Annotated in this window: 44 protein-coding genes and 1 pseudogene; 22 read left to right on the top strand and 23 right to left on the bottom strand. The window is 43.4% G+C overall.

The window, feature by feature from the left end; genetic code table 11:
* Positions 1-710: 710 nt before the first annotated feature.
* The gene (locus F3I09_RS25105; protein WP_149697806.1) at positions 711-3,014 is read left to right on the top strand and encodes a caspase family protein; all 2,304 of its coding nucleotides are present in this window, start codon (positions 711-713) and stop codon (positions 3,012-3,014) included.
* A 620-nt stretch (positions 3,015-3,634) separates the two neighbouring features.
* On the opposite strand, the gene F3I09_RS25100 is transcribed toward F3I09_RS25105, so the two are convergent.
* Complete coding sequence (locus F3I09_RS25100; protein ID WP_188133952.1) at positions 3,635-4,783, bottom strand: hypothetical protein; 1,149 nt, start codon at positions 4,781-4,783, stop codon at positions 3,635-3,637.
* 1,040 nt (positions 4,784-5,823) lie between these two features.
* Between F3I09_RS25100 and F3I09_RS25095 the strand changes: the two genes are divergently transcribed.
* On the top strand, positions 5,824-6,375 hold the full coding sequence (locus F3I09_RS25095; RefSeq protein ID WP_149697804.1) for a hypothetical protein: 552 nt from the start codon (positions 5,824-5,826) through the stop codon (positions 6,373-6,375).
* Between the two features lie 504 nt (positions 6,376-6,879).
* Here F3I09_RS25095 and F3I09_RS25090 read toward each other — a convergent pair.
* The gene (locus tag F3I09_RS25090; protein ID WP_149697803.1) at positions 6,880-7,596 is read right to left on the bottom strand and encodes a hypothetical protein; all 717 of its coding nucleotides are present in this window, start codon (positions 7,594-7,596) and stop codon (positions 6,880-6,882) included.
* A gap of 532 nt (positions 7,597-8,128) precedes the next feature.
* Between F3I09_RS25090 and F3I09_RS34825 the strand changes: the two are divergent.
* The 6 genes and pseudogenes from F3I09_RS34825 to F3I09_RS25070 form a co-directional block, all read left to right on the top strand.
* Positions 8,129-8,287 (top strand): annotated as a pseudogene (locus F3I09_RS34825) (two-component regulator propeller domain-containing protein); the annotation flags it as partial.
* Between the two features lie 630 nt (positions 8,288-8,917).
* Entirely contained in the window at positions 8,918-12,229 is a 3,312-nt protein-coding gene (locus tag F3I09_RS25085; RefSeq protein WP_255479960.1) for a two-component regulator propeller domain-containing protein, read from the top strand.
* Positions 12,230-12,360: 131 nt separating this feature from the next.
* Positions 12,361-12,483, top strand: coding sequence for a hypothetical protein (locus tag F3I09_RS34645; protein ID WP_255479959.1), 123 nt, complete (start codon positions 12,361-12,363; stop codon positions 12,481-12,483).
* Positions 12,484-12,800: 317 nt separating this feature from the next.
* Positions 12,801-14,252 carry a cellulase family glycosylhydrolase gene (locus tag F3I09_RS25080; protein WP_149697801.1) on the top strand — a complete coding sequence of 484 codons (1,452 nt, stop codon included), beginning with the start codon at positions 12,801-12,803 and terminating at the stop codon, positions 14,250-14,252.
* 67 nt (positions 14,253-14,319) lie between these two features.
* A complete protein-coding gene (locus F3I09_RS25075) occupies positions 14,320-16,359 on the top strand; it encodes a beta-galactosidase (protein WP_223233382.1) in 2,040 nt (679 codons plus the stop codon).
* Positions 16,360-16,386: 27 nt separating this feature from the next.
* Positions 16,387-17,979 carry a glycoside hydrolase gene (locus tag F3I09_RS25070; RefSeq protein WP_149697800.1) on the top strand — a complete coding sequence of 531 codons (1,593 nt, stop codon included), beginning with the start codon at positions 16,387-16,389 and terminating at the stop codon, positions 17,977-17,979.
* Between the two features lie 167 nt (positions 17,980-18,146).
* Here the strand turns inward: F3I09_RS25070 and F3I09_RS25065 are convergent, their stop codons facing one another.
* The 3 genes from F3I09_RS25065 to F3I09_RS25055 all read right to left on the bottom strand — a co-directional run bounded on the left by F3I09_RS25065 (position 18,147) and on the right by F3I09_RS25055 (position 23,040).
* Positions 18,147-21,215 carry a beta-L-arabinofuranosidase domain-containing protein gene (locus F3I09_RS25065; RefSeq protein WP_149697799.1) on the bottom strand — a complete coding sequence of 1,023 codons (3,069 nt, stop codon included), beginning with the start codon at positions 21,213-21,215 and terminating at the stop codon, positions 18,147-18,149.
* A gap of 374 nt (positions 21,216-21,589) precedes the next feature.
* Positions 21,590-22,129, bottom strand: coding sequence for an NUDIX hydrolase (locus F3I09_RS25060; RefSeq protein WP_149697798.1), 540 nt, complete (start codon positions 22,127-22,129; stop codon positions 21,590-21,592).
* A gap of 536 nt (positions 22,130-22,665) precedes the next feature.
* The gene (locus F3I09_RS25055; protein ID WP_149697797.1) at positions 22,666-23,040 is read right to left on the bottom strand and encodes a hypothetical protein; all 375 of its coding nucleotides are present in this window, start codon (positions 23,038-23,040) and stop codon (positions 22,666-22,668) included.
* Between the two features lie 426 nt (positions 23,041-23,466).
* Between F3I09_RS25055 and F3I09_RS25050 the strand changes: the two genes are divergently transcribed.
* Positions 23,467-23,787 carry a cupin domain-containing protein gene (locus tag F3I09_RS25050; RefSeq protein ID WP_149697796.1) on the top strand — a complete coding sequence of 107 codons (321 nt, stop codon included), beginning with the start codon at positions 23,467-23,469 and terminating at the stop codon, positions 23,785-23,787.
* 55 nt (positions 23,788-23,842) lie between these two features.
* Here F3I09_RS25050 and F3I09_RS25045 read toward each other — a convergent pair whose 3' ends face one another.
* Together F3I09_RS25045 and F3I09_RS25040 are read right to left on the bottom strand one after the other, a co-directional pair.
* Positions 23,843-24,397, bottom strand: coding sequence for a GNAT family N-acetyltransferase (locus F3I09_RS25045; protein ID WP_149697795.1), 555 nt, complete (start codon positions 24,395-24,397; stop codon positions 23,843-23,845).
* 59 nt (positions 24,398-24,456) lie between these two features.
* Entirely contained in the window at positions 24,457-25,536 is a 1,080-nt protein-coding gene (locus tag F3I09_RS25040; RefSeq protein WP_149697794.1) for an alpha/beta hydrolase family protein, read from the bottom strand.
* Positions 25,537-25,821: 285 nt separating this feature from the next.
* On the opposite strand from F3I09_RS25040, the gene F3I09_RS25035 reads away from it, so the two are divergent.
* Positions 25,822-26,115, top strand: coding sequence for a helix-hairpin-helix domain-containing protein (locus F3I09_RS25035; RefSeq protein WP_149697793.1), 294 nt, complete (start codon positions 25,822-25,824; stop codon positions 26,113-26,115).
* Between the two features lie 51 nt (positions 26,116-26,166).
* Here the strand turns inward: F3I09_RS25035 and F3I09_RS25030 are convergent, their stop codons facing one another.
* From F3I09_RS25030 to F3I09_RS25005, 7 genes are all read right to left on the bottom strand, one after another.
* Positions 26,167-28,236: a hypothetical protein gene (locus tag F3I09_RS25030; protein WP_149697792.1), complete on the bottom strand. Its 2,070-nt coding sequence runs from the start codon at positions 28,234-28,236 to the stop codon at positions 26,167-26,169.
* 248 nt (positions 28,237-28,484) lie between these two features.
* Positions 28,485-28,916: a cupin domain-containing protein gene (locus F3I09_RS25025; protein ID WP_149697791.1), complete on the bottom strand. Its 432-nt coding sequence runs from the start codon at positions 28,914-28,916 to the stop codon at positions 28,485-28,487.
* Positions 28,917-29,374: 458 nt separating this feature from the next.
* A complete protein-coding gene (locus tag F3I09_RS25020; RefSeq protein ID WP_223233381.1) occupies positions 29,375-29,869 on the bottom strand; it encodes a thioredoxin family protein in 495 nt (164 codons plus the stop codon).
* A 259-nt stretch (positions 29,870-30,128) separates the two neighbouring features.
* The gene (locus F3I09_RS34210) at positions 30,129-30,284 is read right to left on the bottom strand and encodes a hypothetical protein (protein WP_188133951.1); all 156 of its coding nucleotides are present in this window, start codon (positions 30,282-30,284) and stop codon (positions 30,129-30,131) included.
* Complete coding sequence (locus F3I09_RS25015) at positions 30,284-31,486, bottom strand: serine hydrolase (RefSeq protein WP_188133950.1); 1,203 nt, start codon at positions 31,484-31,486, stop codon at positions 30,284-30,286. The genes F3I09_RS34210 and F3I09_RS25015 overlap by 1 nt, the downstream gene beginning before the upstream one ends.
* Positions 31,487-31,710: 224 nt before the next feature.
* The gene (locus F3I09_RS25010; protein WP_223233380.1) at positions 31,711-32,904 is read right to left on the bottom strand and encodes a HupE/UreJ family protein; all 1,194 of its coding nucleotides are present in this window, start codon (positions 32,902-32,904) and stop codon (positions 31,711-31,713) included.
* A gap of 178 nt (positions 32,905-33,082) precedes the next feature.
* A complete protein-coding gene (locus F3I09_RS25005; protein WP_223233379.1) occupies positions 33,083-34,489 on the bottom strand; it encodes a DUF3500 domain-containing protein in 1,407 nt (468 codons plus the stop codon).
* A gap of 325 nt (positions 34,490-34,814) precedes the next feature.
* Here F3I09_RS25005 and F3I09_RS25000 point away from each other — a divergent pair, with 325 nt between their 5' ends.
* The 4 genes from F3I09_RS25000 (at position 34,815) to F3I09_RS24985 (ending at position 36,650) form a co-directional block, all read left to right on the top strand.
* Entirely contained in the window at positions 34,815-35,138 is a 324-nt protein-coding gene (locus F3I09_RS25000) for a helix-turn-helix transcriptional regulator (RefSeq protein WP_149697787.1), read from the top strand.
* 6 nt (positions 35,139-35,144) lie between these two features.
* Entirely contained in the window at positions 35,145-35,621 is a 477-nt protein-coding gene (locus F3I09_RS24995) for an SRPBCC domain-containing protein (protein ID WP_149697786.1), read from the top strand.
* Positions 35,618-36,007: a DoxX family protein gene (locus F3I09_RS24990; protein ID WP_149697785.1), complete on the top strand. Its 390-nt coding sequence runs from the start codon at positions 35,618-35,620 to the stop codon at positions 36,005-36,007. The genes F3I09_RS24995 and F3I09_RS24990 overlap by 4 nt, the downstream gene beginning before the upstream one ends.
* A 67-nt stretch (positions 36,008-36,074) precedes the next feature.
* The gene (locus F3I09_RS24985; protein WP_149697784.1) at positions 36,075-36,650 is read left to right on the top strand and encodes a DUF4256 domain-containing protein; all 576 of its coding nucleotides are present in this window, start codon (positions 36,075-36,077) and stop codon (positions 36,648-36,650) included.
* 79 nt (positions 36,651-36,729) lie between these two features.
* Here the strand turns inward: F3I09_RS24985 and katG are convergent, their stop codons facing one another.
* Entirely contained in the window at positions 36,730-39,003 is a 2,274-nt protein-coding gene (gene katG, locus F3I09_RS24980; protein WP_149697783.1) for a catalase/peroxidase HPI, read from the bottom strand.
* A 698-nt stretch (positions 39,004-39,701) separates the two neighbouring features.
* Here katG and F3I09_RS24975 point away from each other — a divergent pair.
* Entirely contained in the window at positions 39,702-39,977 is a 276-nt protein-coding gene (locus F3I09_RS24975) for a hypothetical protein (RefSeq protein WP_149697782.1), read from the top strand.
* Positions 39,978-40,221: 244 nt separating this feature from the next.
* The gene (locus F3I09_RS24970; protein ID WP_149697781.1) at positions 40,222-40,707 is read left to right on the top strand and encodes a hypothetical protein; all 486 of its coding nucleotides are present in this window, start codon (positions 40,222-40,224) and stop codon (positions 40,705-40,707) included.
* A gap of 126 nt (positions 40,708-40,833) precedes the next feature.
* On the opposite strand, the gene F3I09_RS24965 is transcribed toward F3I09_RS24970, so the two are convergent.
* The gene (locus tag F3I09_RS24965; RefSeq protein ID WP_149697780.1) at positions 40,834-41,757 is read right to left on the bottom strand and encodes an SMP-30/gluconolactonase/LRE family protein; all 924 of its coding nucleotides are present in this window, start codon (positions 41,755-41,757) and stop codon (positions 40,834-40,836) included.
* Positions 41,758-41,949: 192 nt separating this feature from the next.
* Here F3I09_RS24965 and F3I09_RS24960 point away from each other — a divergent pair, with 192 nt between their 5' ends.
* The 3 genes from F3I09_RS24960 to F3I09_RS24950 all read left to right on the top strand — a co-directional run bounded on the left by F3I09_RS24960 (position 41,950) and on the right by F3I09_RS24950 (position 45,600).
* On the top strand, positions 41,950-42,477 hold the full coding sequence (locus F3I09_RS24960; protein WP_149697779.1) for a GNAT family N-acetyltransferase: 528 nt from the start codon (positions 41,950-41,952) through the stop codon (positions 42,475-42,477).
* A gap of 210 nt (positions 42,478-42,687) precedes the next feature.
* Positions 42,688-44,700 (top strand): serine hydrolase, encoded by a 2,013-nt coding sequence (locus F3I09_RS24955; RefSeq protein ID WP_149697778.1) that lies wholly within the window; start codon positions 42,688-42,690, stop codon positions 44,698-44,700.
* Between the two features lie 54 nt (positions 44,701-44,754).
* Positions 44,755-45,600 carry a VOC family protein gene (locus F3I09_RS24950; RefSeq protein WP_149697777.1) on the top strand — a complete coding sequence of 282 codons (846 nt, stop codon included), beginning with the start codon at positions 44,755-44,757 and terminating at the stop codon, positions 45,598-45,600.
* 128 nt (positions 45,601-45,728) lie between these two features.
* Here F3I09_RS24950 and F3I09_RS24945 read toward each other — a convergent pair whose 3' ends face one another.
* The 3 genes from F3I09_RS24945 to F3I09_RS24935 all read right to left on the bottom strand — a co-directional run bounded on the left by F3I09_RS24945 (position 45,729) and on the right by F3I09_RS24935 (position 48,605).
* Positions 45,729-46,811, bottom strand: coding sequence for a DUF2652 domain-containing protein (locus F3I09_RS24945; protein ID WP_149697776.1), 1,083 nt, complete (start codon positions 46,809-46,811; stop codon positions 45,729-45,731).
* A 70-nt stretch (positions 46,812-46,881) separates the two neighbouring features.
* Positions 46,882-47,976, bottom strand: a complete 1,095-nt coding sequence (locus F3I09_RS24940; protein ID WP_149697775.1) for a serine hydrolase — start codon at positions 47,974-47,976, stop codon at positions 46,882-46,884.
* A 182-nt stretch (positions 47,977-48,158) separates the two neighbouring features.
* Entirely contained in the window at positions 48,159-48,605 is a 447-nt protein-coding gene (locus tag F3I09_RS24935; protein WP_149697774.1) for a YqgE/AlgH family protein, read from the bottom strand.
* Positions 48,606-48,694: 89 nt separating this feature from the next.
* On the opposite strand from F3I09_RS24935, the gene F3I09_RS34205 reads away from it, so the two are divergent.
* A complete protein-coding gene (locus F3I09_RS34205) occupies positions 48,695-48,859 on the top strand; it encodes a hypothetical protein (protein WP_188133949.1) in 165 nt (54 codons plus the stop codon).
* Positions 48,860-49,218: 359 nt separating this feature from the next.
* Positions 49,219-49,650: a hypothetical protein gene (locus F3I09_RS24930; protein WP_149697773.1), complete on the top strand. Its 432-nt coding sequence runs from the start codon at positions 49,219-49,221 to the stop codon at positions 49,648-49,650.
* Between the two features lie 18 nt (positions 49,651-49,668).
* Here F3I09_RS24930 and F3I09_RS24925 read toward each other — a convergent pair whose 3' ends face one another.
* From F3I09_RS24925 to F3I09_RS24915, 3 genes are read right to left on the bottom strand one after another with little or no spacing between them, the layout of a single operon-like run.
* Positions 49,669-51,054 carry a TolC family protein gene (locus tag F3I09_RS24925; protein ID WP_149697772.1) on the bottom strand — a complete coding sequence of 462 codons (1,386 nt, stop codon included), beginning with the start codon at positions 51,052-51,054 and terminating at the stop codon, positions 49,669-49,671.
* Positions 51,051-54,164 carry an efflux RND transporter permease subunit gene (locus F3I09_RS24920; protein ID WP_149697771.1) on the bottom strand — a complete coding sequence of 1,038 codons (3,114 nt, stop codon included), beginning with the start codon at positions 54,162-54,164 and terminating at the stop codon, positions 51,051-51,053. The genes F3I09_RS24925 and F3I09_RS24920 overlap by 4 nt, the downstream gene beginning before the upstream one ends.
* Before the next feature lie 25 nt (positions 54,165-54,189).
* Positions 54,190-55,311, bottom strand: coding sequence for an efflux RND transporter periplasmic adaptor subunit (locus F3I09_RS24915; protein ID WP_223233378.1), 1,122 nt, complete (start codon positions 55,309-55,311; stop codon positions 54,190-54,192).
* A 429-nt stretch (positions 55,312-55,740) separates the two neighbouring features.
* Between F3I09_RS24915 and F3I09_RS24910 the strand changes: the two genes are divergently transcribed.
* Complete coding sequence (locus F3I09_RS24910) at positions 55,741-56,673, top strand: hypothetical protein (RefSeq protein ID WP_149697770.1); 933 nt, start codon at positions 55,741-55,743, stop codon at positions 56,671-56,673.
* A gap of 30 nt (positions 56,674-56,703) precedes the next feature.
* Here F3I09_RS24910 and F3I09_RS24905 read toward each other — a convergent pair whose 3' ends face one another.
* Positions 56,704-57,522, bottom strand: a complete 819-nt coding sequence (locus F3I09_RS24905) for an AraC family transcriptional regulator (RefSeq protein WP_149697769.1) — start codon at positions 57,520-57,522, stop codon at positions 56,704-56,706.
* Positions 57,523-57,671 lie beyond the last annotated feature (149 nt).

The raw sequence follows: 57,671 nt of genomic DNA, 5'->3' as shown, positions 1-57,671 counted from the left end.
TTAAAAGAAGCTTAGTTAAGCATTGCGTGGGGGCTATAACGAATATGACGATACAGTACTAGTTCATTTGTTCAAACAGAACAATGACCAGTTGGCGTATACTGAAATATTTGAACGCTATAGCACTTTGTTGTATGCACATGCTTATAATAAATTATGAGATCAGTTTGAAGCAGAAGATGTTGTGCAGGAAGTATTTAGTAAACTACCATTACTGGTATCTATGGAAACCGAAAATTACCCTCGAACTTTTATCATACTATTTTGCTCTATTTGATTTAAAAGTAGGAAAGTATCAGTTAAATAATCAACAATCTGGTTCGAGTTTCCCATACCTGGGGTCACGGAAGATTAAACGCTTCAAGTTATTGAACTTGAAGCGTTTTTGTTTTTGGATGATTTTCTGCAATTGATTCATTATCAAAATCTAAGCGGGTTCGAGTCCCATTGCCGTTTAGGGATCGCATTGGTAAGTTATGTGATTGTTAAGTATATAGTTTAATAGGCTCTAAAAGAAAGAAGTTTATTTACTCACTTGATGAAGCTCAATAATATTGAGGATGTAGATAAAGAACACGTGACATTATAACATCATCAAGGTCGAAATATTTTGCTTATAACCATTCGTTGTTCGTGACATTAAGTCTCATTCTTCTCGATTTCAGATTTTTCGTAGCTATGTCTAACTTGTTTATTACTATCATTGTAAAATGATTAGTAGAGATAACTATTTACTTGCTATAGGAATTGACGATTACGAGTATGCAGACTGGAACAATTTAGCCAATGCTGTAAGAGATACCCAGGCACTTGTTGATGTTTTAACATCAAGATATTCATTCGAACTTATTCAAGAGCCTTTGTATAATGAGCAGGCAACAAGGAAGAATATCTATGCTGCATTTTTTAATGCATTGTCAACGTTAACTGATGAGGATAACCTTATAATTTTTTTTGCAGGTCATGGATTTATGCATCCTTTAAGTCATAAAGGCTATTGGGTTCCACATGAAGGAAGAAAAAATATATCTGATTATATTTCAAACTCAGATATAAAAGATTTCATTGAACAGATTCCGTCTAAGCATATTTTCCTAATAGCCGATGCATGCTTCTCCGGCACTTTTTTATCCAGAACAAGAGGAAATGTAATAGAACAGTATTACACGTCTTTAGACAGTAAAGTATCGAGATGGATGTTAGCCTCAGGAGGCGAAGAAACCGTATCAGATGGACCGACTGGGCAAAGTAGCCCATTCGCCAAATATTTATTGAAGTTTTTGAATGGGAATACTAATAAATATGCATCATCTGGAGAAATAATTAAATACGTTAGCGCCCTCACAACACACTTTTCTGCCCAAAAATCTAGAGGAGAATATATAAGTAATATTGGTCATGAAGGAGGTGAGTTAGTGTTGATATTGAATTCGCCATGGGTAATGACAAGTTATGAAGCTACAGATGGTTTTCCGCGAACAGATGCACTTACAAAAGAAATTCGAGCTATATACAGACGTCGGTCGACTATCTCTGCTGGAAAAGAGATTTTTTTAGTGGATTCGTTCAATGATATTCCCCACCTGTTTTTAATTGAATGTTTTAGGTTTGATGACAATGGCAAGAAGAAACTTTCGTTCGAAAAGAACAAAGTAAAGATGCCTGCGAAAGATAATCCAGACTATTCTCTTAAGCTTCTCCAACGTTTTGCAACATGGGAAGGTTTTTCAAGATATTGGGATAGTAACCAGCATTTATATATAGATAGGGAAGTACATGTAATACATGCTTCAAAAGAAATAGAAGAGGTTGAAGAAACTGAGGCTGCAATTCGTCAACAGGAAGTAATCCAAGACTTATTAGACGCCAACCCCACGCCCATGCGATGTTTGCATTGTCAAAACATGATCAGCACTAACGATAGTTATTTGGTGGAATTGGATGAAGTAAACGAGAACGTAGGCAATGTACATGCTGAATGCCTCAGGCCCGCAGACAGAATTCTTGGAAAGAGTACTTTTCCTAATTTGGTTAATACTCAATTGGTGAACTTTGATTATCAAAAATGGATAGATCTTCGTAGGAAAGGTCAAGCCTTCTTAAATAACGCTAAAAAAGCATCTGAGGACGAAGATGTTCAGGTTTTAGTATGGAATCGCGCTCACAATTTAAATAGTGGGAATTATTGTATCAATATGATTTTAGAGGATGGATCTTCAAGATATTTAAGATTAGGTAAGCGAATTCACCGGTTTAATGAAAATGAGATTGACGAAGAAGTAGCCGCATTCAACTTAGAATTAAAGGAGGCTATTGATGCGAATGATCCGTTAGCAATAACTAGTGAGAATAAAGTTTTAGCACACGTATCAAGATTGGAAGGTATAAAATCTGAGTCTGAAAAGATTTTACGAATTATAAAATGCGAAAAAGACCGCTATAGCTATCAATTGGACTCTGCAAACGAGCATATTGAAAATGACTATGCACCGCTTGGTCTTCTATTAAATCAGCAACATGAGATAATTAACTTCAGCAATTGTATCCCCTTGATATCTGATCCTACTAAAATGGAAGAATTATACGCGAACTGGAATCAAGCTGGTTTTGGTACTGAAAAATTTATGTTTAAGATAATAGAAGATGATAAAGAGCTTGATTTGTACTTAATAGACTTTTTTGCGAACGGCATGCAACCTATCATCGATCCATACTTTGATGAAAATAAGGAATTACTTCAAGGTACTTATATCAGTGATATCGAATCTTTGCAAGATTTAGGGAACAGATCGCAAGGAAAATTGAATCCAGATGGTTTATTAAAAGCCGGAGATCGAGTAAAAGTTGTTTTCCCTAATGTAGAGACGGATAAATTTGCAAGAGGTATTTTGCTAACAGATGAATTCATTGGTGAAGACAACATTTCATACGTTATTTTCCAACCAATAGAGGATGGCATTGTTCTTGAAAACATGAAGTACAAAATTCAAGCCCAGCTAATGGTAAAAGATTAAAGTTGTAGTTAAGCTTAGTTAGTAAGAAGCCTCCGAGTACGAAATAACGTAAGTATATAAAACTACGTTTTCTGCAATAGTCAGGACTCGATCAGACAGTTGATAGGACTTAATTGTATGACCCCAAGCATAGTCCTCGAACTTTTGTTATATTATTTTAGCTCAACGAGGAAAAATTCTAATTGAGGATGCTAATTCATCAATAATATGGTTCGAGTTTCCGATACCTGGGGTCACAGAAAAATGAAGCGCTTCAAGTTCAAGGACTTGGAGCGTTTGCTTTTTTAGGAAAGTTGTATACGGTATTAATTATCAAGCTTTAAAGAGTTCGAGTCATGTTGGGACGTTTGAATTGCAGTCGGCCAGCAACTCCGGCTTTTCCTTGTTTGAACTCATCACTAGTTACTACATAATCATACAAGAATCCCTTGTACTGTCAGATGCAATATTGACTATTGCAGGCCAGATAACGTCAATGCAATGTTAGCGGCTACCATATCTATGAGCCACATATCAGCGTTGAGTATTGTCTTTTAAACCAGAGACGATGCATCCACAATTATAAAACCCTGTCACTTTTTATCAGAAAAGCGGCAGGGTTTCGTTATCACTGATGAGAATTAGAAGATATCCCAGTTGCCCCAACTATTAATATAATACCATTTATGCACAAGATTGCTTGAGGTACCTACAGCAACTACATTAAGACCTTCCGCACCTCTCGTTGCAATATACGGAGCAGAAGTAATGTATCCTCCCAGATCATCCCAGCCTCCCCAGCCTTGTGTATCCGTAAACCACTTATGTACTAAGTTATTGCCGACACCTCTTGCCACAACATTGATACTATAGCCAGTAGCACCCCTTACCGTAACATTGGGCCTTGAGGTGATACTGCCTCCAAGGTCATCCCAGTTTCCCCAGCGCTGAGCTTCCGTGAACCATTTGTGTACCAGGTTATTATTGGTTCCCTTTGCAAACACATTGATATACTCTCCATTTACACCTCTTACTACTGCACAGGGTGCACTGGTAATATTACCTCCAAGATCATCCCAGTAAACACTCCATCCATATGATTCGGTATACCATTGGTGTACCAGGTTACCACTGGCTCCCCTTGCAAATACATTGATATATTCTCCATTAACACCTCTAACTACTGCGTATGGCTCTGAAGTAATGGTACCTCCAAGGTCATCCCAGCCTCCCCAGCCTTGTGCATTTGTATACCACTTATGTACCAAATTATTATTGGCTCCTTTTGCAAACACATTGATATACTCTCCATTTACACCTCTTACTACTGCCTGCGGCGCAGAAGTAATGTATCCTCCCAGATCATCCCAGCCTCCCCAGCCTTGTGTGTCTGTGTACCAGGTATGCACCAAATTGTTATTGGCTCCCTTTGCAAATACATTGATATACTCTCCGTCTACACCTCTGAATACTGCGTACGGATTTGAGGTGATATAACCGCCAAGGTCTTCCCAGTCCGTCCAGCCGCTACCTTCAAAATATGCCTTGTGCAACAGATTATTATTGCTACCCCGGGCAAATACATCCACCGTATTCTGATTACGCGTGATTATTACAGGATCGCCGGTAATAGCAACAGTAGTCAATGTCTGAGCTGATGCTACTGCCTGATGGTTTTCAGCTGTGCTTACTTTTCCTTCTTCAGGTAATAGTTCTTTTTTACAGGATAGTGTAAGCATGCTACTGATTAATACAGGAACAAATATTTTCAAGTACGTTTTCTTTTTCATGAAATTGGGTTTTGGTTGCTTATTTGGGTTACGGAATAATCTGGAAATAGGGATTATATTCAGCTGCATGGCCAATAGAATACCGTATGAGGGCACAGTATATCACAGCTTACAGCTGTCCTACCAAGTAAATTATTATTAATGGAAAACGTTGCGCAGAAAAGGAGGCAACATAGTGGCAATTTTGCCGGTATCGGGTCTCATCATCAGGGATTTATAACGGATTAACTGGATTTCAAAAGCAATATACAAAAGTTTTTCTTTACTACATTAAGACAACATTTTTTTTCACAAAAGATAATTTTACCATCCTCAGTAAAGAGTAAGTCTCAATTTTAGCACTCGCGATCACGGAAACAAAAATGCCTCAGATTTAAAGACCAGTCGTGTGGAATTGTGGTTTCAACATTAACTTCGGCAGTGTCAGAATATAAAGCAATCCTTTTTCCGAGGTTCGTCAACACCATAGGCAACCGTCTTCGGGTGGTTGCTTGTAAAACAAAAGTTATGGCAATAGAAAATATGTGGCAACCGCAAAAAACGACAGGAAACGGCACAGTACAACATATCATTTAATAGTATTACTTTATAGATAATAGTTTTCTTAAATCTGTAAGTAAGGAGTTCGAACTTTGTACCAATGGGATCACACCAAATAGATAAAACCTGCGATAATCGCGGGTTTTTCTTTTTTAGTCGAGCGTTTAGTCGAGTTCCTTTTTTATAACCCCGATTTCTTTCCCTTACTTTATACAGATTAATCAGCTTTTACCAAGGTATGAAATATCTATATTGGGACTTGCAAGTCTGTATCCCTCCGAGCAAATACATATTGTTAGCAATGATGACATCACATAGATTTGCCTGGCCATCAATCAGCCTGTCACTGCACAACTGGATACTACAACAAAAGTAAATACCCAAATACTCACTAACAACAGGCATCCGCCCTGAGGGGGGCTATGGCTGAATAAATAACGTCAAACTATTAGGATTGGCGGACATGCGTTATCTTTATTGTCAAACAAAATAGTATATCTATGTCTGTTAAAAAGGTTTTTATGCTGGCGCTTCTTACCTGCCAGATACTTACATCCTGTAATCTGACAAACCCTGAAAAGTATTTTGACGTAGCCGTATTAAACTGTAATACGATCACCGGCATTTCGGGTGATGGCCTGATGCAAGAACTGGAATCTCCTTCTGTAAAGCTCAAGGAAGGCAGCAAAAGTGATGTCGTGCCTATGACCAGAAAGGAGACTATTGATCTGAAAATATTATTCATAGAAGACAATCTTAAAAAACTGAGTAAGCTGACAGAGACGGCGGAAACAAAAGAAATGATTGAAACTTCGACGTCTTTACATGAATATGTGCTGGCTATCTATAAAAACGAATACCGTGAACTTGCAAAGATGTATGATGAAGGTGCTCCTCAAGAGCAGATACAAGTGAAGGGACAGGCTATTCATGATAAATACAATACCAGATTTGAAGAATTATTTAACAAGCTCATGATGCTTGGCAAATCTTATGCACAAAAGCATAATATCTCTGTTAAATGGGGCTTTGGATCTTCTCCTGCTAATTAAAAAGCATTTTGTAGTCGAACTTCTGATGCCTGTCAACAGTTTTTATTGTCATTTAACATCAGAATGAGACCGGCAATAAAAAGGGCAGGCTGCTTAAAATAAAAAACCGCAAGCGCTATGCGTTTGCGGTTTTGGCCCGGACGAGGCTAGCAGTTGATCTTATGTGTTTGATTCTATAGTCGTAAAAACTACCTGTTCTCCGGATCTCACGAAGCTGCGAGAAAGTCTGCGATGTTATATAGCTTGCTAGGAGCCTGTAGACTTCACAATATTAATCCATCGTGGCTCAAAGACATGTTTCGCGCATATCTTCCTAGCCTAATAAAGACCTTCCCCTGGGTTGGCCTTTATTGACTTGTTTTTGCGATAATATCAGGAGCAAAATTGTGATCAAGCATGAAAAATAAGGCACTAATGTCTTAACTACAGATTTCATTTCGTATGATTCGGTGACAGGGAGTTATTACGTAATTTAGCAATATAAATGCTTCCATACTACTTTGATTAGGGTACGTCATTATATAGGATTAGTCTAATAAGTCTACCTTTCTTAAAATACATTACAATGTGATGTCCGAAGCTATGTACAAGTGGTATGTTAACGAAATCCCATTCCAGTTTTTCAACTCCATTATGCATTGATTTTTTGTGTGGATTGCCATAGGTTTTCGTTGCTTTTTGTTTGGTATCGCCTAGTCTAAATCCTTTGTTAGTCGCAAAATAACGCGAATCAATTCTTGTCGCTTGACTTAAAAAGCCATTAAAGTTCTTTAACTTCTGTTTAATTGTCGCAGGCTCTCCGTTTTCATATAATTCTATTCTGTCAATCAAGTCAGCTGTAACATCATTGTTGTAAAAATGATAGGTAATCCCTCGATAATGGTCAGTATAAAGCTCAAAAACAATTGTCTGATTTAACGTATCGTTAGTAAACCAAACCTTTTCGTCTGAATAGATCGAGCCGCTTTGTATCTTACGTGTGGGATTACCACTTGTTTTGTCATCAAGCATCACATTAGTTATAGGATAGTCGTCCACAACAAATCTTTTAACAGTATCAGAAATCACAGTTGCGGGTTGAGGCTTAGATTTTAAAGCAGTATCTGCCGAAAAAGCCTCCTTCTTAGCATTTTCGGCTTTATTTGTTGTTTTAGGAGCGGAAAGATTACAAGACAAAAAAACAATTAAAAAAATAGCGGGGAACATTTTTGATGTCTTCATAGAGTTGGGATTCAACTCAAATATACTGAATATGCCGGCATCAGCAATGCGCCCCGATTTCCGACAACTAAAGCTTAACCTCTAACGTTTAACATATTATTTTGCTCTATTTATGTGCAAAAGTCAAAATCTCAGTTAAATCCGTAATAATCTGATCCGAGCTTCCAATACCTGGGGTCACGAAAGGCGTTCGAAAGAGCGCCTTTTTCATTTATAGTCACTTCCTGTCTGTATAAATCAAAATCTGCGATCAAGTTTGGATTCCTTAGCCCCAATGTATGCTGCGTATAAAGTGTAGCTTCCGTGTGCGTACGTTGCCAGGAATTTGTTGTATATTAATTTAATATTGGATTGAAATGCCCTAACTTGTTATCTTATATATTTAGGGATTTATTACAACTGTACATTTAATCCATCAGATAGATTGTTGAAACAGTGAGTACAATGAAAAATTACATAAGGCCACGAAAGAACGGGCTGATTTCACTATTGGAAGAGGTGCTGAAATCTTCCCTAAGTTAAACACGTTGTGATGCGTTTTCTTATTTGGATTACTTTACTGTTGCAATCGCTTGCTGCCTTGGCCCAAAGCGAGTACTATAATTTCTTCAAGCTCGATATACATACCGGTCTTTCACACAACCAGGTGAATGCAGTGTTGAAAGATCCTGATGGTTTTTTATGGTTTGGTACAATGTCTGGACTCAACCGGTATGATCGGTATTCATGTAGGATATTTCGTAAGAATCACAATGACAGCTCTTCGCTAAAGGATAATAATGTCCTGGCACTTTATGAACTCCCTGATAGAAAGATGTGGGTGTCAACAAAGAGCGGACCTTGTATTTATAATCCGGATACAGAAGGATTTGATGCAGACTATTTTAACTATTTGCATCGCCTGGGTTTACCTGCAGGTATGATTGAGAATATTGTGAAGGGAAACAATGGCAGATACTGGTTTCTATACAACGATAAGGATCTATACCTGTATTCAGTTACTGACAAAAGTGCAAAGCCATTCAGGCAACAGGGCAGCCAACATCCTTCTGAGAAGATCACTTCCGTTGGAGAAACAAAAGACGGAAAGTTATGGCTGGTATATCAAAATGGATTCCTGCAGAAATATGATATAGCATTGGGTAAAGTCATATTCTCCAGCACCGCTTTACAGAAACAGAATAAGGGAAGTAATCCTAATGATCTTTTTGTAGACAGTGATGGAGATGTCTGGCTTTGGTGTTACACCTATGGCGTTTTTCTTTTTCATCCGCAGGATAACACGCTCAAACAGTTTAATAGTAGTTACTTCCCATCAAGGTTGAAATCGGACGTAGTAAGTCAGATTGTTCAGGATAATAAAGGTCTGATCTGGGTTGGATCGGACCATGGTGGAGTCACACTGATAGATAAAAGGAACAATTTCCGGACGAGTTACCTGCTGAATGATCCAAAAGACCCCAAAAGCCTCAGCCAAAACAGTATCACTACAATTTATAAAGATGATGATGGAATTATTTGGTTAGGAACTTACAAGCAGGGTGTAAATTATTTGAACAGCAACATAGTCCAATTTCCGTATTATCATCACCAGGAATTAAATGCGAAGAGCCTTCAATACGATGACGTAAACCGTTTTATTGAAGACAGACAGGGTAATATCTGGATTGGCACCAACGGCGGAGGATTAATTTATTTTGATAGAAAAAATAGTACATTCAAACAGTATCTGCACGATCCGAACAATAGCAATAGCCTTAGTGCTAATGTAGTCGTAAGCTTGTGGATCGATCATAAAGACGTACTTTGGATTGGAACTTACCTGGGAGGGCTCAATAGTTTCGATGGAAAGAAGTTTTCACACTACAGGCATGATGATCTTGATACTTCAGGTTTGTCAGATGACCGGGTCTGGGAAATATTTGAAGACAGAGAGCATCATTTATGGGTAGGTACTTTGGGCGGTGGTTTGGATCGTTTTAACAGAGAAACAAACAAGTTTGATCATTTCAGAGATAGGACCGATTCTCAGCTTTCCAATTATATTTTTGCCATCCTGCAGGACAGAAAAGGCAATTTATGGATTGGAACAGATGCCGGTGTTACCGTTTTTGAAAAGAATGGAAATACCCCGGTTTTTTATCGGTATACAAATGAGAATAGCAATTTAAGCAACAACAATGTTTCCTGTCTTTTGGAAGATAGCAAGGGCCGGATTTGGCTGGGAACCCCGGAAGGCTTGAATTTGTTTGATGAACAAACAAAAGAATTTCAAATACTCACTACCTCAGATGGCTTGCCCGATAATATGATATTGAATATTCTTGAAGACAATCATCAAACAATCTGGCTTTCAACACCTAATGGGCTATGTAATGTTATTCCAAAGCAAAATAATAATGGCCTTACTTTCTCTATCATTAATTATGATGAGACGAATAATCTGCAAAACCGCGAATTTAATGATAATGCAGCACTCAAAACACGGGCAGGCGAATTGATTTTCGGCGGTCCTTTCGGCTTTAATATTATTGATCCGGACGAGGTTAAGAGGCATGCTTATCATACCAGGATTGTTTTCACTGGTTTACAGATTTTAAATAAGAATGTTGAACCAGGTGGGCTGATCAATAACAGGATACTTCTGCCACAATCTCTATCAAAATTGCAACATATTGACCTGAAGTATAAAGAGAATGTTTTCTCAATTGAATTTGCTTCACTCGATTTTGGCCGCGATACCCGCGATAAGTACGCATACATGATGGAAGGGTTTAATGCTGATTGGTTTTATACCGATGGCACTCAACGAAGGGCTACTTACACAAATCTTAATCCAGGTCATTATGTTTTTAAAGTAAAAGTTTTAGGCAGGGACGGATCTTGGAGCAGCGTTAAAACTTTGCAGATTAATATTGAACCGCCATTCTGGAGATCGCCCCTTGCATATATAATTTATATATTGATCGCTGCAGTATTGTTTTTGCTTGCCCGTCGTATTACTTTAGACAGGATCCACATGCGCTTTGAGGTGCAGCAACAGCGCAGGGAGGCTCAAAGGGCGCATGCAATGGACCAGTTAAAAACAAAGTTCTTTACTAATGTCAGTCATGAATTCCGTACACCGTTAAGCCTGATCATTGCTCCATTAGACAGGATTATTAAGCAAACCGATGATAACGAGCAGAAAAAACAATTAAGTCTCGTACAACGGAATGCAAAACGCTTGCTGAACCTGGTAAATCAGCTACTCGATTTCAGAAAGATAGAGGTGCAGGAAGTGAAATTGCACCCTTCAATAGGCGACATTGTAAGATTCTGCGCAGATATCAGCCAGTCATTTATAGATATTGCGGAAAAGAAAAAGATCCGGTTTTCATTCTCCTCCGGCGTTGACAGCCTGGAAATTTATTTTGACAAAGATAAGATTGAAAAGATTTTATTCAACCTGCTTTCAAATGCTTTTAAATTCACCCACGATAACGGCACGGTGAGCATTAATCTCACATATCATCCGCCCGTAAATAATGAGGGAGATGGAACGCTTGCAATTGAAGTTAAAGATACTGGTATCGGAATACCAATCGATCAGCATGAGAGGATATTCGAACGGTTTTTTCAAACGGAGGTGCCGGAAAGTATGGTGAATCAGGGAACTGGTATTGGCCTGGCCATCACAAAAGAGTTTGTAAAATTGCATAATGGGATCATAACTGTAAAAAGCGAACCCGGGAAAGGTACATGTTTTACCGTGTTACTTCCGGCAAAGAAAATTTATGAATCTTCGGCCCGGGCTGTAGCCAACCTCATATCGACAGAAAATGCAGCACAAATAATATCTGAAGAGGGTAAAAAAAGCGGCAGAAAGAAAACGATAATAATTGTAGAAGACAACGAAGACGTGCGCTTTTATTTGAAGGACAACCTGAAAGAGCAATATCATATCGAAGAGGCCACTAACGGAAAGGAGGGCTGGGAGAAAATAAAATTAATAAATCCTGACCTTGTGGTAAGCGACATTATGATGCCTTTGATGGACGGGGTTGAACTGGCGAAGAAAATAAAAACCGAGACGATGACTGCCCATATTCCTGTCATTTTGCTTACAGCTATGGGAAGTGAAGAAAAACAACTGGAGGGTTTGAAGGCGGGCGTGAACGACTACATTACGAAACCCTTTACTTTCGAAATCCTGGCGTCGCGCATCAGCAATCTGCTGGCACAGCAAAAGCTGTTGCAAAAAAGGTTCCAGGCGCAAGTTGAGGTCAATCCAGGAGAGGTGACCATAACTCCCGTGGACGAAAAGTTCCTGAAACAGGCTTTGGAAATTGTCGAAAAGCAAATCGATAACCCCGATTTTTCGGTGGAAGACCTTAGCCGTGAAATGTGCATGAGCCGGGTTACCTTATATAGAAAGATAGTTTCGCTTACTGGCAGATCGCCCTTAGACTTTATCCGTTCGATCCGTTTGAAAAGGGCGGCCCAGTTATTAGATAAAAGTGGGATGTCTGTTTCCGAAATTGCATATCAGGTAGGATTCAATGACCCCAAGATTTTTACCAAATTTTTCAAGGAGGAGTTTAAGATCACGCCTTCACAATACCTCGCAAATATTAGAAATAAGGGTAGCTAATGCCTTTTTCTTTCCGGTAAATTACCCCTGAAGATCAGTTGTTTGTAACATTTTACCCCCCAATTTGAAACAATCGGCTGCCAAATTTCAGACACTGTGGTGATAGCTTTACAGCATTCTAATCCACGTGTATGAAATTCCAATTACTGCTGTTTAGCCTGCTGGCTCCTGCGTTATTAAGTGACTTATTGGCGATCAATACGCCTTTGAGATCAATGTTCCTGACGCCTGGACTGGTACCTCCATTTATATAATAAAGGGTTATGCATTTGACTACCTGGCCCACTATGAGCCGTGGCAAGAGGCTAACGCCACTATTTCCCCCATTACCACCAAGGGGTGGCTACAGTGACCATTCCATTATCAATGTTCAGGACCAATGGCGGTAAAGGCGCGGCAGTCGCAAGCCGCCTGACCAGTTTGCTGGGGTAGCTCGGGCAAAGGAGTTGTAAATATCCAGACCAGGAACTTTTTCTGCCCTCCTTCGGTCTCCGGTTTGCAAGTCGCTATGGATAATATCAGGGTGGTGAAGATTAAATAGTGTCAATATTATTAATCAAATACAATGAACATGAAAACCAGAAGTTGGTATAGACTTATCGGATTTATCATTTCCGCCGTAATGTTTGCATACTGTAGTAAAGAGGGCGCGGTTGCGCCAGAATTGTCGGTTTCTTTGTCTGAAATTGCTTTTGAGGCAGATGGTGGCGCCGCTGATCTAACTATCACCAGTAACGTAGCATGGAATATTAATAATCCAGCTTCTTCGTGGTTGCAGTTAAGTCAGTCAACAGGTAATAGCAGCAAGGCTTCTATCCGGTTAACCACCGTACCCAATACCACAGGCGCAGCCCGATCAGTTGTGTTGGAGATTAATGCAGGCAACAGCCAGGTGCGCAGGGTTACTATAACACAATCCAGTGGCTTATATCCGGGTTATAATATATCCCCTGCCCCGGCCGACCCAACCGGCATGGGAAGCACCGCCGTGCAGTTGGCGGCTAAATTTAAACTGGGATGGAACATTGGCAACACCCTGGAAGCTATTGGTGGAGAAACCGCCTGGGGCAATCCTTTGATTAGTGAAAGCCATATACAAGCTGTAAAACAGCAGGGATTTAATGCCATCCGTCTGCCATGTTCCTGGGACCAGAATTCCGATAAAACTACCGCTAAGATAAAGGATGCCTGGCTCAACCGGGTAAAACAGGTGGTTCAATATTGTGTCAATAACGACATGTATGTTTTACTCAATATTCACTGGGATGGCGGCTGGCTGGATCAAAATATTAACAAGGCAAAGCAAGATTCAGTCAATGCCAAACAAAAAGCATTCTGGGAACAAATTGCTACCACCATGCGTGATTTTGATGAGCACCTGATGTTTGCAAGCGCTAATGAACCTCCCGCTGAAAATGCTGAGCAGATGGAAATACTCACCAGCTATCATCAAACCTTTGTCAATGCAGTTCGATCCACCGGTGGACGTAACAGCTATAGGGTGCTTGTGGTTCAGGGGCCGTCAACGGATATTGACAAAACCAGTAATCTGATGAACAGTCTCCCGACAGATAAGGTGAAAGATCGCATGATGGTTGAAGTACATTATTACTCCCCGTTTCAGTTCTGTTTAATGGATGGCGATGCATCCTGGGGTAAAATGTTTTATTATTGGGGCTCAGGACATCATTCCACGATTGAACCGGATCGAAATGCCACCTGGGGAGAAGAAGGTGATGTAAACAACGCCTTTGGCAAGATGAAAACCAAATTCGTCGATAAACAAATTCCTGTCATTATGGGTGAATACGGCGCCTACCGACGTGGAAATAGTAAGTACATTCCTAAAGATTTGAACACCCACAACGATGCTGTGGATTATTGGTTAACTTATGTAACCAAACAGGCAATCGCCAATGGTATAAAGCCCTTCTTCTGGGATACGGGTGGTGCTTTGGACAGACGAAATAACACGGTACTTGATAAACGAACAATCGATGCCCTTGCTGCAGGTGCTAAATAAAGAAAAAGTAGATCTTCCGATGAATAAACGCTCAATACTTATTTTAATAACAATTTTAATCTCAGGATTGAATGCAACCGCGCAGGTGGGCAATCGCTTTTTTCCTGAGAAGGATCTCGCTACGACCGGCATCTATTATTATCCCGAGCATTGGAACGAAAACCAATGGGAACGTGATATTAAAAAAATTGCCAGTATGGGCTATGAGTTTGTTCACCTGGCTGAATTTGCCTGGTTTAAAATGGAACCCGAGCCAGGTAAATTTGAATTTACCTGGCTCGACAAGGTGATAAGCCTTTGCACTAAATACAATTTGAAGGTGTTGATGTGTACTCCTTCCGCAACCACACCGGCCTGGATGAGGACTAATTATACGGAAACTTTTGTTATGGACGGGCATTATATTCGTGGAGAACATGGCACGCGAGGATTAGGGTCCATTGTAAATCCAACCTATCGTGGCTTCGTAGAAAAAATTGTAACAGAGATGGCCAGGCGTTATGGGCAGAACAGGAATGTGATTGGCTGGCAACTCGATAACGAGCCGGATGCCAAGCCGGATTACAGCCCTTCTTCACAGGATGCATTCAGGCAGTGGTTAAAGAACAAATACAAAACAATTGCTGCTTTAAATGAAGCTTGGGGAGCTGCCTTCTGGAGTCAGTGGTATAATGATTTCGATCAGATCATTATACCCAATACTACCCTGGTGGGATGGTGGGGAAATAATCCTCATGCATTGCTCGACTTTAAAAGATACGCAGCAGATGCCCAGGCAGAATTTCTCGATTTTCAGGCAACAGTATTACGCAGTTCCATTTCGAAGGACCAGTTTGTCACGACGAATTACACAGCTGTTTCCACAGGCGCTGATTCCCGGCGGACAAAAAAACTTGATTTTGCAACTTATACAGCGTACCCTAATGGAGGTAGCGACAACATCGGAGATCTTGGATTCCGGTTGGGGAATAGCAGCGTCATTCTGTTTGCCGCTGAATATTATAAATCAGTTGGAGGAGTCTCCGGCGTGATGGAAATTCAACCCGGTCCGGTAAACTGGGGCACTTATAATCCCTTGCTATTACTGGGTACTGTGCGTATGTGGCTATACCACACCTTTGCAGCGGGCGGAAAGCTGGCCTGTTCTTACCGGTTCCGGCAGATCAATTACAGTGCAGAACAATACCATGCCGGCGTCATAAAGACAGATGGGACAACACCTTCACAAGGTGGTGAAGACTATATGCAATTTATGAAGGAAATAGCAGCACTCAGGAAACAATACAAACCTGGTGTTACTATGCCTGAAAGATTAAATGCGCGGTCAACAGCAATTATATGGAACCTGGAAAATTACTGGACTATTGACCGGCAAAAGCAGACTTCACAATGGAATACCTGGAATTACCCGATTAAATTCCTGGAAATAGCAAAATCATTTGGCGCCCCTGTGGATCTGATCCCGGAAACAGCTGATTTGTCGAAATACAAATTTGTGATTATCCCGGCATACGAAATGGTGGATAGTGGTGTAGTTAAAAAATGGCGTGAATATGCAGCTAATGGCGGGCACCTGATTATTACCTGCCGTACCGCAACCAAAGATCGTATGGGACACTTCTGGGAAGCTGAATGGGCCGCTCCCATATCCGGACTGATAGGCGCGCAGGTGAAAGCAACCGATATGCTTCCAGGTAACGCCAAGGGAGATATCCTTATGGGATCGACCCATTACAGCTGGAACAACTGGGCCGATTTACTGATGCCTGATAAAAACACGGAAACCCTTGCTGTATTTGATAACCAGTTTTATAAAGGAGAAGTAGCGGTAACGAAACATAAGGTTGGTAAAGGCACTGTTACCTATATCGGTGTGGATACAGATGATGCTAAACTGGAAGCGGACATACTGAAAAAGATTTATACCGGAGCAGGTGTTACCATTGAAAATTATCCGCCAGGAATATATGTTTACTGGCGGGATGGGTTTTATGTGGCAGTAAACTATTCTTCGGATAGCTATGCTATGAATATAAGTGAAACAGCCAGGATCCTGGTGGGGGAAAAAGTACTGAAACCCGCTGGAGTGTTGGTCTGGAGTGAATAATTATAAGAAAGGTAAATATACTTAAAGATGACAAGAGTTTTATTTCTATTGATACCGATGCTTTTTCCCATTTCCGAAACACTGGTTGCTCAAACAGCAAAACAGAAGAAGCCAACCATCCAGGAACGGGTCATCGACATTGACTTCAACAAAACATCGGGAAAGCTGAACACTATGTTTAATGAGTGCGTTGGTGCGGGCCGCGCCAATGAAGGACTTCGGGCGGACTGGCAGCAACAGCTTGCATATGTAAGAAAAGAATGTGGTTTCAGGTATATCCGTATGCATGGCCTTTTAACGGATGATATGGCTGTATATACAGTAGATGGTAAGGGGAACCCGGTCTACAACTACATGTACATTGATGTTTTAGTAGATTTTTTACAAAGCATTGGCATGAAGCCCTTCGTTGAGCTGGGGTTTATGCCTTCTGCACTGGCAAGTGGTCAGAAAACGATCTTCTGGTGGCGAGGTAATGTAACTCCTCCGAAGAACTACGAAAAGTGGGGTGCGTTGGTAAAAGACCTCACCCGGCATTTTACAGAGCGTTACGGCGCAGAAGAAGTAAAAACATGGTATTTTGAAGTATGGAACGAACCTAATCTGGATGGCTTCTGGGCAGGGACCCAGGACGACTACTTCAAACTGTATACTTACAGTGCTAAGGCGATTAAAAGTGTTAACCCGTCTTATCGCGTCGGCGGGCCCGGAACCGCCGGAGCTGCCTGGGAGCCCGAAATGATTGCATACTGTCATAAAAATAATGTGCCTATAGATTTTATCAGTACCCATGCCTATGGTGTAAAGCAAGGGTATCTTGATGAATTTGGCAATTCAGGTACAGTGCTGGATAAAAATCCAATGAGCGTCAGCGGTGATGTTCTTCAATCGCGAAGGGAAATCGCCAGTTCTCCAATGCCCGACCTTGAACTTCATTACACCGAATGGAGCGCATCTTATACCCCTGCAGACCCCATCCATGACAGCTACCACGAAGCAGCCTATGTGTTGCAGAAACTGAAACAAGTGGGGAAGGCCGCTAACTCAATGTCGTATTGGGTTTTTACCGATATATTCGAAGAGCCAGGTCCACGGTTTACTCCTTTTCATGGCGGCTTCGGAATGCTGAATACGCAGGGTATTAACAAACCGGTATTCTACGCTTATCAGTTTTTGAACAGGCTTGGAAGTATTGAATTGGTAAATAGTGATTCTACATCATGGGTATGCAGAGATTCCACAGGAAATATTCAGGTACTGGCCTGGGATTTTACCAATACACATCCAGGAGATTCCGTACATAATCAACAATATTATATCCGCGATCTCCCTTCCAAACCCAAAGGGAAATTAAAGATCAATATTGGGGATGTACCTGATGGCACCTATGCACTTGAAATATATAAAGTAGGCTACCATTGCAACGATGCATATTCCAGTTATCTCGCCATGGGAAAACCGGCGCAGCTAAACAAACAGCAGGTGGATCAAATTAAGAAGCAAAACGACGGCTCACCACTTTCCAGGGAGATTATTACGATTCAAAGTAAAGTGGCTTTTTCAAAGGAACTTGAAATTCAGGAAAATGATGTCTTTTTTCTGAACCTGATTAAACTTTAAAAAATGAAAAACGCCTTTGCGTTGCTTGCATCAAAGACCGGAGGCTTTTTGCAAGCTCGCTTATTTGAATTTTATTGTTCATAAATGTTTGGTAGATGTACGTACATTAAATAGGGTCCGCTACTTCGCGAAGTAACGGACCCTATTTAACGTTTTGGTCTCAAGCACTATTTTAACTTAACATCCAGGTAAACAGAATGCCGCCCGTATGTTTCATAAAATGGTTTAAAAACTACACCATCAATTGTGAATTGTAACTGCTGAGGATCCCCTTTAATGGACTTGCCTATATCTCCAGCATCCAGGTTTATTTTACGCCATTCTTTTCTTGCTTCGGGCTCCTGAGCGGCCAGCAATATCGGTCCATAAAACAGACTGGCTATGTTCTGTTGATCCATAACCGGATCAAGGTGAAACTGGAAGGGCATTCTCAATTCTATAATATCACCATCCTGCCATTTGCGGCTTATTTTCAGGTAACTGCCTGGCTTAGCCTGAAGCGCTTGTTCTTTACCGTTGATCTTCACGAAGAAGCCTTTGGTAGCCCAACCCGGTACACGCACATTGATATCAAATTTTCCATTACCCTTAATAGTCAGACGGGTGTTGTCTTCCTTTGGAAAATTAGTTGTCTGCTCCACAGTTACCTGTCTCTCGGTCCATTGCAGCGTCGAGGGTATGTATAGATTGACATAAAGCGCCTGGTCATCTTTACTTTTAAAGTAAATTGAATTTTGCAGCTTGGTATTACTCTCTATTGCGGTACCGTTACAACACGTAAAGCCTGTCATATCCGGATTGCCAAATTGTTTGATAGACCCTGGTCTGAGCGGTACGTGGTAGGTATTGGCTGGATTATCTTTAGCTACGGAAGCAAGAATGTGGTTGTACAATGCACGCTCGTAATAGTCCATTAACTCTGCCCGCTGATCGTAGAGGAACAGGTCACTGGTCAATTTCAGCATATTGTATGTGGCACAGGTTTCGTTCTGTCCTCCGGAAGAGAAGCCGTTTTCATACAATGTTGCCGGCTGACTAATAAAGCATTCCGCATTCGCGGGATTACGTGCGCCTGCAACTCCTCCTATGCTGTACATATAATCATTGACAGCCTTATACCAGAAGTTGTCAGCAATTTTGTAATATTCCGGATTATTGGAGGCCCGGTACATTTCGATACTACCTATAATTTGAGGTATATGTTGATTGGCATGCAGACCACGGAAAATATCTACATTTTTGGCCAGTCCATGTGAATGTGCAGTATCGCCAAAGAACACTCTGATATTATCAAATAATTGTGCTGTTTTCAGGTATTTCGGCTCACCAGTAAGCCGGTACAGACGGGCCATTGCCTCATTCATGCCACCGTACTCTCCGGCAATGTATGTATTCCACATCTTTATGAGTGTATCCTTTGGTAACCGGCTTAAGCGGGCATATACCCAATCACTCATGCCGGTAGCTATTTCAAGGGCTTTTTTATTACCGCTCACTTCATACACATCCATTAAGCCGGCCAAAATTTTATGCAAGGTATAGTACGGCGCCCAAACCTGGTTCTTCTGTCCTCCGTACTTGGCTCCGTTTTCCAACATGATAAACTGATCCGGAGGATAAGCGCTGATGAATCCTTTTCCCCAGTTCCAATAATCGGTACGGATGCCCTCATCGCTCAGATCCGAATCATAATTTGACTTTCCGGGACCGTGTGGCACGGCTGTCGGATCGGACACATAGGTGGCGCCTGCTTCTTTCGGCCTTCCGGATAATTGTGACAACGTGTAGAGGGTATTTACCATATACTCCATTTTTTCGGAGAAATTAGCCTGAAGTGCCTTGTCATATCCTGTGCTGGCATAGGCTTGTGCAATTGCCGTAAGATAGTGACCTGTAGCATGTCCTCTTAATTTGGTGTCCTTACTGTCCCAGACGTCCAGCGGCTTTGTACCTTCAGGTTGTTTCTGGCCAAAGGCATGGCGGAACATATAGAGGAAGGAGTTGGGATCAGTTGTAGCCAATGTTCTGATAAACTTATCGCGATTTTCGATAAATTGGGTTTCGTGGCCATGAGAATCCGTTTTTAAAGAAACCTCGCCCAGATCAAACGTGGCCAGCTTTAAACCTGGTGTAGCTGATTTGCCTGACTTTTTTACTGTGACGAATGCCTTTGGTTGAAAATCCGTTCCTGCAACATGCCCCGTAACAGTATAGCGTCCGGGGGTGAGAACAGCGCTATTGTCGATTGCAGAAGGCCACAGCACACGTACCTTTGGACCTTTCATATTATTCCGGTAAGTTCCCTGTACGTAACTTGGTAGTCGTGGCAAATTTCCTGCTTCTGTTTCCACTTCCACATCGGATACATGAACTAAATAAGTATTATACAGCTGTGCTTCGTTTTGAGAAAAGTGGGGAAGATCGTCTTCACGCTTACCCGTTGTATTCACTGAACCCTCATTGATGCCTCTCTGGGAATTGTTATAAATTCCGGCAATCTGCCTTTCACTCAGGGCAACGCGGTAAATACGGAAATCGTGTATCATGGCGTTGAGATAGGGATCTCCCGGCAATAACGACTTTCCGATATAAAGGAGTTTTTTCCCTCCTGCCTGCTGACCAAACGTCTCTGTTAACTCAGATGGAATGTCTTTGGTTTCACCAACAGGTTTACTATCGACATAGGTAATCATAGATTTTGAAGGAACATCTATCACTATGGCAAGATGAACCCACTTGTTCACTTCTATAGCCGGAGAAACCGCTCCGTTTTTATTACCTTTTTCCGCTGTTATCAACGCCTGGTAGCCTTCCTGGGTACTTGTTCCAACGGGGGCCGCAAAAAAATGTTTGTTGGTATCCTCTCCGAAATCAAAAAAACGTTGGCCCGGTTGCTTTGAACGCAGGTATATCCATCCTGATATACTGAGCGATTCTATATCTGATAATACTTCTCCCGGGATCGTAACAAACGCGTTGTTCGTTCCAGGAAGTGACAATACCTTTCCAAACCGGTCGTCATTAACAAATTTGACTTCATCGCCCTGGAATTTGGCGTGCAAATTATTTCGGGACCAATCTTTGAGATTTCCGTTAAACACATAGCGTGCAATCATTTCTGTTTCTCCGATTCCATCCAATATCTGGTCTCCGTTTTGAGCCTGAGCGGTGTTAACACCCTGGATCAAAACAGCCACAAACAAGATGAGACGCACGAATACTTTGTTCATTTTCATATTTGCATAATTTTCCTGGATAACTCCTATATCTATCTATTTATAAAGCCACATTTTTAGCGGCTAAATATTTATAAATCAATATATTTAGATAGATAATTCGTTATTTGATAATTCTCTATGAAACTATGAAGAATCCCTACATTCCCATAAGCCTATTTTAGCGGATAATCAAATGATATTAACTTGTTTCCTATCCGAACCCAAGGAGAAATTATAAAAGTTTACTATTTATAATCGGGGCACTGATTTCTTATGATGCTTTTTTTATAAAAAAAGCCACCCTTGGATGGGGCGAAGGGCTGCAATCCTGGTGAATGTCCTCAATGGGCCCAATGGCCTAAAGGCCGTAGCGACAGAGCTACAGCCGCAGGTCAATTCATCTTATAGAAATCTGATATGATTTCATATCTCCAGCCTTCTGAGGGAAATACTCTGAAAGCACCGCCCCAAACTATTTGTGGTGCAGAGAGCACCTGCTTGATTATTGCGCTGGAATTAGGATATGGGATTGTTTTTAAACCTGCTGATATCGGAAACCATTTTACCTCCTCAATTCCTGGACCCGGCTCAGGCTGTCCCTTATCCAATTTCGCGGTATAGTAGCTGAAAATCATCGGATACTTTCGGTCATTCATATAATAGGTGAATAGCCCTGCGAGTTTTGGCTGTTTGATGTTGATCCCAAGCCTGGCTGCGAGATCACTAAGGAATTCATTTATGGGCTTAACCACGGTACTATCACCATATTCAGCACCTGGAACTTCCCAGTTGCCTTTCCATTTGATCAGGAGGAATTCATCGTGTTCATTGGTAACCAATAGCTTAAATCTATTGATCACTGTGGGCGCCTGTTGTGGCTTTGCCACGGTGCAGGTTAGTAGGAGAAATGTTATAAGTGTAATAGCTTTCATCGTTGTAAGTGGGATTTCAATGTTTATCTTAAAATCAATTAGGTCTTTGTTTTTGTATTACGCTTCTATATCACTTTTTCTTGCAATAACCGGACTGCAGGCATAGATTTTCCTGAAGAGCTAAGGTTGTTTGCCTGTACAGCTTTGGTACTTTTATTTTCGATAGTTATGGGCATATGGATTGGGTTAAAATGGCTATTGCAATATACAGTAACTTTTTACTTTACATAGGTCTTTTAAATTCTCATAATTTATTTTGCTACGCCGTTATGTGTCTTCTGACCGACAATGGAAGGGGCAAAGGTCCCATCATGTTTCGTTATAATTGCCTGCGATCAAAACGGAGGCAATAGCGAAAGGTGAAATGATTCAGTAAAGCATAAGGCTTGTTTACTTAATAGAGTGCATTATTTAGAAAAGGTTACAACAGGATACAAATATTACTTCACCATTTCTGCTGTTCAATATTCTGTACTGCCGTAATTTAAAGTGGAAGTAACAGAACAAGCCTACAATTTTAGGCTTGTTCTGTTGAGTTAGTCGCGCACGATTGATGATTCTTTGACAACCTGCCATCTTCCGGATAGATATTCCCAAATTACAGTTAAGAACTTTCTACTCGGTTTACCATTAAGTTCCAATTCGCGGGTAATCACCACCATACCCATATTTTCATCGCATACAGCGTAATGAAATTCGGTTTTGGTGGAAAGTGGTTCGAGATTCGAATTCTTGTTTCCCTGCACAAATGCAACGAGCTGTGCCTTGTTCATGGTTTCTGCCACGCCTTCCTTATCAACATTAACTATCAGGAAATTTTCTGCATAGACTTCCTTAACGTAAGGCACATCAAAATGCGTAGCGTGATAGATGAGATCTTTAGTTAATTCAATTAATTCTTGACTGTTCATCTTTTAATTTTTAAAGATTAGTATTCTGTTTTTCTATTTCCCTGGATACATACTAACAATGGCCTGCCTACTGGTTAATGGTATTTTTTAACGTTGGCGAATGCACGAGGAATTGCAATACCTATGCCTGTGTTTAACTTGTTGTTAATCAATTTTTTATTTTCTTGTTGGTGATTGATTTTCGCTTTATATCGCTAAAGCTGAAGTTAGAGTACGAAATAAAGAGAATCCAGCCACGGCTAACCGGCGAAATTCTCTGTGTATAAAGAATGGGTTGATGAATATGCTGAACAGTTGACTGCGTTCCGGGATGAAGGCAAAGTATCTAATGGAATGGTTTCCCAACGACTGATAGCTGCAAGAAATAAATTAGTGGTTAATCCGGCCCATTTTATATAACTTATAGCACTAAATGGAACATTCATCATGATAAATTTGGATGACATTATCGCCCATGAGATCATACCCGGCTTTTCTGCGAAATTTATTCACACGCCTTCTCTGACACTAAGTTACTGGGATGTGAAAAAAGGAGCGGTGCTTCCGAATCACAAACACGTTCATGAGCAGGTAACACAGGTTGAGGAAGGAGAATTTGAATTAACGGTTGACGGTCAAACGAAGGTGTACACCAAAGGGATGGTGGCTCTTATACCTTCGTGGGTAGAGCATAGCGGTGTTGCACTTACAGATTGTAAGATATTTGATATTTTTACCCCAGTGAGAGAGGATTATAAGGCGATTTGATCCCGGATATCCTGGAGCGTCGATAACGGGGCTTCATTATAAGGATTCGACAATTCTATGCTGTTCGTTCCAGCATGTAGACATATTCCATGCCATCTGTTTCATCCATCACTTCATCTACTTTGATAAAGCCAAAAGACTGAACAAGTGCTAATGATGGCAAATTTTTCGGTGAAACTGAAGCAATGAAACGGCGTACGGAGAAACTCTCTGTAGCCCAGTTAATCATACCCAGGACAGCCTCACGTGCATATCCAGTTCTTCTATAGTCTGAAAAGATCCGATATCCCAGTTCTACCGCTCCTGTCATATAGGGCTTGTCTCTATGAAAATCCGGGCTGGTGTGGAAACGTATCAAACCAATCATTTTCATTTCGCTTTTTAGTATGATAGCCCTGGATGCCCATGGCTTATATTCCCGATCTTCCTGTAGTTGGCGGTAGTCGTTTTGAAGGCTGCTAAGTTTGTCAAGGAATTCTCCGGGAATAGCGGCATGCAACAACTGCTGAGCTGTTGTAAGGTTATTGTTAAGGCAAGCGTTGGCGACTTCATCTCCGAGTAACCGAAGTATCAGGCGTGATGTAATGATATCATTTAAAGCCTCAGGCATTGTTTTATTTTTTCTGTTTTGTTTACTTTATGGGAATGTACTTTTGAGTCTTACTTTCCTCATTTCTTTTTAATCTGTTCAAATGATAAATTCTCTGAAAAGAAACTCAGCATTTTCTTTCCGATCCTTTCGGCAACACGGTTAATGTGATCACCTTCATAAATTTCAAAGGAATGTTTGATGCTATATTTATTCAACTCGCTATCCAGTGTTTTAATGCTCTCTGCAATATTTGTATCTCTCGTTCCTGCATCAAAGCCAATAGCGGTCAGTCTTTTTATGTTGAAGATGTATTGATCCAGGTTATTCAATGGCCTGTTGGCATCCCATTTTTGTAAAACAGCTGGTTGCAGTTTTCCATCCTTTACCGGCAGATCAAGATAAAAAGGAGGATTTGTGGGATTGGGGGACCAGGCCGCTGCTGAAGCAAAGAGTATTCTTGTAAAGAAATCGGTTTTTTGCATTTCTTCTGTTGTTTTAATACTGTCTGCACGTAAAAAAGGCGGCGGTACGGTTTCCATAGGTATTGGAGAAGAATTCAGGCAGCAGGGGCTTAATAAATATACTGTTGAAAATACATCAGGATTCTTTTCCCCGATCCGCAAGGCACCATAACCACCCATTGAATGGCCGCACAAACCGCGGCTTTCCTTTTGAGCGATGGTGCGATAATGACTGTCGATATAGGCTACCAGTTCCTTTGCAACAAAATCTTCCCAGTTACCCGTTGTGATTGAATTGGAATACATGCTTCCCTGGAAAAGCGTATAAGCGTCCGGTGTAACTACAATCATTTCATGGGCAGCATCGCTGGTAAAAGCAGTATCTAAAATGGGCGGCAGCACCATCCAGTGTTTTGTAAATCCATAAAACTTTGCATCATCGTCGGTATAGCCATGGAGGAAGTAAACCACGGGATAACGTTTTGTTGAATTGGTTTGATAACTTGCCGGCAGATACACTGATACATAACGATTGGCACTGTCGTGACTGAGATTTCCTTCCAGCAGATTGCCGTGAACCTTTATTCGTTTAACAGCGCCCTTTGAAATATGTTTTTCCTGGCCACATGCCTGTCCTGAGAACACCAGCAATGAGAAGATCAAAACAGCCGTGAAATGAAACGTACATTTTTTCATGACAGTAATTTTAGAACCGTTGGCTTAAGATAAGTGAAAAGGTTGATAAGAAGGATGCTGAGCGGGACAAATTTTAGTATATAATATCCGTATGGGATAGAATGCGGCTGGATACCCCCTGGAAGCCAGCATCTCCGGTTACGGAAGACGCTTCGTTCCCGGTTACCCCCGGGGGAAAGCTCACTGGTAACAGGCAGTAGCCGCGGCAAGGACGAGGGGCCGCTGGTATGTAATGAATCTAATCTTTAAATTACATACTTTTGAGCTAAATAATACTAATGGTAAATGACAAAGCAGGAAGCAATAAAAGACCTCATTCAAATTCCCGGAGTTGGTAAGTCTTTGGCTACTGACCTTTGGAATATTGGTATTACAAAAGTTTCCGACCTCAAAGAAAAAGATCCGGAATTGCTTTATGACCTTTCGAATCGTTTTGCCGGTGTAGTTCAGGACCGCTGTGTATTATATGTTTTCAGATGTGCGGTGTATTATGCCAACACACCAAAAGAACAATATGAAGCAGAAAAATTGAAATGGTGGAATTGGAAAGATAAGTTATCGAATGCGGCAGGTAAGTAAGTTGCTCAACGCTTTACAAACCTGAATGGTACTAACGCTTCTGATAGCACGTCACAGTAACCAGAACGTCTGACTGAATGCTCCATTGGCAGCAACATCCCAGGCCTCCACACGAACCCATTTTCTGCCACTTAGCTTAACAGGAAATTGGAAACTTTTTTCGCCGAAGACGGTTGTATTATTCAGCGGGATTCTTTCACGGTATACTTTTTCACCATCTCCGGAAATGATCTCAACAAAGTTCATCGGGAAAGTCCATCGTAATTTCAGGTCGATAGCGGCAAGCCCATTAGCCGGAAGTTGAAAACTATCTCCCGAAATATGCCCGTTAATCTTCAGAAGAGGCATTAATACTTCTCCTGTGCTACCGAAGAATCGCCCATGCTGAATGGCGTCGAGAATGGGAAGCCAGCTATCTTTGTAAGCCGGAAGTTTATCGAGCATGAGATAGTTGACGTTCATGTGTGCATACATCTCGTTATGCTGCGTAACAGTGAACAGATCCGCTTCACAAATAACCGTCTTTTTCGTCCCCCAGTTGTTCATGTCGTCCATCAGATCGAGCACCCTTTTGCCGAGACGAGGCTGGGAAAGGTCTGCCGGCATGGCTTTCCAGGCGGCTCCCATAAAACGGTCGGATAAAAAGAAGGCTTCGTGTTTGTAGCTATCGGGAGTACTAACCGAGCCTTTAGTTCGTGGATGGGCTGTCCATGCAAGCCCCCGTTCGTCTTTGAGCAATCTGAGCATATCCTCCTTGTTACCGATATGATACACTTTCCCGTAGCCAGGTTTTTCTTCCACATAGGGTTGGCCGGGTTTACGGGACATTACCCAGTATACCGGCCGTGGAAAGAAATCCAGCCAATGGCCGCCGAAGAATTCATTGGGTTCCTCACCTGGCAGCAATAGAAATTTGTTATCTGATTGCTTTTCGCATAATTCAAAAAGTGCTTTTAACTGCGGCAGGCGTTTTTCATCTGGTCCATGGGGATCGGCGGTATAATGGAATTCTGCGAGATGTACAATGTCTACGCCCAGGTTCCTGAACACTTTTACGAACTCAGGATGTGCCGGTACCGGTTGTCCGGCCATCATGACCTTCATCACAAACTCATTATGAAAGTGGCTGGACATTGTCTTGAAGCCAGGCAATTCAACATATCTGTCATTGTGCGTGAACGCTTTCAGTGCAGAAAACGCTGCTGCATCTTTATCCTTACTGAGCAGGCAAAAGAAATTAAGGCGTTGTTGGGTGCCGGGAGGAGCATTGAACCATGGAACGAAGCGTTTATCTCCTTCCAGTTCCTGGCGTATGCCTATACCGTAACCTTTGACCATCTGGCGGTATTGATTGCCATACCAGGTAAAATTCAGGTTGAATGCTTCATCCAGCGGGTAGAAATATTGATGCGGAGGAGGAAAGACCACCATAGTGCCCTGTTTCCCGGATGCCGCAATAGCCCTGTATTTTACGGCCAGCGTACTCGCTGTATCCCTGGAAATGACCTGTGCCTGTTGTAAGCTGTCTCCTGTATTCATCCACGAAATACGCTGCCAGTCTGTTTCCGTACTTACTATCCCAGCGTCGAACACAATAGCCTTCGCTTGTGCTGTTGTGCTGATTACAGCGGCTATATTGAACAGCGGACTTCCATTATAGAAGGTGACTTCCAGCGTGCCGGAAAACGTTTCCGCCGAGATAGGTCCTATACTGACTATAGTACGGCTACCTTCGGTTCTCACTGACACTGACGTTTTCTTTAGTGTCAGTGGATAACTTTGATGCGGTTTCCCAGGTACCTTATCGAAGAATATATTCCAGCCATTCTGTGAGGCCAGGTCCCTTTTACCGACGGTCATCAGAAATGCAGGGTCTACACCTGCTGTGATCTGTTGCTGGCCCAGAGATATAGTTTTAAAGAGCGGCCGGGAAGGAGAGAGGTCAAACACTAGCTTGCCTTTGAGTGAATTGCCAGCCGGCCAGCTGATCTCCAGTGATTGTCCCTCTTGTGTAATCAAAGCACCGTTTGTCTGTTTATAGTCTTTCATGTCTACTTTTACCTGTGCAGAGGTAAAAACGGTCATGAACAAAGGGATTGCGGTTAATATGAGGAATTTCATGCAGTGGATTTATGTTCTCAATATAAGTCATCGGTAAGTTATGCGCAAGTATAAGAAATGGCGCTATTCCGGAGGAATGCCGACAACACTGGCATTGAATATGCCCGAAGTCTTGCTAAACATCTGAGATATGCACCGCTTTGTGTGAGGTTTAAATGCCCGAAGCCTCCCATAAGGAAAAATTTTTCCCTGAGGAAGGCTTTGGTACATGTTCATGTCTGCTAAGGGCTACCTTGCCTGTAAAATTTTTACTTTTTAGCCTTTTCCGGAATGAGAACGGGGCTTCCTGTAGATCCCACGAAGAAGACTACCAATTTAGCTTCCTTGGTTTTGCTCAGATTTCTGGTCTGATTGTGAAGTCCACCTGGTTCTTCCCAGAAAACTTCTCCCTGTTTATAGACATGTTTCACTCCTTCAAATGTGGACTCTATTTCGCCTTCCAGCACGTATCCAACTGTTGCCATTGGGTGTCTGTGTGCATTGGAAACTTCGCCCGGTGCAAATCTCACCAGTACTACCTGCGCTTCATCTTTCTTGAGGCTGGCAGGGAGCTGTTTTGTGAAGAGGACCTTAGGCGGATATACCGTTACTTCTTTATCAGCATGTTCCTGATGTTGGGCTTTGACACCGAATGCGAATGCGGTGAGTAATACTGTAAGACTTAATGCAAACTTTTTCATAAAATTTGAGTTTAAAGATTTACTGCTCTTAAAGAGCTTGATTATATACCAGATTGGGATACCATTTTGGGTTAATAATACGCCCAATTCTACCGCTCATAAGGAGTAGAGGGCGACAATTAAACTAACATGGGAACCATTAAGAATATTCAGGGAGGATTGGTCAAAATGTATGCCCGTGGGAAAGAAGCATTGTGAGTTCAGGATTAGAAAAGAAGGTTATCCCCTTGAGAATTGCTACAGTAAACTGTTTTGAAGAAGTTGGGCTGGAATTGTTTTATGCTGTAAAGGGCTATTACTTCTGCTGATGCGCGGTCATCTATCACTGTATATCGTGAAATCGCGAGGCTTTTCACTGATATTCGCGAAGCCCTTACAGAATGGGGAAAAAACAGCCATCGGCTGCTGCAAATGTTTGCATGAAAGTGGTCAGCGTTGTTGAATTGTCCTGAGATCTGTCACGACACACCCGCGACTATAGGCGTTAAGGCTTCCAGCAATTCATGCTGAAGAGTTCTTCCCTTGTCATCATTATACCATTTCTGTAACAGCAATTTTATCTCTTCCACATCTCTCTCGTCTCCTTTCATTTGTTCAAAGAGTTCCTGATTCTCCTGAGGTCTTGGGCCCCATACCATCAGATCCTGATCTTCACTATTGCGTACTATCAGCTTTGGAATAGATTTGGATTTGCTCGCACCAGTCAGATAACTTTCTATGAGATAAGGTTCAGTATCTCGCAGTTGTATATCCAGCGTAATAAGCGGATTCATCTGGCTAAGCTTGCAGATGAAAGGTAAAATATGGGCAGCATCTCCACACCATGGCTCCGTGATTAATATCCAGTGCTGTGGTTGCTTTATCTGCATCACCAGGTTTATTAGATCTGCATTCAGTTCACCGGTTTTTAACCAGCGCTGCTGGCGAGTCCAATTTAGTTTAGCATAATTCATATACGCCGGCTTATCATACGGTGAAACGGTTATCTCTCCATTTAAAATAGATTGAAAATACCTGTCGTAATTTATAAAGTCCATTTTATTTAGCGTTGGATTGTTATCAGTGGACACAAAGATAACTCAAACTAAAAGTCAAACAGGTAGTTCATGGGAATTATGTGTATATTTTGAGGTTAGCCTCCCGGTATACCCTGTAACATTACACTCAATGTGGGACCAACATTAAGCTGCCGGGCGAGGCTTGGGCAAGATGTTACCAGGAAATATCTATCATAGCCACATTATTGTGACGGGAGGAGCTCACGGCAATTCCCTTCCCATAGCCTGGTAGGAAAGTGAATCCCTCCAGTTCATCTTCCCGTTCCATTCCTGGTGTCTCTGATTGCCGGAGCACCTCGATAAATAACATCAATGTTTTTGTTCTGAAGTTGCCGCCTCATATAATTCCCCAACAATTCGGGGTATCCCATCGGAAGGATTATTTTGAAAAGTGATCACTCCGGTTTTATTTGCCGGGTTGAAAAACATAAAAGTTTGAATACCGGGATCAAGGCCGGAATGTCCCCATAATTTCACCTTGCCATGTTGTTTGGTTTCAAATTCAGAGGTACGCCAGGTCAAGCCCTGCGCATTGTTCCCTTCAATTTGCAGGGTGAACATTTTGTCGATAGTTTCTTTCTTCAAGATCCGTTTGCCATTTAGTTCCCCGCCATTAAGAAGCGCGGCCAGATAAAGGGATATATCCCGCACACTGGTCCTGACCAGCCCATCAGGATAATTGGGGAAACTATATAAACACACAGGAATGTATGTACCGGTTTTAAACTCAGATTCGTTGGGGAAAAGCCTGGCAAAGGTCAGATAGTCCTTCCTGTTCTCTGTTGTAATGTAGGCATAGGGCCTGATGTAGTTGCCGGTATCGACCTCGCTGAGCATCCATCCGGTTTTATTCATACCTAAAGGCTGAAAGATATTCTTCTTACAATATAAATTGAATGGCTGTTTAGCTACCTTTTCGACGATCAATCCAAGTAGCCCGAATGCAACATTTGAGTATTGCCGTTTATCGCCTGGTGACCAGTTGCCGAAGCTATTTCCATCGTTATATTGCCTGCCATCAGAAACGAGGACACTATGGATCCAGTCATTCAGCGACTGGGTAGGGTCTCCGCAGGCATAACTCTCTTCATAGGCTTTGCTGTCAATTATAGACGAGGTATGAGTGAGTATCTGGAATATGGTGATTGGTTTATCCGGGTATTTCGGATTTCTGATCCTGAAATCCAGGTAGCTGTTGACATCGGCATTCAAATCAATTAATCCTTTCTCCCAGAGCTGCATAGTTGCAGTTGTTGTAAATGTTTTGGACACCGAACCAATGTTCATGATACCGTCGATACTCATGGCTTTTTTATTGGAGATATCGGCCAGTCCGTAAGCGTTGGACCATATCATTTTCCCGTCCTTCACAATGCAGGTCGCAAAGCCCGGAATATTCATTTCTGCCATAAATTTCTTTATGGACACGTCAACTGAATCATACGCTGACTGTGCCTTTACCTGCGTGACACAACAGGCCAGTACCAGCAGGTGAGTGAAAAGTTTTCTCATAGACAATAATATTACGAAGCTCTGAGCCAAACGCTGTGCCATGTATATAACTGTCTTTATTTCAAGCCCTTATTTTGTTTTTTCGATAGTGTAAACGTTCGTTTATGAACAGGTACTGTATATATCAGAACAGTTTGTGATAAACTCATGCCGCTTTCTTTCAGAAAAAACTGAGAAAACTACTTTAAGCTGGCAGTGAACTGCCGGGTTTCCTGCCCCCGGAGTCAGCCTTTGGATGGGAATTGAGACACCCCGGCTTGCTTTTGTTTAGGCCATACAGATACGACGACTGCTAACAAAGCGATACCAGCTATTATCCATTTACCCAGACCTGCTATCTGTTCTACCATCGTTGAAAAAGGGTTTGCACGTTGCAGATACCGTTGTGACATCCAGGCGATAGCTGCTACCGCCGCAAATACAGCACCGGTGATGCGGATGTACCTGTACATATCTTTCCTGCTCAGGATGATCAGCCAGGGAACGCTGATACCGATCACAAATAACTGCATCAATTCAATGCCGATATTAAAACCAAGGATACTGAGCACCATTGGCCCGGTGTCCAAGTGGAGGTTGGATAATGTAGCTGCAAACGCCAATCCATGGATAAGGCCGAAACCAGCAGCCACAAACATTTCTTTTCCCGGGAACAAAGGACGTAGAGCATGAACAGCAGAGACCAGGATTGAAAATGCAATCAGGATTTCCACCGGTTGTGAAGGCAGTCTCACCCAGCCCAAGGCGCCAAGCAGTAAAGTCAGCGAATGTCCTATTGTAAACGCTGTGACAATGCGTAGCAGGTGAAGGATACTATAGCGCGTGCCGCCAAATCCATTCCATTCCTTATTTCTCACTAATAAAGTGGCTGGTAATAATAATACCAGCAAAAACATCAGATGATCCGTCCCTTCTGCGATATGGCGTGCGCCGAGCCTGACCATGCTTGTGAAACCGGTCCACCAGCTTCCCTTATCCAGATTGATGTGTAAAGGAGGGATGGTATTATCCTGTAGATTCCAGCCAATAGCCTGCGCCTCCGCTGTAGCCTCTTCAATGTTGCCATTTTCCCAGTCGCTCCGGATCGATACTAAGGCGGCATGATTCATCACCTGATGTATCACGGCATCATAATCTAAATAGAAATTGCGTGTATTTGTAGCGTTCTCCGGGATCAACATAACCGAGGCATTCACTTCCCAATACGCCACATTGCTTTCAGGATATCTACCCTGATCCATTTTCAGGCCGGTGATGGTTACCTTCCAGGGTTTATCCTTTGTTGCATATGCATGAATATGTGCCAGGAGGTATTCTCTTAGTTGTGGTTCTTCCTGCGCCAGAAAAGCCTCCGGATTTTTAGAGATACCCGGTTTGAAGGAGAGCTCCAGTTCTGTCAGCGGGATTTGCACCTCCATCACGACTTTTTTCGGACTGACATCCAAAAAAATAAGACTGTTAGGTGATGGATGTGCGATAGCTATAATAGGAAGTCCTGCGAAGAGAACCAGCGCTAAGCTTAGGAAAAACAGCCGCCCCTTTTGGAGGGACTGGCTGTTTTTGAAATAATCATTATCAAACATGACTGATGCAAGTTTATAATCCGATATAATCCCTGTTATGATCACGCATTACGGTGTGATAGTGAATTTGTCCGGAGATCACGACACCATTCTGGCATACAAACTCGATCCAGACACTGGGACCATCTATGCGAACGTAATCGGTATTCGTAGTAAAGAATGAACTGGCACTTCCGGAGGTACCCGCTGTATTGGCAGAATAGCACACATAGGTATTGGCCAGTTCACCCTGGTAAGTAGCCAGGTAGGCAGCCGCGGTTGTCGGATCCAGATCGTTGACCCATGCTGCGATAGCGGTCAGTACTTTAGTTTGAACAGTACTGCTGAGCGTACTTACCTGAATCCCCTGTTTGGTTGAAGGGAATGTGTTGGTAGTCGAACCAGGCACCATCAGGCAGTCGGAGAAGGTTGTTGAAATTTTCGCTGTAGCAAGTTCACTTGTGCTGAAGGATGACAGCATATCACGCATTGCGTCCAATTCTGAAGACATCGGGCTTGTATACGTAGTGCCATTTACTGTAAAGGAACCATGCGGCTCAACAGCTTCGTGCAGTGGCGTAATACTGGTTACGACGCCATTATCATAGGTGATGTTCTGCGCATAGTGGTGGCCACCGAACTGCAGCATCCATTTACCCGTAGTGCTGGGTGTACCCAGGAAAGCAATTACATAGTTACCTGAGCTATATCCTGAGGCGCTTTGTCCAAGGTAATCGTCCGCAGCGCGAATTGTCTGCCACTCCTCATAGCCCTCATTTGTTGCGGTACCGGAGGCCGCCTGAATGAGGGCCAGCGCCGCTGTCTGTTGTGCGCTGGTTAAACTGCTGAACAATAATCCATTACGGCAGGATAGAGCACATGGCAGATTTGACCAGCGTTTTGCATTTGTAAGGTTTAAGGTCAGTACAACCTGGGATTGCTGAGAGGTAGTCAGTGTTGTTAAGAAGGTATTTGCCAGACATACGATTTTGGATATACCAGTTAAAGAATCGCAGGATGTTGAAGCTTCCGATCCCACAACAAGTGAAAGCGTGCAACTCTGCCCACCGAAGCTGATAGCAAAAGAAGCAGTGCCGGTAGCCGTTGGTGTGCCACTAATGGCATACGTCAGATTACCCGCGCCACTTTCCAGCGTGCCTGCCTGCAGCGTGGCTGTCAGGCCTGATACACCCGTTGACGAGATCTGAGTACCGGTACTGTATGTAACGCCATTGCCTCCGGTGTAGGAAACAGTGGCTGTTCCGGTATATGCTACATTAACGGTAGCTGTACCAGAGAACGTGGCGCTTGAACAAGTCAATGCAGAAATGGAAGTGCTGGTTGAACCCGAGCTGGAATCATCTTTTTTACAGGAAATAGTTACAACTATTGCTGTGAATAGAATCAATGAAGCGAGCAGGATCGTTGGTTTCATTTTCATACTAATCGTTTTAGAGTAAAATCATGGTTAGTTCCGGGACTGCCATGATCATAGAGGATACTGTTTAGTAGAGAATGGTAAAAAGCCCTGAAGTTTAAGGTTTTAAGGAAGTTTTGAGGTGAATGTGGGAATTGTTGCGGTCAACTGATAAGTCCTTATTATATTATCACTGCAATATCCACTTTCCCCGAATGGGCGCCAGCTGGCAGGGCTATTTATGTATCATATTCATAATCAGCCTTATCTTATCTTTTTATAAAATTTCTCAGAAAAAATTTGTGTAGCTAAATAGCTACACTTATATTTGTAGTCAAATAGCTACATAATGAATCTGAGAAGAGATGTTTTCCAGGCGATAGCAGACCCAACGAGAAGGGCCATACTCCTGTTACTTGCTTCACAGTCAATGACAGCAGGTGCAATAGCTGCAAACTTTGACACGGCAAGGCCAACAGTTTCAAAACACTTACAAATACTCACCGAGTGCGAATTGCTGCAGCAAGAGCAAAACGGTAGAGAAATTCACTATCATATTAATGCCAAAAAAATGAAAGAAGTAGCAGACTTTATCGAACCTTTCCGCAATATGTGGGACGACAGATTTAACAAACTGGAAGATGTGATGAAAAAATACAAATCAAATAAATAAAATATTATGGAGAGAAAAACAAAAGTCAATGCCGAAACGGGAAGGCATGATTTAATGGTAACAAGAGAATTTGATCTGCCATTGGAATTGCTTTTTAAAGCGCATGCAGAGCCTGAAATTATTGAACAATGGATGGGAACGAAAGTGTTGAAATTTGAAGGAAGAAAGCATGGCAGCTGGCAATATGAAACAAAAGATCCTCAGGGTAATGTGGCATTTCAGGCCAATGGTGTATTTCATGACTTTACCCCCAACGGGAGAATTGTAAGGACATTTGAAATGGAGAATGCGTCTTTCGGTGTCCAGCTCGAGTTCCTGGAGTTTGTAAAGCTCACCGAAGACACCAGCAAACTCAATATGCACATCGTGTACAGATCAGTAGAAGACAGGGACAAACAGCTGCAGTTGCCGTTTGCCTATGGCATAAATATGGCGCATGACCGATTGGAAAATATTCTAAGCAAATTAAAACAACACTCATGACAAAAAGGAATAAGATTATTTATTGGATTGCCACTGCCTGGCTTGCATTAGGAATGTTATCAACCGGAATTGTACAGTTATTCAAAGTAAAGTCAGAAACAGATTTTCTGGCACATTTGGGTTATCCTGTCTATTTTCCAACAATACTGGGTATTTGGAAATTGCTGGGCGTCGTTGCTATACTGATTCCCAGATTCCCTTTACTGAAAGAATGGACTTATGCAGGCTTTTTCTTTGCTATGACAGGAGCAATATCTTCACATATTTTAGCGGGCAATGCCGTGAATGAAATATTTCCATCCCTGTTGCTGTTAGCGCTGACTGTTATATCGTGGTATTTCAGACCTATAGAAAGAAGACTTGTTCCTGTGTTAATCAATAAATGAATAGCGTGAACGCGGAGATTCATGTATATTTAAGTAAAGCCCCAAAGTGGCAGAAACCATTGCTATTATGTCAAAGAAAACTATATCAAAGAAAGCGTTGTCAGCAGATCAACGCGGAGAACTGCTCAGTGTATTAAGCGTCCGTTTTGAGAAAAACATGAACCGTCATAAGGGGCTCGAATGGGCTAAAGTATTGGCAAGGCTGGACGCCAGCCCGGAAAAACTGTGGTCACTCAATGAAATGGAAATAACGGGTGGTGAACCGGATGTTGTTGACCACGATAAAAAGACGGGAGAATACATCTTTTATGATTGTTCCGCTGAAAGTCCTAAGGGCCGCAGAAGCCTTTGTTATGATGATGAAGCGCTGGAGGAAAGAAAGGAAGCAAAGCCGGACGGTAGCGCTATTGATATGGCAGCTACCATGGGTATAACGCTTTTAACGGAAGAAGAATATCGCGGATTGCAGGAACTTGGAAAGTTCGATTTGAAAACGTCCAGCTGGGTAATAACGCCTGCTAACATCAGAAAGCTTGGAGGGGCCGTCTTTTGTGATCGCCGCTACGACACTGTTTTTCTATATCATAACGGTGCGATCTCTTATTATGCCGCCAGGGGGTTCCGCGGTTCACTAAGAGTATAAATATGAAAGGGTGCGCATCCCATATAAAAAGAAAGCCGCCAGTAACGGCGGCTTCATTTCTATCCGTTGAATCTTACAATTACGCTAAATCAAACCTGTCCAGGTTCATCACTTTATTCCAGGCAGCTACAAAGTCTTTCACAAATTTGCCCTGCGCATCTGTACTTCCGTATACTTCCGCAATAGCTCTCAGCTCAGAGTTAGAGCCAAATACGAGATCTGCACGGGTGCCAGTCCATTTAGTCTTACCTGTAGCACGATCACTGCCTTCATAAAGCTCCTTATCTGCTGCTACTGCTTTCCATGCAGTGTTCATGTCGAGCAGGTTGATAAAGAAGTCGTTGGTGAGCTGACCGGGGCGTGAAGTGAAAACGCCATGCCGGGAACCATCAAAATTAGTATTGAGCACACGCATACCACCTACCAGTACTGTTAACTCAGGAGCAGTAAGTGTAAGCAAATGAGCCTTATCTATCAGTAATTCTTCTGTAGATACAGGTAATTTTGATCTGCGGTAATTACGGAAACCGTCAGCAATTGGTTCCAGGTAACCTACTGATTCAACATCGGTCTGTTCCTGAGACGCATCCGTGCGGCCAGCTGTAAAAGGAACTGTGATGGTCTGTCCTGCGTCTTTCGCTGCCTTTTCGATACCTGCGGCACCTGACAGTACAATCAGATCTGCCAGTGAAACTTTCTTACCGGCTGTCTGTGCACCATTGAATTCTTTTTGGATACCCTCGAGGACATTCAATACTTTTTGCAGCTGTGCAGGATTGTTTACCGCCCAATATCTCTGAGGAGCCAGGCGTATGCGGGCGCCATTTGCACCACCACGTTTGTCAGTACCACGGAAGGTGGCAGCAGAAGCCCATGCAGTAGAAACCAGTTCAGATACACTCAATCCGGATCCCAGTACTTTTGCCTTCAGCGCTGCAATATCTTTTTCATCTATCAGTTCGTGGTTTACAGCAGGAATAGGATCTTGCCAGAGCAGCTCTTCCTGTGGCACATCGGCGCCCAGGTAGCGTGCACGGGGGCCCATATCACGGTGAGTCAATTTAAACCATGCCCGGGCAAATGCATCTGCAAATGCATCGGGATTTTCCAGAAAGCGTCTGGATATTTTTTCATAAACCGGATCGAACCTTAAGGAAAGGTCGGTAGTAAGCATGGTTGGCAGATGCTTCTTTGAGCTATTATATGCATCAGGAATAAAGCTTTCTGCATTTTTAGCTACCCATTGGTGCGCGCCGGCAGGACTTTTAGTCAATTCCCATTCAAAACCAAACAGGTTTTCGAAGAAGTTATTGCTCCATTGGGTAGGAGTTTTGGTCCATATTACTTCAAGGCCACTGGTAATAGTGTCGGCGCCTTTACCGGAACCATAACTGTTGCTCCAGCCAAGCCCTTGCAGTTCAATGTCGGAAGCTTCCGGTTCCTTGCCCACATTGGTGGCAGGAGCAGCGCCATGGGTCTTACCGAAGCTATGACCGCCTGCTATCAGGGCAACTGTTTCTTCATCGTTCATCGCCATGCGGCCGAATGTATCGCGGATATCTTTAGCGGCAGCAATAGGATCAGGATTGCCATCAGGACCTTCAGGATTCACGTAGATCAGACCCATTTGTACAGCGGCAAGCGGTTTCTCCAGATTACGGGAGTGGATATCACCGTCAGCATTATCGTCAGACACTAATACACCATGATTTTCTACCACACCGTGCGAGCCGTGAGCATAACGTACGTCGCCACCCAGCCAGGTGTTTTCGGAGCCCCAGTATACATCCTCACTAGGTTCCCATACATCCGCACGTCCGCCTGCAAATCCAAAGGTTTTAAAACCCATTGATTCCAGCGCCACATTACCGGTGAGGATCAGCAGATCTGCCCAGGAGATTTTACGGCCATATTTCTGTTTGATAGGCCAGAGCAACCTGCGGGCTTTATCGAGGCTCACGTTATCAGGCCAGCTGTTAAGCGGAGCAAAACGTTGCTGTCCTTCGCCTCCGCCACCACGGCCATCAAATACGCGATAGGTACCTGCACTGTGCCATGCCATACGGATGAATAGGGGGCCATAATGTCCGAAGTCTGCAGGCCACCAATCCTGTGAGTCTGTCATCAGTGCATGCAGATCTTTCTTTACTGCTTCGAGGTCGAGGCTTTTAAAAGCTTCGGCATAGTTAAAGTCCTCATCCATTGGGTTTGATAAAGAGGAGTGCTGACGCAGTATACTCAGCTTTAACTGGTTGGGCCACCAGTCACGATTCCTGGTGCCACCACCGCCAACATTCTGCTTCATACTGCCGTTGTGAAACGGGCATTTACTGATATCCTTTTCGTTTTCCATTTTTTTGAGTTTATGAAGTTAAATGAACAGTTTTTTACACCTGGTATTTTGTGCAGGATGGTAAAAGTATGATATTGTAGAAATAAATAAAATCAATTGATTTTATGATTTAATAGTTAAAATCTATTTCCATTGTCTGTGCCTCAGTAGTGCTACATGCAAAAATCCGATTTATAAGAGGCGCCAGTCTTCAGGTAGGGAGGGATAAAACGTGGACGGAGTATGGTATATTCCAGTATTTTCCCCGTAGGATTAACATACGGGGAAAAAGTAAACAAGCCTTTCCATTGCTAATTTACGGGATATTGATTTAAAAGAGCGGTGAGTTTTACTACTATCTCAGGATGCCCGGTCCACAGGTTCACTCTTTTGCCATAACAGGAAAGACCAGCATACCCCAGGTCATCCGTTAGTACAAAAATGATATTGGGCCGCTGTTGGGAAAATACCTTATTACTCTAAAAGAATATAACCAGTAGGACCAGGATACCTGATCGACACATGGGTATTTATTTAATGGTAAATAGTAGGTCACTAAGATAATACCTACGACCATTTATTTCAGGCTTTTGCATACCTTTTTTGACCGTATATCTGAGCGGATATTCAGGTATCATTATTCCAGGAAGAATACCGGAAAATCAAGTTAAATTGCATATTATTGATTATCTCCCATAACCCCACCCATACGTAAATAGATGATGAAAAACAGATTGGATACAGATCTATCAGTGCCTTCCGGAATTGCCGTTATGATAAGACCGGCCCTGACAGCACTTTTATTAGTCCCATCAATGCTGATGGCGCAGGACTCCTTTAAGTTTAAGATAGAAGGGAAAGTGGATGCCTTGAAGACCGGATACAAGATCTTCCTGGTGTACCAGTTGGAGGACAGGCAGATAACCGACTCGGCCGTATTGCCCGGCTTCCGGGCAAGCTGGTGCAGGCCACAATCCCTGCCAACTTCCTGTTGAGACCCCAGCGGCAAGATCATTGCGCGTGACCTGTGGGGAATGGCTTTAGAGGAAAAGCTGGCGGAGATTTTTAAAGGTACGGTAGCAGGAGGGGAGTAAGGCCCCGGAGTTTGACCTAGGTTTTAATCAAAAGAGCATTTAAGTTCAAGAAATGCCTTATTCCGTTTTATACAATTTTAAAGTTGGGCCCCGTACTACTTTTACATCATCAACAACAAAATTGTTTTTATTAAAATCTGAAATCATGAAACGGAATACTTTTTTACGTGTAGCTGTTTTTCATCCCATGTTGAATGTGAAAAGAATTGTCCTGATAGCATCAATGGTGCTCTGCGCACAATTACCTTTGTTTGCTGCCCCCGATGAAGCATTATTAAGGCTGTTCAATCGCACCTTTCCTGAGGCGCAGTACATCAGATGGACGGAAGATGGAGAATTTGACGTCGTTTGCTTTGTACAGGACGATAGCCAGTACAGGATCTGGTATGACAAACAATGTACGGTAGTCTATTCGCTCCGGTACTGTGGAGAGAATGAGCTGCCCTTGACAGTACTGAGGGCTGTAAAGAAAAGATACCGCGACAGGCATATTGAAGGTGTCACAGAAGTGACTAATAAGGCTGGTGTAAGCTATGAGCTGCTGTTGAGCGACGATCAGAAGTGGTATACGGTTACCAGCACAGTTTCCGGCAATGTAGCACTGAAATATTCTATGAAGAAACAGTTGTAATGCCATAAAAAAAGAACGGTGCGCTACATTTTGCAGGCACCGTTCTTTTTCAGAAAATAGTAATGAGCTCATTATTCATTTCCCGTCATAATTATTATGATTTTCTTCTGAGATTATCCGGTACTTTTACTCAACTCCCTTCACCTTCATATCCAGCGTATAAACAGCCTCAGACGCAGTTATAAATAACGTATTCTTGTTTTTACCACCAAAAGCAACATTAGTGGTCCAGCCTTCATGAATGGGGATATTGGCAATCTGTTTACCCTGGCTGTTGAATACAGTAACACCTCTGCCAGTGAGATATACATTCCCGTGGTTATCAGTTGTCATGCCATCAGAGCCCATATTGACAAAAAGTTGCGCATTGCTTAAAGAACCATCTTTGTGGATAGTATACCGGAAAGTTTTTCCCCCCTGAAGATCCGATACATACAGATATTTACCATCCGCTGTACCAACGATGCCATTGGGGCGTTGCAGTGTATCTACAACAGGTATCACTTTTCTGCTTCCATGCAACAGCACATATACTTTTTCTCCTTCTATTTCAGGCTTTGTCCTCGTCCACCAGCTGCGTTGATAGTAAGGATCTGTGAAATAGATATCTCCACGTGGAGATACCCAGAGATCATTTGGCCCATTCAGCTTTTTACCGTTGAGATCATTTATGAGCACGGTTATTTTTTTATGAGAATCGATCTTCCAAAGCTGGTTCTGCTCATCCGCACAGGAATACAGGTAACCCTTTTTATCGATGTACATCCCGTTTGACCTGCCCGCACTATCCATAAAAATAGAAAGCTGCCCGTCAGTACCATATTTCCAAATCTTATTATTAGGCTGATCCGTAAAATAGATATTGCCCTGCCTGTCTGCTGCCGGACCTTCGGTAAATGCAAAATTCCTGGCAATCAGGCGAGGCATGGCGCCGTCGGCTACTACACCGGTATCAGTTACAGGTCGATAGTTTTCTGCGAAGACTAATGTATTCGTTGTAAGCAGGCAAAAAGCAAATATAGCGGCAATAGTAGCTCTGATAGATATCATAACGTTGTTTTTGACATTGGGAAAGATAGTAAAATACTCTCCCAATCCAAAGAATACAGATGAAGAATGGTGATTAAAAATGTACCTGTATAAAAGAAAATACCCCCAGCAATGCAATCATCTGGTAATGCTTTTGGATAATCATACTATACCATCATTTGTATAATATTACCGGAAAGTGTATTTTAAAGTATGCAACAAGCTCACGAAGTTTTTACAATATCTCCCGTTGCGGCATCAGATATTCCCGCCGTAACACAGCTTATCAACAGCGCTTATAAAGGTGAAGCCGGCAGTAAAAGCTGGACCTCCGAAGGGCACCTGGTAGAAGGGGAGCGGACCACAGAAGTTGGTTTACTTGAACTTATCAACCGGCCAGGGATAACGATGTTTAAATGTTGTGACATGCAGTCTGTCGTATTGGGCTGCGTATTACTGGAAAAAAGAGAAACCACACTATACCTCGGCATGTTATCGGTTTTACCAGGTATGCAGACAGGAGGTATCGGTAGCCGCCTGATACAATATAGTGAAACCTTCGCCAGAGAGCATCAGTATAACTCGATTACCATCACCGTGATAGACAAGCGGGAAGAGCTGGTTGCCTGGTACCGGCGTAAAGGTTTTGTACCTACCGGCAGCCTGATACCTTTTTCGAATAAATCATCTGCGGCCCTGTTCTCCTTTTCCCTGATGGAAATGAAGAAAATCCTGGTATAAGATAGAATCTGTCCATCCGGAATGCCTAAAGCATATCCCTCCATGAAGGGCTGGCTGGAATTCCCTGTTTACAAAGGGAAATGAGACTGATTCCTGAACCCGGGGAGAAATCTCATGACGCATGCAACCTTTTTATAGCTAAAGTGTCCTTAGATAGCAACGCTATTTCGTTCAACGGAACCAAGCACTTTACCTTTAAATTGTTGAACAATGTCAATTCCATCTCTTAAGGCAGTATGCATCTCTGTTTTATGCATCCACTTTTGCCTGCACTCAATGGCCCATAACGGGAGTGTAGCCTTTGCTTATCCGCTGGGTAAGATCACTGTCGACGGCGATCTTTCTGACTGGCCGAAAGATGCCACGAAGTATATGATCGCAATGCATCTCTCAGACACCAAACCCAAAGACGACGCTGATTTCTCCGGATTCTTCCAGCTGGGTTACCGCCTGGAAGACCAGTCATTATACCTGGCATTTACGGTAAGGGACGATGACTTTGTGGAAGATACTTCCGAAAATGTAAGGTGGAATACCCAGGATGGCCTGCAAGTAAGCATTGATGCCCGCCATCTGATCTCCGGTTCGGGAGTAGTCTCATTTATGTACAGCAAGAAACTCCGTAACACGAACAACGCTTTCTATGATCCCTTCGCCAGCACGGCCTCCTGGAATATTGTGGAGGTAGCTATGACCCGGAAGGGTGATATGCGCTATTACGAGTGGCGTATCCGCCTGGGAAATGAGTTGGCGCTTGATAAGTCTCTGGGCTTTGATTTTAATGTATTCGACAGAGACCAGGATGGAAGTTTTTCCTGGTCAGACTGGGGAAAGGGAGAGTCTAAATATATGAACCCAAACAGCCTGGGCGATATTATTTTTTTACCCAATGGCGCAAAATTGTCTACTGTTTCAGGAAAAGTGAGCTGGGATAAACATACAGCTGTGAAGTTGCCCGGTCAGGTGCGTCTGAAGTCGCTGGAGAACCCAAAACTGTGGACAACCGCCGTAGTAGATAGCCTGGGCAATTATTCAATAGTAATTCCCGCCGGGAAATATGAGTTCTCATTTCCCAACCATTATTATCAATCCGACGACAAACTATACGCGGTCGACTATAAAACACCCCCAACCGTTGTGGCAAAACCAGGACAAAAAATAGCCGCGCCTGATATTGTTCTCCCATTAGCGCCTGTGCCCGATCTGATTCCCGATAAAGGCGTATTGTTTGACTTTACGGCAGATAATCCCGGTAAGGTAGACAGCTTTATTGAAGCCTATCGCGCTTACTACGGAATACCCGGTGTTTCACTCGCTTTGATCAGGGATGGAAAAATGGTGTATCATAAAACATATGGGGTCATCAACACTATGACAGGTGAAAAGGTAAATGACAATACACTGTTTGAAGCAGCCTCTGTTACAAAGCCTGTGTTTGCTTTAGCCGTTGAGAAATTGGCAGAACGCGGGGTTATTGATCTCGATAAGCCTTTATACCAGTATCTTCCTTATAAGGACATAGAATACGATGATAGATATAAGTTGATCACCGCAAGACATGTACTGACGCATCGTACCGGTTTCCCGAACTGGCGTGATGGTAAACTGGTCATTAAGTTTACCCCCGGAACAGCTTTCGGCTACTCGGGAGAAGGATTTGAATACCTCAAAATGGTCGTGGAAAAGATCACAGGTAAAAAGGTAGAGCAGGTATTGCAGGAAGAGGTGATTCAGCCTGTCGGACTATACCATACGTTTTTCTCAAAGAATGATTCTTTACAGCGGATGGTGGCATATGGTCACTTTGACGGACGACCAAGTAATAACGACCTGCCGGAAAAACCAGGCATGGCTTATTCCATGCATACTGAGGCGCAGATCTTCACGAAGTTTATGTTGTACCTGTTAGAGCGGCAGGGACTTAAACCGGAAACCTATGATACAATAATGTCAAAACAGTCAGAATATGACTTTACAGGATGGACGCATAAACCCAAGGTTCCTACATATATGGGTATGAGCCTTGAGATAAGGGAAACACCTTTTGGCAAAACGTTTGGGCATGGTGGTAATAACGGGGATTTTAAATGCCGGTTTGAAGTATATAAGGACCTGAAAATGGGATACGCCATTTTTACTAACTCGAACACATCTGATGCATTACTGGAGAACTTTCACTCGTTCCTGATAGAGGGAAGGGATAAGGACATTGCCAAGGAATAATAGAATTTCATTGTCATTGCGCAATTGGTTAAATTCGGAGGAAAATGGTGCATCATGAAAGCTTCATCCAACACAAACATCTTTCCTTGTATTTGGTTTGACGGGAAGGCCAAAGAGGCATTTGATTTTTATGTTTCGGTTTTCCCCAATTCAAAAATTACAGATGAGAATCCGATAGTCGTCAAAGCCCTGCTGGATGGCACAGAACTGATGGGGCTGAACGGAGGGCCTGTATACAAGCCCAATCCGGCTATTTCCTTTATGTGGATCTCCAATGACAAAGTTGCCATCGCACAGGTATGGGAGAAACTCACCAGGGAGGGCAACATACTCATGCAACTGGATAGTTACCCATGGAGTGCAAGTTATGGCTGGGCTGTAGATAAGTATGGCGTTAGCTGGCAATTGTATTATGGAGCAGATGACTGGAAATATAACAACATCGTACCTACCCTGATGTTTTGCGAGGACCAGCAAGGCCAGTGTCAGCCGGCGCTTGATTTTTACGAAAAAACTTTCCCTGAATATAAGAATGAAGGCATCCTTCGCTATTCAGAAGGGGAGATGACCGGACAGATCCAGCATACGCAATTTACTGTCAATGGACATTTGCTGATGGCGATGGATAGTGGTGTGCCTCAGCAGTTCACCTTCACGGAAGGGGTTTCCCTGGTGCTGGAGTGTGATGATCAGCAGACTATTGACTATTACTGGAATGCCTTCACAGAAAGCGGGGAAGAAAGCATGTGCGGTTGGTGTAAAGACCCGTTCGGCGTGAGCTGGCAGGTAGTTCCGAAAAACATAGGCCAATTGCTGTTTAAATCTTCCAATCCTCAGAAGTCACAGGAAGCACTGATGCAAATGAGGAAGATAGAAATTGCAGAACTGCAGAACCCATAGGGGAGGGCAAGGCTTGCTTTCCTTATAACAGGCAAAATAAGCCCTGAATTTATCCGAAATACTCCTTTCCTTGCCCGAGTGCATGAAAGGAGTATTTCGCTTCTTATCTGCCCGTTATAGGCAAGATATTAGAATTCCAATGGCAGTACCATCTCTTTTACGATCGGTTCCAGATTTTCCAGCGACCGGCGCAGGCTGGACTGCAGATTATTTTTCTCAAAAAGATTAAACAGCAGTTGCCGAACCGGGTTTTTAGCGAGATAGACGTCCAGTATTAAACGGGAACGTCCGTCAGGGGCCTTTTCAATGGTATAGTAGGTTGAGATCTTCCGCTTTTCTTCGGTCTCACTAAATAGTATCTTCTCTTCCGGATTATAGGAAAAGCTGCTTGTGAACATCATTATCTTCTGCCCGTTTTCCAGTATATGCTGGTGACGGCTTCCTACGCCTGGCAGAAAATGCTCTACTTCATTCACTTCTTTTAATCCTACCTGCCATTGATGACGGAACTCGAAATGTACGACCGTAAAACAGAGGGTTTTGATATCGACATCATAATCCTTGAATACGGAAACGACCTTCACCTTGTCAGAAAGCTCCAGTTGCGGGTCAGGCTCTGGTGGCAGTTCTTCCCTTAACTGGCTTAACTGGGTATAGTGAAATGGAATTTCACCCGTTTCCGTCTGTTTGGCACTGGCATCCCACTTCATCCATGTGGCCAGTCCGGCGGGAGGTGTGTCCTGTAAAAGATTGTCCGTTACCAGCCAGTATTCGTGCTGTTCAATATCATTTTTCAGGAGCTGGTGGGCAACGATCACATCTCTGCCTATCAGCTTGCTGAAATTCTTGACATTATAGGTGGTGAACTCGCCATAATGGGTGATGACCTTCAGTGTGAGACCTACAGCAGATACACAGGCCCTGCACTGGCATATTTTGCGATGTTCATATGCATTCAGATGCCGGTGGAACTCACAGAACATCCGTTCCACCTGTTTGTATAATGTTTCCAGTTCCAGTGGTTCGCCGAATTTATAGAACAGAATGGCGTCCCCTTCAATCTCAGAAACTTCAAGTCCGGTGTTATTAGCATTGATCAGGACCTCCAATAACTGCTGTATGATATGCCGGCTATGATCGATCTCTATTTCGTTCACAAAACGGGTAAAGCCACTTATATCAGGAATAAAAAGCAGCCCTTTATTCTCCATGCTCTATTTTTTTCAAAGTTAGTGAAAAAGTCCCGTAGCGGGTTTATCGGTGGCCTGCCGCCGGCCTCGTCTAATGTTCATTCCCTTCTCCCACACCTGCGCCATTCGCATCCGTGGGAATATTGAAACACTTCAGCAAGATCTCATCGGTAATATCAGCCGGAGATATCTTGTTATTGGCCTTATTCGCCATGACGATCACATACAACTCCTGTGATGGAACGATCTTATAATCACAGACACTTCCGATGCCTGTTCCGCCGCCACCTTTGTGTATAACGATATCACGGCCTGCCATGCGCGAATGCCAACCAGGCGTATTGGATAATTTGGCAGAATAAGGTGTCCACATCGCTTTGGTGTGCTTTACGTTTAGCAGTGTATTCCTGCTTAGTGCCTGGCTAAGTTTGATAAAGTCTGCCAATGTGGTTTGTAAACCTCCTGAAGGTACGCCATAGTCCCCGGCACGAAAATGAGATTCGATCTCTTTCCATTGTCCGTTCTTAAACATATGTCCCGGTGCTACGTTATCGTTAATAGTACCAACGCCTGTCCTGTCCATTTGCAGGGGCTGAAAAACATACTTTTTCATATACGCTATATAGGGTATACCTGATACGGTCTCGATCAGTTTACCGAGGATGGCAAAATTGAAGTTATTGTACTGTTGTTTTTTGCCGGTAGGAAAAGCCATTGGCAATGCACCGAGATTTTTGACTGTCTGTTCAAATGAATCCCCGTCTTTTTCTCCCTTAGGCTCCGGTATACCGCTGGTATGGGTCATGAGCTGTCTTATGGTGATCTCTCCCCACGCTTTAGGTATGTTTTTCATGTATTTTTTGATGGGATTGTCCAGTACGATCTTACCCTGTTGCACCAGCAACATAACGCCAATGCCGGTGAATGCCTTTGATACAGAGCCAATGCTGAAAAGTGTATTTTCATCCACCGCAGCTTTCTGCTGAAGGGTGGTAAACCCAAATCCTTTTTCGAACAGTACTTTATTATGCTGGATAACGGCAACCGCCATACCCGGAAATTCCTCATTTGCCATGGCCTTGTTAATGATCCGGTCTGTTTTTTTGTCTGTTTCCTGCTGCGCGTATAGGCTTGTAGCTGGCAGGAATAGAAAGAGCAGGAAAGTAAGAAGGGGCCTGAATGACATAGAGATATTGTATTTGCATTGAAGATAGTCAAAGTTTGGAACATGCAACTATGCAACGAGGCACACCTGATTACCAGGTGTGCCTCGTTATATATCAGTACCAGATGTTTATTCTATGGAAGGTTCACGCTGTACACGACATACCCTTTGGTATAGTTGGCGGGATCATGCTGCATTCGTGACTAAAAAAGACTGACTTCAGTTTCCTGTATGGCCTCCCAGCTGCCCTCCGCTATCTCTGCCTCAAGTTCCTGGTCGTCCCAGCCACAATAGCCAATAAATATTCTGATGTCCTTTTCAGTGATAGTATTATCGTTAATATACTGCATGGCGGCCTTAAAATCTCCACCCAGTTGGATATGAGCTGTTACCTGATCGCCTCCTTTTATCAGATCAGGGCGTTGATGTATAAAAAACAGGTGTTCCTGGTCTACCGGTCCGCCTTCATACAATGGAAAGGCTGCACAGTCTTTGAACTCTACGAGTTCATTGATCTTCCTGGGGAAAAGCCTGTTGACAACAAAACCCATAGCGCCCTTTTCATTATGTTCAGTAATGAAAATAATGGTCTGTTCAAAAAAGGTATCATCGAGGAGTGATGTGCTGCGTAAAAACGTACCTGCCTTCATATGGTTAAAGTTAGCACAATGCCCACAATTAACGAACCATTAAATATTTGATGTTAATTATGACAGATTTATTTAGTAAGTTTGACTAAATGATCCGGAAGACTTCACATATCAACACCACAGATGCTGTCAGGTACGTTATACCTGATATCAGCAACTGTTTTACCTGGTCGTTCCCGGAATTTATCCCCTTTTGTGTAGACCTGTACTACTTCTCCAACTTTAAAGACTTTAACAGGTTTGCCCAGGCCTGATTGCTCCAATAGCCTGGGATAGTGTATTTCAACCTTATTTACTGTTAGTAATTAACGTGTAAAAGTTATTGCCATGTACCGGAAACAACGGGTTTCAGCTGGCAGAGCTGTCGCGCTATTAACACTATTAAGTGCCATTTCGTTGGAACGGGGATTGATCTCCGGTCCTAAGTGGTATTTTATATTATGCATCACCACTCCGGTATTGCTGTTGTACGGCTTTGCCCGGAACAGGTGATCGTACTGCGCTGTAAAAAATTATCATGTCATTGACAGATATGCTTATCCTGCTTTCAGCAGCTGGTTTTTTGAGTTACGTGTTGCTGATAGCTATTCGAAACAAACAAAAACAAAGAAAGATGAAAAGATTGCTTGATTATTTCAGCAGGCTTGGATCAAAATATAACCTGTCCTTTTCAAGCCAGGAAGTGTTGATGAACTGTATCATTGGCCTGGATGGGGTGCAAAGAAAGCTATTAGTACTAAATGGTATCAATAGCGGGGCACTTACTGAGCACGTCATAGATCTGAACCAGGTAAGTAACTGTTCGGTGAAAAAACAATACGGCCATATTCATGTAAATGGTCTGAAACAGCGGAAGCTGGAACAGTATCTTGAAAATATGACCTTACATTTTAAGTTCATGGTGGAAAAACAACCTGCGGATATCCAGTTTTTTAAGCAGGCAGAGAACAATATCAGCGAGCTCTCTGACTTGGAAAATAAAGCGGAAAAATGGAAGGTGATCCTGTCCAAGATGTTGCCGGTGTCTCTGAAGAAGAGCGCCTGACAGCCCCGTAGCGCCGGCTCACCGCCAGCCGCCTCCTAATGCACGGTAGAGAGAGACGATCGCCAGTAACTGCTGCTCACGGTCGCTCACCTTATTCAGTTGAGCGATCAGCAGGTTTTGCTGCGCCGTCAATACTTCAGTGTAATTAGCGAAACCGTAACGTACCAGTTCCTGGGTATATTCTACTGATTTTCTCAGGTTCTCCAGTTGCAGATTTCTGTCTGCTGCCTTTTGCCCTGCCATCTGGTAGGAGAACATGGCATTGGATACATCTGCTCCTGCTGTTAATACGGTGTTCCTGAAATTTAAGGCTGCCTGCTGCTGTTGTTCCCGGGCGGCACGCAGCCTTGCTTTATTGACACCCTGATTGAAGATAGGCTGGCTTAAACCTGCTGTCAGGTTACTAAGCCAGGAACCTACTCCCCAGAAAGAACTTAAACTCGCGTAACCAGCAGATGCACTTAAGGTCAGAGACGGATAGAAATAGCTGCGGGCTACATTTGTTAGTTCGAAGTAGTAGCGTAGGTTATACTCCGCTGACTGTACATCCGGTCTGTTGGCGAGTAATTGTGCCGGTACGCCTGTTTGCAACAGTGCAATAGGACGCTGGCTGTCCAGGGTGGCCCGGCTGACCGGTCCCGGAACATTCCCCAATAAGAGGTTCAGTTGGTTCTCTGTTTCCCGGATAGACCGCTTCAGGTCAGGAATAGTGACAGATACTGCGTACTTGCTTGCTTCACTCTGCACTACAGCCGCTCCGGTAACGGTATTGGCTGTTTTAAGCTCCTTCATAATATCAACGGTCGACTGCCAGTTCTTCACGCTTTCCTGTGTGATGATCAGCTGCTGGTCCAATGCCAGTAAGGTATAATAACTGCTGGCAATGCCCGCCACAAGTGATGTTTCCACTGCCCGGGCGTTTGCTTCGGCTTGCAGCATATTGGCAAGACTGGCCCTTTTGGCGCTTTTAAGTTTTCCCCAGATGTCAGCTTCCCAGCTGGCGGCTAAGGTTGTCTGATACAGGCTGTTGGTGATGTTTTTACCTATGGCCTGCGGATCAGATGATCCTGCATAGGTAGCTGTAGGATCTGCGCCCAATGCCGGGAAGAACTGCAGCTTGCTTTGCTCGTACGTTGCCGCTGCCTGCCGGATACGTGAATAGGCGGCCTGGAGGTCCAGGTTTTGATTGATCCCCGTGGTGATCAGTTGTTGCAGCAGTGTATCTGTAAATATCTCTTTCCAGTGCAGGCTGGCAATATTGCTGGTATCTGTTTCGTCAATATCCCTGTAAAGGCCTTTTACGGCGGTCTGCTGGGGGGTATACTGTTTTGTGACAGAACAGGATGTTACAGCCAGAATAGCTATAACAATAATGATGATATCCCTTGTGAAATGCCGTTTCATATTACTCGCTTTTTGCTGCTGAATTTTTCCTGTAAAGTCTGGAACAGGATAAACAGAACAGGTGTGATGAAGATCCCGAAGGTGGTGCCGATCAGCATGCCCCCTACAGCTCCTGTGCCTATAGAGCGGTTGCCATTGGCGCCTGCACCTGTGGCAATCATCAGGGGAATAAGCCCCAGGATAAACGCAAAGGAGGTCATTAAAATGGGGCGTAACCGCGCTTCTGCTCCCTTTACAGCCGCTTCAACGATGTCCATACCGGCCTTTCTTCTTTCAAGCGCATATTCCACTATCAGAATAGCGTTTTTGGCCAGTAGTCCTATCAGCATGATAAGCGTGATCTGTACATAGATGTTGTTGCTGATACCAAAGAGATTGATGAACAGGAAAGTCCCTGCAATCCCGACCGGGATGGCCAGTAATATGGCAAAAGGCAGCAGATAACTTTCGTACTGGGCGCTCAGCAACAAGTATACAAAGACAAGACACAGGAGAAATATAAATACCGTCTGACTGCCCCCCATCAGTTCCTCTCTTGTAATACCGGAATATTCAAAGCTATACCCCTGCGGAAGCGTTTCTGCGGCCACAGCCTGTATAGCGGCAATAGCCTGCCCGGAGCTGTAGGCCGGATTAGGCGTACCGTTCACGCTGATGGAGTTGAAAAGATTGAAACGCGTAATGGACTGTGGCCCGTAAGTCTGTGTCAGTGTCACGAATTCAGTAATAGGCACCATCTGACCATCCTGCGTGCGCACAAACACCGCATTCAGGGTTTCCGGCGTCGTACGGAATTCCGGTGAAGCCTGTACCATCACGCGGTATTGCTGACCAAACTCGTTAAAGTTTGATGCATAGATGCCACCGTAATATCCCTGCATAGCGCCCGTAATATCCGTCACATTCAGCCCTGCCTCTTTTACTTTCGGCACATTGATGGTCATCATGTATTGCGGGAAATTGGGATTGAATGCCGTGGTGGCAAACTGTATTTCCGGACGGTCGTTCAGGGCGGAAAGGAAATCTTTGCCCACCTTATAGAAGCTGGCGATGCTGCCACCTGTTTTGTCCTGTAGCTGAAATGCGAATCCATTGGTAGCGCCAAAACCCTGGATAGTAGGAGGCGCGAAGAACTTGATCTCCGCTTCTGTAATATTTGTGGTCTTTGCGAACAACTCTTTAATGATCGTTTGCACATCCCGTTTCCGCTGCGCCCAGGGAATAAGCCGCATAACTACCAGCGCGTAGTTGTTGCCATTGCCGGATAGTTGCCCGCGGCCTGTCACCGTGAGTACATTATTTACTTCGGGGATAGTGCTGGCAATTTGCTCCACCTTCCGCGCCACGGCATCTGTCCGCTCCAGCGAGGCATCCGGCGGCAGGGCGATATTACAGTTGATAGCACCAAGGTCCTCATTGGGCACAAAACCAGTAGGTGTGCTTTTCGAGAGGAAATATAATACGGCAATAAAGATGGCAAGCATAGAGAGGGGTATCCATACCCTCTTTGCCAGAAAAGCAACAGACTGTCTGTACCGGGCGGTCATCAGCTCGAATGAAGTATTGAACGCCGTATAGAACCTTTGTAGAAGGCCCCTTTTCTTATGCGCTTCATGATGAGATTTAAGGAACAATGCACACAACGCCGGACTCAGTGTAAGTGCATTGATAGCCGAGAGCACAATAGCTGTAGCCAATGTAAGGCCAAACTGTTTGTAGAATATTCCTGACGATCCTCCGATGAAACTGACAGGAATAAACACGGCAGACATTACCAGCGTGATGGAAATGATCGCACCAGATATCTCGCTGAGTGCATCCACGCTTGCTTTCTCCGCCGATTCATAACCTTCATCCAGTTTGGCGTGGACTGCTTCCACCACCACAATAGCATCATCGACAACAATACCAATCGCCAGTATAATAGCAAACAGCGTCAGCAGGTTGATGGTAAAACCAAATAACTTCAGGAAGAAGAAAGTACCGATAATCGCCACCGGCACTGAGATAGCCGGTATAAGCGTAGACCGGAAATCCTGCAGGAAGATAAATACCACGATAAATACCAGTATGAAAGCCTCCGCCAGTGTATGCAATACTTTGTCGATAGAGGCATTCAGGAAGTCATCCACATTCTGTAGCACTACATACTTAAGGCCGGGTGGGAAATTCCTGGATGCATCATCCAGTGCTTTCAGCGTTTGCTGTATCACCTGGTGGGCATTGGAGCCTGCTACCTGTGCTACATCTACCGAAACACCCGGATGACCGTTCACGCGGCCCACATTGAAATAACTTAAGGCGCCCAATTCTACACGGGCAATATCCTTTAACCGGAGAATGCGGCCCCTCAGGTTAGAACGTATCACAATGTCCCCAAACTGTGCAGGATCAGTCAATGTGCCCGGATAGGCTATCACATACTGGAAGGATTGTTTGCCCCGTTCACCAAACTGTCCCGGCGCTGCCTGGATGTTCTGATCGGCCAGGGCAGCCGTTATATCTGCAGGTATCAGCCCGTAGGAGGCCATTGCCTGCGTGTTCAGCCAGATACGCATGGAATAGTCCATCACACTGGGAGACGATGCATCGCCTACGCCCTGTATACGCTTGATAACCGGCAGTACGTTAATAGACGCATAATTCTGTATGAAGGTCTGGTCAAAGGCCGGATTATCGCTATACAATGCAAAAATAAGCAGGGTACTGGTCTGTTTCTTCTGCACCGTAACACCTGCACGGGTTACCTCCTGTGGCAACAAAGGCGTGGCACGCGATACGGCATTCTGCACATTCACAGCTGCCATATTGGGATCGCTCCCGATCTTGAAACTGACAGTGATATTGGCGCTACCATCATTCCCGGCAGTGGATGTGATGTAATCCATATTCTCCACGCCATTGATCTGCTGCTCCAAAGGAACAATAACACTCTTCATCACAACATCTGCGTTTGCGCCACTGTAGGTAGCCTGTACCTGCACCGTCGGAGGGGCAATATCAGGATATTGTGATATTGGCAATGATGCCAGCCCAAGTACGCCAAGCGTCACGATAATGATAGATATTACCGTGGATAATACCGGCCGTTCTATAAATCGCTTTAACATATTATTATTTTAACAGGCAGGTTTATCACAATGAGGTGAATGCATCCGTTGCGCTGATGGGTTTGGGTTTTATAACCAGACCTTCCCTTAAACTCGATATCCCATCCGCTACTATTTTGTCTCCCGGTTTGATCCCGGCGGTGACAATAAATGCCTGTCCTGCCGATGCTGTAGAGGTGATCTCGACAGAGCTTACTTTATTCCCGCTTCCCAGTACATACACGAACAATTTTCCCTGTATCTGGTAGGTGGCTTTCTGTGGCACCAGCAAGGCAGTATCTATCTTTTCCGGGATGCGCACAAGGGCGCTGCTGCCGCTGTGGACCAGGCCAGCCGGATTAGGAAAGGTAGCTCTCATATTCAGCGCGCCGGTCTGTGTATTGATAAGACCACTAGCCGTTTCTACCTTTCCTTTGTCCGGAAGCAGTGTTCCGTTAGCAAGCACTAATGTCACAGGAGGAAGTGTTGCCAGCTTCTCCTGCATGGTTTTACCCTTAGAGGCAGCAAAGAAATCCAGGCCCTGTTTCTCATTGATGGAAAAGTACGCATAGATCTTGCTGATATTGGATACGGTTGTTAAAGGGTTCGGTGTTGTACTGTTGATAAGGCTCCCTATCTTATAAGGTAGTATGCCTATCACGCCGTCTGCAGGGCTATATATACAGGTATAACTCAGGTTCGTTTTCGCATTGCTTAATGCGGCCCTGGCCTGTGTGAGCGCTGCCTGCCTGGATTGCAGCGTGTATTGCGCTGCTTCTTCCGCATATTTGCTGACGATATCTTTATCTACAAGCGGTTTTACTTTGTTTAGCTCCATCTGCGCCGCATTTACATCCGCACGCGCTATTTCGATGTTAGCTTCGGCTGTTTTTACTTCCTGCTCATATTGCGGCGCGCTGATACGGAAAAGCAATTGTCCCTTCTTTACAGCTGCTCCTTCATCTACATAGATGTCTTCTACGTAGCCATCAATCTTCGGACGTATTTCAATGTTCTGAATGCCCTGAATAGTGGCAGGGTAATCATTGTCTATCTCCGCCTGCTGATAAGCCATTTCAAGCACCGGGTAAGTTTTTACATCATTTTTCGCAGGACTGTTTTTCTTACTGCCACAGGCAATGAGCTGTACCGATATAATACATGTCAAAAGCTGCGAGGATGTTCTTTTACTTATACGCATATACAATTGAGGTGATGATGTCTGCCATGACAATTCAATAATATCCCATCGCGCAGGAGATGCCTGCTGTTTACGAAGAGGCAAAACTATCTGCTGAATCTGTAATAATCTTGTAGATACCTGCCATCAGTATGTTAAAAATGCTGGCCTCCTGATAAAAAATTCCTGCCGGATAATAGTCTGCTCTTCGAAACTAGTTGGCATACGAGGATTCTCCCTGCGTTTTTCGCCAGAGAGGCAGTATGAGTCGGTGAACAATGCTGGGCCGCGTGTTGAGCAGCTGACAGAAATGCTTCATTAGTGAAGACACTATGGATATTTATCGCGTTGCAACACATAAAAAAAACAGGAAATAATATTCTAATTTTTTATTTTGTGTTCGTTGTATAATCTCTTATGCCTGAAAAACAAGTTGTCCATTTCTTTCATGGCGATGCCGTGAGACTGGAGTTCCCCGACCATTATGACTGGTTTGTCCCCAATCTGATCAAACACCTCAATAGCGTGTTAGCAGCCATTAAGGACCATACCTGCCGGATCGTACTGAAGAATAATGATGAAGACCTGCTTCAGATTGACATCTCAGACGGTTACGTACGGCAGGAGGAACGTATATTGTATGATAATTATATTGCCCGTCTGGATGATTTTATCGTCGATCTGGTCAAAACGGTCAATTCGCACCTGGTACACCGTTTTAATGGATATGGTATCGTACCGCTCCGTGTTGCTGCTGCCGCAAATGAATCGTTCATTATGTCCAATTCATACTTTGCATATGCCAGTCGCCAGGAATTGTTAAATGGTATACCCGGGTACTCATTAGTGGGGGCGCTTGATAACTATCTGACCCAGCTCCCGGCAGAAGCGAAAGAGATGCCGGAGATTCCGGTACGTCTGACATTGGAAGAACTGAACCTCCAATATCGGTCAGATCTCTATGACGGCAGGCATTATCTGCCGGTATATCCGGATAAAGAAGCCCCGGGATGGTTACGTGAAGAGCTGGAAAAAGTATTGCACATCAACCCGGAAAATACTATTCAATTAAATATCAACTCGCCGTTTGATCCTGCTTCCAACAGGATGAAGGTTATCTTTACTTCCGGCCGCTTCCAGACAGTTGAACACCTGGATAAATGGAATTTCTATGAATTGGGAATGATGTTTAACAAACTGCTAAAGGATAAGGAAGAGAAATACTGCCTTTTAAGGCCCGATGATGATAACTTTATCTACGCCTACTGCAACAGAACTCAGTTTGAGTTGTTCAGGAAATATGACTACGTGGAGGTACACTATCTGAACATCTTTGATGATCAGTTATAAAACCAGCGCACAGTTAGCGAAAGTATCTTATCACTTTTTATGAGGCAGCGCATTTGGCGGATATCCGAAGCGGCTCTTAAAAGCATACGAGAAATGGGAGAGGTTCTCAAAACCTACTTCAGCGTAAACGTCGATAGGCTTTCGTTGCTGTTCCGCCAGCTGATAGTGCGCCAGATCGAGTCGTTTTTCTGTTAGCCATTTCTGTGGAGTGGTATTGTAGGCTTTTTTAAAGTCCCTTCTGAATGTTGCCAGGCTACGGCCGGTGAGATAACCAAACCTGTCCAGCGTCATGTTGAACATGTAATGCCGCTCCATGAAGTCAGTCAGGTTGATCTTACCCGGCTCTTCGAAGTTCGCCAGCAGGCCATCTACATCTTTGTCGATAGACCTTAAAATACTGATTGCTTCTTCAATTTTGATTGCCGCTATATCGGCAGGGAGTTTATCGCCTAAGTCAAAATAGGGGATGAGCGATGCAAGACAGCTTTCCAGCAGGGGATGCTTTGTAAAGCGATACACCTTTTGCAATGGTTGTACTCTCCCGGTATTAACTGCTTTATGCCGGGAATAGAAATCCGTCAGGCGCTCTTTGGTAAGGTGCATGGCCACGGCCTTATGGGGCAATCCGTCTTTGGGATAATTGATAACAGTAGCCAGCTGATTGCGTGGTATCAGGAAGGTGTCGCCTGCATTGAAGGTGTGAGTGGCGTCAGCCTGTATAATTTTGGTTTCACCTGAGATGAACCAGACCAGCATATGGTGTTCAAACATGACCTCAACTCTAAATGACTTGCCTTTAAACTCAGATAGCTTGATATCCGGGGTGATATATTTTGTTTCAAATTCCATCGCTGTAAATGATAAATCTACAAAAATAAAACAATCCCGACGATGCATCCGGCGCCGGGGGAGACTGGTTTCGGATCCCCGGGGTTGCACCCCGGGCTACAAACACATGGCTCCTGCCGGAGCCTATTGTCGCGAATGATCCCGTTACG

Source organism: Chitinophaga sp. CF418 (assembly GCF_900142925.1).
Lineage (GTDB): Bacteria > Bacteroidota > Bacteroidia > Chitinophagales > Chitinophagaceae > Chitinophaga.
Note: the sequence above shows the minus strand (reverse complement) of the source record. Positions and strands in the feature narration are given on the sequence as shown.

Excerpts from the sequence above, each read along its gene's own strand:
- F3I09_RS25105 (WP_149697806.1), top strand. The coding sequence starts at position 711 with ATGATTAGTAGAGATAACTATTTACTTGCTATAGGAATTGACGATTAC.
- F3I09_RS25100 (WP_188133952.1), bottom strand. The coding sequence starts at position 4,783 with ATGAAAAAGAAAACGTACTTGAAAATATTTGTTCCTGTATTAATCAGT.
- F3I09_RS25095 (WP_149697804.1), top strand. The coding sequence starts at position 5,824 with ATGTCTGTTAAAAAGGTTTTTATGCTGGCGCTTCTTACCTGCCAGATA.
- F3I09_RS25090 (WP_149697803.1), bottom strand. The coding sequence starts at position 7,596 with ATGAAGACATCAAAAATGTTCCCCGCTATTTTTTTAATTGTTTTTTTG.
- F3I09_RS34645 (WP_255479959.1), top strand. The coding sequence starts at position 12,361 with ATGAAATTCCAATTACTGCTGTTTAGCCTGCTGGCTCCTGCGTTATTA.
- F3I09_RS25080 (WP_149697801.1), top strand. The coding sequence starts at position 12,801 with ATGAAAACCAGAAGTTGGTATAGACTTATCGGATTTATCATTTCCGCC.
- F3I09_RS25070 (WP_149697800.1), top strand. The coding sequence starts at position 16,387 with ATGACAAGAGTTTTATTTCTATTGATACCGATGCTTTTTCCCATTTCC.
- F3I09_RS25065 (WP_149697799.1), bottom strand. The coding sequence starts at position 21,215 with ATGAAAATGAACAAAGTATTCGTGCGTCTCATCTTGTTTGTGGCTGTT.
- F3I09_RS25060 (WP_149697798.1), bottom strand. The coding sequence starts at position 22,129 with ATGAAAGCTATTACACTTATAACATTTCTCCTACTAACCTGCACCGTG.
- F3I09_RS25055 (WP_149697797.1), bottom strand. The coding sequence starts at position 23,040 with ATGAACAGTCAAGAATTAATTGAATTAACTAAAGATCTCATCTATCAC.
- F3I09_RS25050 (WP_149697796.1), top strand. The coding sequence starts at position 23,467 with ATGATAAATTTGGATGACATTATCGCCCATGAGATCATACCCGGCTTT.
- F3I09_RS25045 (WP_149697795.1), bottom strand. The coding sequence starts at position 24,397 with ATGCCTGAGGCTTTAAATGATATCATTACATCACGCCTGATACTTCGG.
- F3I09_RS25040 (WP_149697794.1), bottom strand. The coding sequence starts at position 25,536 with ATGAAAAAATGTACGTTTCATTTCACGGCTGTTTTGATCTTCTCATTG.
- F3I09_RS25035 (WP_149697793.1), top strand. The coding sequence starts at position 25,822 with ATGACAAAGCAGGAAGCAATAAAAGACCTCATTCAAATTCCCGGAGTT.
- F3I09_RS25030 (WP_149697792.1), bottom strand. The coding sequence starts at position 28,236 with ATGAAATTCCTCATATTAACCGCAATCCCTTTGTTCATGACCGTTTTT.
- F3I09_RS25025 (WP_149697791.1), bottom strand. The coding sequence starts at position 28,916 with ATGAAAAAGTTTGCATTAAGTCTTACAGTATTACTCACCGCATTCGCA.
- F3I09_RS25020 (WP_223233381.1), bottom strand. The coding sequence starts at position 29,869 with ATGAATTATGCTAAACTAAATTGGACTCGCCAGCAGCGCTGGTTAAAA.
- F3I09_RS34210 (WP_188133951.1), bottom strand. The coding sequence starts at position 30,284 with ATGTTATTTATCGAGGTGCTCCGGCAATCAGAGACACCAGGAATGGAA.
- F3I09_RS25015 (WP_188133950.1), bottom strand. The coding sequence starts at position 31,486 with ATGAGAAAACTTTTCACTCACCTGCTGGTACTGGCCTGTTGTGTCACG.
- F3I09_RS25010 (WP_223233380.1), bottom strand. The coding sequence starts at position 32,904 with ATGGAGGTGCAAATCCCGCTGACAGAACTGGAGCTCTCCTTCAAACCG.
- F3I09_RS25005 (WP_223233379.1), bottom strand. The coding sequence starts at position 34,489 with ATGAAAATGAAACCAACGATCCTGCTCGCTTCATTGATTCTATTCACA.
- F3I09_RS25000 (WP_149697787.1), top strand. The coding sequence starts at position 34,815 with ATGAATCTGAGAAGAGATGTTTTCCAGGCGATAGCAGACCCAACGAGA.
- F3I09_RS24995 (WP_149697786.1), top strand. The coding sequence starts at position 35,145 with ATGGAGAGAAAAACAAAAGTCAATGCCGAAACGGGAAGGCATGATTTA.
- F3I09_RS24990 (WP_149697785.1), top strand. The coding sequence starts at position 35,618 with ATGACAAAAAGGAATAAGATTATTTATTGGATTGCCACTGCCTGGCTT.
- F3I09_RS24985 (WP_149697784.1), top strand. The coding sequence starts at position 36,075 with ATGTCAAAGAAAACTATATCAAAGAAAGCGTTGTCAGCAGATCAACGC.
- katG (WP_149697783.1), bottom strand. The coding sequence starts at position 39,003 with ATGGAAAACGAAAAGGATATCAGTAAATGCCCGTTTCACAACGGCAGT.
- F3I09_RS24975 (WP_149697782.1), top strand. The coding sequence starts at position 39,702 with ATGATGAAAAACAGATTGGATACAGATCTATCAGTGCCTTCCGGAATT.
- F3I09_RS24970 (WP_149697781.1), top strand. The coding sequence starts at position 40,222 with ATGAAACGGAATACTTTTTTACGTGTAGCTGTTTTTCATCCCATGTTG.
- F3I09_RS24965 (WP_149697780.1), bottom strand. The coding sequence starts at position 41,757 with ATGATATCTATCAGAGCTACTATTGCCGCTATATTTGCTTTTTGCCTG.
- F3I09_RS24960 (WP_149697779.1), top strand. The coding sequence starts at position 41,950 with ATGCAACAAGCTCACGAAGTTTTTACAATATCTCCCGTTGCGGCATCA.
- F3I09_RS24955 (WP_149697778.1), top strand. The coding sequence starts at position 42,688 with ATGTCAATTCCATCTCTTAAGGCAGTATGCATCTCTGTTTTATGCATC.
- F3I09_RS24950 (WP_149697777.1), top strand. The coding sequence starts at position 44,755 with ATGAAAGCTTCATCCAACACAAACATCTTTCCTTGTATTTGGTTTGAC.
- F3I09_RS24945 (WP_149697776.1), bottom strand. The coding sequence starts at position 46,811 with ATGGAGAATAAAGGGCTGCTTTTTATTCCTGATATAAGTGGCTTTACC.
- F3I09_RS24940 (WP_149697775.1), bottom strand. The coding sequence starts at position 47,976 with ATGTCATTCAGGCCCCTTCTTACTTTCCTGCTCTTTCTATTCCTGCCA.
- F3I09_RS24935 (WP_149697774.1), bottom strand. The coding sequence starts at position 48,605 with ATGAAGGCAGGTACGTTTTTACGCAGCACATCACTCCTCGATGATACC.
- F3I09_RS34205 (WP_188133949.1), top strand. The coding sequence starts at position 48,695 with ATGATCCGGAAGACTTCACATATCAACACCACAGATGCTGTCAGGTAC.
- F3I09_RS24930 (WP_149697773.1), top strand. The coding sequence starts at position 49,219 with ATGAAAAGATTGCTTGATTATTTCAGCAGGCTTGGATCAAAATATAAC.
- F3I09_RS24925 (WP_149697772.1), bottom strand. The coding sequence starts at position 51,054 with ATGAAACGGCATTTCACAAGGGATATCATCATTATTGTTATAGCTATT.
- F3I09_RS24920 (WP_149697771.1), bottom strand. The coding sequence starts at position 54,164 with ATGTTAAAGCGATTTATAGAACGGCCGGTATTATCCACGGTAATATCT.
- F3I09_RS24910 (WP_149697770.1), top strand. The coding sequence starts at position 55,741 with ATGCCTGAAAAACAAGTTGTCCATTTCTTTCATGGCGATGCCGTGAGA.
- F3I09_RS24905 (WP_149697769.1), bottom strand. The coding sequence starts at position 57,522 with ATGGAATTTGAAACAAAATATATCACCCCGGATATCAAGCTATCTGAG.